General features: G+C 43.0%; 57 protein-coding genes and 1 tRNA gene (1 of these 58 running past the window's edge). 35 read left to right on the forward strand and 23 right to left on the reverse strand.

What is annotated here, in order from left to right; translation table 11 throughout:
* Nucleotides 1-193: 193 nt before the first annotated feature.
* From Xets_RS26790 to mutY, 4 genes are all read right to left on the reverse strand, one after another.
* Nucleotides 194-269, reverse strand: a tRNA-Phe gene (locus Xets_RS26790).
* Between the two features lie 169 nt (nt 270-438).
* The gene (gene mltC, locus Xets_RS26795) at nt 439-1512 is read right to left on the reverse strand and encodes a membrane-bound lytic murein transglycosylase MltC (protein ID WP_187651093.1); all 1074 of its coding nucleotides are present in this window, start codon (nt 1510-1512) and stop codon (nt 439-441) included.
* A gap of 111 nt (nt 1513-1623) precedes the next feature.
* Complete coding sequence (locus Xets_RS26800) at nt 1624-1896, reverse strand: oxidative damage protection protein (protein WP_099131003.1); 273 nt, start codon at nt 1894-1896, stop codon at nt 1624-1626.
* Nucleotides 1897-1930: 34 nt separating this feature from the next.
* Nucleotides 1931-2971 (reverse strand): A/G-specific adenine glycosylase, encoded by a 1041-nt coding sequence (gene mutY / locus Xets_RS26805; RefSeq protein ID WP_187651092.1) that lies wholly within the window; start codon nt 2969-2971, stop codon nt 1931-1933.
* Nucleotides 2972-3216: 245 nt separating this feature from the next.
* On the opposite strand from mutY, the gene trmB reads away from it, so the two are divergent.
* The 7 genes from trmB to Xets_RS26840 all read left to right on the forward strand — a co-directional run bounded on the left by trmB (nt 3217) and on the right by Xets_RS26840 (nt 8651).
* On the forward strand, nt 3217-3936 hold the full coding sequence (gene trmB / locus Xets_RS26810; protein ID WP_187651091.1) for a tRNA (guanosine(46)-N7)-methyltransferase TrmB: 720 nt from the start codon (nt 3217-3219) through the stop codon (nt 3934-3936).
* Nucleotides 3936-4262 (forward strand): YggL family protein, encoded by a 327-nt coding sequence (locus Xets_RS26815; protein WP_099131006.1) that lies wholly within the window; start codon nt 3936-3938, stop codon nt 4260-4262. The genes trmB and Xets_RS26815 overlap by 1 nt, the downstream gene beginning before the upstream one ends.
* A 46-nt stretch (nt 4263-4308) precedes the next feature.
* Nucleotides 4309-5280 (forward strand): glutaminase B, encoded by a 972-nt coding sequence (gene glsB, locus Xets_RS26820; protein WP_099131007.1) that lies wholly within the window; start codon nt 4309-4311, stop codon nt 5278-5280.
* 36 nt (nt 5281-5316) lie between these two features.
* Entirely contained in the window at nt 5317-6054 is a 738-nt protein-coding gene (locus Xets_RS26825; RefSeq protein WP_099131008.1) for a DUF2884 family protein, read from the forward strand.
* 128 nt (nt 6055-6182) lie between these two features.
* Nucleotides 6183-7127 (forward strand): siderophore ABC transporter substrate-binding protein, encoded by a 945-nt coding sequence (locus tag Xets_RS26830; protein ID WP_187651090.1) that lies wholly within the window; start codon nt 6183-6185, stop codon nt 7125-7127.
* 217 nt (nt 7128-7344) lie between these two features.
* Nucleotides 7345-7830 carry a YbhB/YbcL family Raf kinase inhibitor-like protein gene (locus Xets_RS26835; protein ID WP_099131010.1) on the forward strand — a complete coding sequence of 162 codons (486 nt, stop codon included), beginning with the start codon at nt 7345-7347 and terminating at the stop codon, nt 7828-7830.
* A gap of 41 nt (nt 7831-7871) precedes the next feature.
* Nucleotides 7872-8651: an L-threonylcarbamoyladenylate synthase gene (locus Xets_RS26840; RefSeq protein WP_099131011.1), complete on the forward strand. Its 780-nt coding sequence runs from the start codon at nt 7872-7874 to the stop codon at nt 8649-8651.
* An 87-nt stretch (nt 8652-8738) separates the two neighbouring features.
* Here Xets_RS26840 and Xets_RS26845 read toward each other — a convergent pair whose 3' ends face one another.
* On the reverse strand, nt 8739-9656 hold the full coding sequence (locus tag Xets_RS26845) for a LysR family transcriptional regulator (protein WP_099131012.1): 918 nt from the start codon (nt 9654-9656) through the stop codon (nt 8739-8741).
* Nucleotides 9657-9879: 223 nt separating this feature from the next.
* Between Xets_RS26845 and Xets_RS26850 the strand changes: the two genes are divergently transcribed.
* The 3 genes from Xets_RS26850 (at nt 9880) to Xets_RS26860 (ending at nt 12923) form a co-directional block, all read left to right on the forward strand.
* On the forward strand, nt 9880-11178 hold the full coding sequence (locus tag Xets_RS26850) for an aconitase/3-isopropylmalate dehydratase large subunit family protein (RefSeq protein ID WP_187651089.1): 1299 nt from the start codon (nt 9880-9882) through the stop codon (nt 11176-11178).
* Nucleotides 11175-11726 carry a 3-isopropylmalate dehydratase gene (locus tag Xets_RS26855; protein ID WP_099131014.1) on the forward strand — a complete coding sequence of 184 codons (552 nt, stop codon included), beginning with the start codon at nt 11175-11177 and terminating at the stop codon, nt 11724-11726. The genes Xets_RS26850 and Xets_RS26855 overlap by 4 nt, the downstream gene beginning before the upstream one ends.
* Nucleotides 11727-11915: 189 nt before the next feature.
* Nucleotides 11916-12923 (forward strand): taurine catabolism dioxygenase TauD, encoded by a 1008-nt coding sequence (locus tag Xets_RS26860; RefSeq protein WP_099131015.1) that lies wholly within the window; start codon nt 11916-11918, stop codon nt 12921-12923.
* 190 nt (nt 12924-13113) lie between these two features.
* On the opposite strand, the gene hemW is transcribed toward Xets_RS26860, so the two are convergent.
* The 5 genes from hemW to Xets_RS26885 form a co-directional block, all read right to left on the reverse strand.
* Nucleotides 13114-14244 carry a radical SAM family heme chaperone HemW gene (gene hemW, locus Xets_RS26865; protein ID WP_187651088.1) on the reverse strand — a complete coding sequence of 377 codons (1131 nt, stop codon included), beginning with the start codon at nt 14242-14244 and terminating at the stop codon, nt 13114-13116.
* Nucleotides 14237-14830 carry an XTP/dITP diphosphatase gene (locus Xets_RS26870; RefSeq protein WP_099131207.1) on the reverse strand — a complete coding sequence of 198 codons (594 nt, stop codon included), beginning with the start codon at nt 14828-14830 and terminating at the stop codon, nt 14237-14239. The genes hemW and Xets_RS26870 overlap by 8 nt, the downstream gene beginning before the upstream one ends.
* A 65-nt stretch (nt 14831-14895) precedes the next feature.
* Nucleotides 14896-15459 carry a YggT family protein gene (locus Xets_RS26875; RefSeq protein WP_187651087.1) on the reverse strand — a complete coding sequence of 188 codons (564 nt, stop codon included), beginning with the start codon at nt 15457-15459 and terminating at the stop codon, nt 14896-14898.
* Nucleotides 15460-15491: 32 nt separating this feature from the next.
* On the reverse strand, nt 15492-16313 hold the full coding sequence (gene proC, locus Xets_RS26880) for a pyrroline-5-carboxylate reductase (protein ID WP_187651086.1): 822 nt from the start codon (nt 16311-16313) through the stop codon (nt 15492-15494).
* 65 nt (nt 16314-16378) lie between these two features.
* On the reverse strand, nt 16379-17074 hold the full coding sequence (locus Xets_RS26885; protein ID WP_099131019.1) for a YggS family pyridoxal phosphate-dependent enzyme: 696 nt from the start codon (nt 17072-17074) through the stop codon (nt 16379-16381).
* 22 nt (nt 17075-17096) lie between these two features.
* Between Xets_RS26885 and Xets_RS26890 the strand changes: the two genes are divergently transcribed.
* Nucleotides 17097-18095 (forward strand): type IV pilus twitching motility protein PilT, encoded by a 999-nt coding sequence (locus tag Xets_RS26890; RefSeq protein ID WP_187651085.1) that lies wholly within the window; start codon nt 17097-17099, stop codon nt 18093-18095.
* An 87-nt stretch (nt 18096-18182) separates the two neighbouring features.
* Here the strand turns inward: Xets_RS26890 and ruvX are convergent, their stop codons facing one another.
* The 4 genes from ruvX to rsmE all read right to left on the reverse strand — a co-directional run bounded on the left by ruvX (nt 18183) and on the right by rsmE (nt 20976).
* Nucleotides 18183-18605 (reverse strand): Holliday junction resolvase RuvX, encoded by a 423-nt coding sequence (ruvX, locus tag Xets_RS26895; RefSeq protein WP_099131021.1) that lies wholly within the window; start codon nt 18603-18605, stop codon nt 18183-18185.
* Nucleotides 18605-19168: a YqgE/AlgH family protein gene (locus Xets_RS26900; RefSeq protein WP_099131022.1), complete on the reverse strand. Its 564-nt coding sequence runs from the start codon at nt 19166-19168 to the stop codon at nt 18605-18607. The genes ruvX and Xets_RS26900 overlap by 1 nt, the downstream gene beginning before the upstream one ends.
* Before the next feature lie 107 nt (nt 19169-19275).
* Nucleotides 19276-20235 carry a glutathione synthase gene (gene gshB / locus Xets_RS26905; RefSeq protein ID WP_099131023.1) on the reverse strand — a complete coding sequence of 320 codons (960 nt, stop codon included), beginning with the start codon at nt 20233-20235 and terminating at the stop codon, nt 19276-19278.
* Nucleotides 20236-20244: 9 nt separating this feature from the next.
* Entirely contained in the window at nt 20245-20976 is a 732-nt protein-coding gene (rsmE, locus tag Xets_RS26910; RefSeq protein ID WP_187651084.1) for a 16S rRNA (uracil(1498)-N(3))-methyltransferase, read from the reverse strand.
* 362 nt (nt 20977-21338) lie between these two features.
* On the opposite strand from rsmE, the gene Xets_RS26915 reads away from it, so the two are divergent.
* Nucleotides 21339-21773, forward strand: a complete 435-nt coding sequence (locus tag Xets_RS26915; protein ID WP_099131025.1) for an A24 family peptidase — start codon at nt 21339-21341, stop codon at nt 21771-21773.
* A 703-nt stretch (nt 21774-22476) separates the two neighbouring features.
* Here the strand turns inward: Xets_RS26915 and Xets_RS26920 are convergent.
* The gene (locus Xets_RS26920) at nt 22477-23361 is read right to left on the reverse strand and encodes an MBL fold metallo-hydrolase (protein ID WP_187651083.1); all 885 of its coding nucleotides are present in this window, start codon (nt 23359-23361) and stop codon (nt 22477-22479) included.
* Between the two features lie 140 nt (nt 23362-23501).
* Here Xets_RS26920 and Xets_RS26925 point away from each other — a divergent pair, with 140 nt between their 5' ends.
* A complete protein-coding gene (locus Xets_RS26925; RefSeq protein WP_099131027.1) occupies nt 23502-24416 on the forward strand; it encodes a LysR family transcriptional regulator in 915 nt (304 codons plus the stop codon).
* Here the strand turns inward: Xets_RS26925 and Xets_RS26930 are convergent.
* Nucleotides 24399-25328 (reverse strand): LysR family transcriptional regulator, encoded by a 930-nt coding sequence (locus tag Xets_RS26930; protein ID WP_099131208.1) that lies wholly within the window; start codon nt 25326-25328, stop codon nt 24399-24401. The genes Xets_RS26925 and Xets_RS26930 overlap by 18 nt on opposite strands.
* Nucleotides 25329-25460: 132 nt before the next feature.
* On the opposite strand from Xets_RS26930, the gene lysA reads away from it, so the two are divergent.
* Nucleotides 25461-26738 (forward strand): diaminopimelate decarboxylase, encoded by a 1278-nt coding sequence (gene lysA, locus Xets_RS26935; RefSeq protein WP_099131028.1) that lies wholly within the window; start codon nt 25461-25463, stop codon nt 26736-26738.
* Nucleotides 26739-26808: 70 nt separating this feature from the next.
* Here lysA and fadE read toward each other — a convergent pair whose 3' ends face one another.
* On the reverse strand, nt 26809-29256 hold the full coding sequence (gene fadE, locus Xets_RS26940; protein WP_187651082.1) for an acyl-CoA dehydrogenase FadE: 2448 nt from the start codon (nt 29254-29256) through the stop codon (nt 26809-26811).
* Between the two features lie 253 nt (nt 29257-29509).
* Between fadE and lpcA the strand changes: the two genes are divergently transcribed.
* From lpcA to nqrM, 10 genes are all read left to right on the forward strand, one after another.
* Nucleotides 29510-30091 carry a D-sedoheptulose 7-phosphate isomerase gene (gene lpcA / locus Xets_RS26945; RefSeq protein WP_099131030.1) on the forward strand — a complete coding sequence of 194 codons (582 nt, stop codon included), beginning with the start codon at nt 29510-29512 and terminating at the stop codon, nt 30089-30091.
* Nucleotides 30092-30127: 36 nt separating this feature from the next.
* Nucleotides 30128-30895 carry a class II glutamine amidotransferase gene (locus Xets_RS26950; RefSeq protein ID WP_099131031.1) on the forward strand — a complete coding sequence of 256 codons (768 nt, stop codon included), beginning with the start codon at nt 30128-30130 and terminating at the stop codon, nt 30893-30895.
* Nucleotides 30896-31454: 559 nt separating this feature from the next.
* Complete coding sequence (locus tag Xets_RS26955) at nt 31455-32798, forward strand: Na(+)-translocating NADH-quinone reductase subunit A (RefSeq protein ID WP_187651081.1); 1344 nt, start codon at nt 31455-31457, stop codon at nt 32796-32798.
* A gap of 3 nt (nt 32799-32801) precedes the next feature.
* Nucleotides 32802-34040 (forward strand): NADH:ubiquinone reductase (Na(+)-transporting) subunit B, encoded by a 1239-nt coding sequence (locus Xets_RS26960; protein WP_187651080.1) that lies wholly within the window; start codon nt 32802-32804, stop codon nt 34038-34040.
* Nucleotides 34033-34827 (forward strand): Na(+)-translocating NADH-quinone reductase subunit C, encoded by a 795-nt coding sequence (locus Xets_RS26965; RefSeq protein ID WP_099131034.1) that lies wholly within the window; start codon nt 34033-34035, stop codon nt 34825-34827. Before Xets_RS26960 ends, Xets_RS26965 begins: the two co-directional genes overlap by 8 nt.
* Nucleotides 34820-35449: an NADH:ubiquinone reductase (Na(+)-transporting) subunit D gene (locus Xets_RS26970; protein WP_047769693.1), complete on the forward strand. Its 630-nt coding sequence runs from the start codon at nt 34820-34822 to the stop codon at nt 35447-35449. Before Xets_RS26965 ends, Xets_RS26970 begins: the two co-directional genes overlap by 8 nt.
* An 8-nt stretch (nt 35450-35457) precedes the next feature.
* Complete coding sequence (nqrE, locus tag Xets_RS26975; RefSeq protein ID WP_038235359.1) at nt 35458-36054, forward strand: NADH:ubiquinone reductase (Na(+)-transporting) subunit E; 597 nt, start codon at nt 35458-35460, stop codon at nt 36052-36054.
* Nucleotides 36055-36069: 15 nt separating this feature from the next.
* On the forward strand, nt 36070-37296 hold the full coding sequence (nqrF, locus tag Xets_RS26980; protein ID WP_099131036.1) for an NADH:ubiquinone reductase (Na(+)-transporting) subunit F: 1227 nt from the start codon (nt 36070-36072) through the stop codon (nt 37294-37296).
* Nucleotides 37297-37455: 159 nt separating this feature from the next.
* Nucleotides 37456-38436, forward strand: a complete 981-nt coding sequence (locus Xets_RS26985) for an FAD:protein FMN transferase (RefSeq protein WP_370588194.1) — start codon at nt 37456-37458, stop codon at nt 38434-38436.
* A gap of 16 nt (nt 38437-38452) precedes the next feature.
* Nucleotides 38453-38677: a (Na+)-NQR maturation NqrM gene (gene nqrM, locus Xets_RS26990; protein ID WP_074020165.1), complete on the forward strand. Its 225-nt coding sequence runs from the start codon at nt 38453-38455 to the stop codon at nt 38675-38677.
* Between the two features lie 88 nt (nt 38678-38765).
* Here the strand turns inward: nqrM and Xets_RS26995 are convergent, their stop codons facing one another.
* On the reverse strand, nt 38766-39281 hold the full coding sequence (locus tag Xets_RS26995) for a sigma-70 family RNA polymerase sigma factor (protein WP_187651078.1): 516 nt from the start codon (nt 39279-39281) through the stop codon (nt 38766-38768).
* 131 nt (nt 39282-39412) lie between these two features.
* On the reverse strand, nt 39413-41710 hold the full coding sequence (locus Xets_RS27000; protein WP_099131039.1) for a TonB-dependent hemoglobin/transferrin/lactoferrin family receptor: 2298 nt from the start codon (nt 41708-41710) through the stop codon (nt 39413-39415).
* Nucleotides 41711-41732: 22 nt separating this feature from the next.
* Between Xets_RS27000 and Xets_RS27005 the strand changes: the two genes are divergently transcribed.
* The 3 genes from Xets_RS27005 to Xets_RS27015 all read left to right on the forward strand — a co-directional run bounded on the left by Xets_RS27005 (nt 41733) and on the right by Xets_RS27015 (nt 42981).
* Nucleotides 41733-41885, forward strand: coding sequence for a hypothetical protein (locus Xets_RS27005; RefSeq protein WP_167450544.1), 153 nt, complete (start codon nt 41733-41735; stop codon nt 41883-41885).
* Nucleotides 41886-41917: 32 nt separating this feature from the next.
* Complete coding sequence (locus Xets_RS27010; protein WP_187651077.1) at nt 41918-42355, forward strand: YtxH domain-containing protein; 438 nt, start codon at nt 41918-41920, stop codon at nt 42353-42355.
* Nucleotides 42356-42540: 185 nt separating this feature from the next.
* Nucleotides 42541-42981, forward strand: a complete 441-nt coding sequence (locus Xets_RS27015; RefSeq protein ID WP_099131041.1) for a GNAT family N-acetyltransferase — start codon at nt 42541-42543, stop codon at nt 42979-42981.
* 138 nt (nt 42982-43119) lie between these two features.
* Here Xets_RS27015 and betA read toward each other — a convergent pair whose 3' ends face one another.
* The 3 genes from betA to betI are packed head-to-tail and all read right to left on the reverse strand — an operon-like array spanning nt 43120 to nt 46923.
* Nucleotides 43120-44784, reverse strand: a complete 1665-nt coding sequence (gene betA / locus Xets_RS27020; protein ID WP_099131042.1) for a choline dehydrogenase — start codon at nt 44782-44784, stop codon at nt 43120-43122.
* 27 nt (nt 44785-44811) lie between these two features.
* The gene (betB, locus tag Xets_RS27025; RefSeq protein WP_099131043.1) at nt 44812-46290 is read right to left on the reverse strand and encodes a betaine-aldehyde dehydrogenase; all 1479 of its coding nucleotides are present in this window, start codon (nt 46288-46290) and stop codon (nt 44812-44814) included.
* Between the two features lie 36 nt (nt 46291-46326).
* Nucleotides 46327-46923, reverse strand: coding sequence for a transcriptional regulator BetI (gene betI, locus Xets_RS27030; RefSeq protein WP_099131044.1), 597 nt, complete (start codon nt 46921-46923; stop codon nt 46327-46329).
* 209 nt (nt 46924-47132) lie between these two features.
* On the opposite strand from betI, the gene Xets_RS27035 reads away from it, so the two are divergent.
* Nucleotides 47133-49169 carry a choline transporter gene (locus Xets_RS27035; RefSeq protein WP_187651076.1) on the forward strand — a complete coding sequence of 679 codons (2037 nt, stop codon included), beginning with the start codon at nt 47133-47135 and terminating at the stop codon, nt 49167-49169.
* Between the two features lie 259 nt (nt 49170-49428).
* A complete protein-coding gene (gene dinB, locus Xets_RS27040; protein WP_187651075.1) occupies nt 49429-50484 on the forward strand; it encodes a DNA polymerase IV in 1056 nt (351 codons plus the stop codon).
* A gap of 62 nt (nt 50485-50546) precedes the next feature.
* On the opposite strand, the gene pepD is transcribed toward dinB, so the two are convergent.
* Nucleotides 50547-52007 (reverse strand): beta-Ala-His dipeptidase, encoded by a 1461-nt coding sequence (pepD, locus tag Xets_RS27045; RefSeq protein WP_187651074.1) that lies wholly within the window; start codon nt 52005-52007, stop codon nt 50547-50549.
* 263 nt (nt 52008-52270) lie between these two features.
* Between pepD and gpt the strand changes: the two genes are divergently transcribed.
* The 6 genes from gpt to aroL all read left to right on the forward strand — a co-directional run.
* Nucleotides 52271-52732, forward strand: coding sequence for a xanthine phosphoribosyltransferase (gene gpt / locus Xets_RS27050; protein WP_099131051.1), 462 nt, complete (start codon nt 52271-52273; stop codon nt 52730-52732).
* A gap of 15 nt (nt 52733-52747) precedes the next feature.
* Nucleotides 52748-53995 carry an esterase FrsA gene (frsA, locus tag Xets_RS27055; protein WP_187651073.1) on the forward strand — a complete coding sequence of 416 codons (1248 nt, stop codon included), beginning with the start codon at nt 52748-52750 and terminating at the stop codon, nt 53993-53995.
* A gap of 71 nt (nt 53996-54066) precedes the next feature.
* Nucleotides 54067-54468, forward strand: coding sequence for a sigma factor-binding protein Crl (crl, locus tag Xets_RS27060; RefSeq protein WP_099131053.1), 402 nt, complete (start codon nt 54067-54069; stop codon nt 54466-54468).
* A gap of 129 nt (nt 54469-54597) precedes the next feature.
* Nucleotides 54598-55701 (forward strand): glutamate 5-kinase, encoded by a 1104-nt coding sequence (gene proB, locus Xets_RS27065; protein ID WP_099131210.1) that lies wholly within the window; start codon nt 54598-54600, stop codon nt 55699-55701.
* Nucleotides 55702-55730: 29 nt separating this feature from the next.
* Nucleotides 55731-56984 (forward strand): glutamate-5-semialdehyde dehydrogenase, encoded by a 1254-nt coding sequence (gene proA / locus Xets_RS27070; protein ID WP_187651072.1) that lies wholly within the window; start codon nt 55731-55733, stop codon nt 56982-56984.
* 167 nt (nt 56985-57151) lie between these two features.
* Nucleotides 57152-57671, forward strand: partial view of a shikimate kinase AroL gene (aroL, locus tag Xets_RS27075; RefSeq protein ID WP_099131055.1) — the 5' portion only. Its footprint extends 11 nt past the window's final position; 520 of the gene's 531 nt are visible here — the first part of the coding sequence; its start codon is at nt 57152-57154; its stop codon lies beyond the right edge, outside the window.

Here is a 57671-nt window from a genome sequence, read left to right on the forward strand (position 1 = left end):
CGAATTGCTAGAAAACTTCTTTCTCACACGTTGGGTATTTTTGCCAATTTTAAACAAGGTAAAAGTCAACGCGACTGGCTTCAACAAGCCAACGTTATAAGATGTTAAAGTCGAGCATCGCGTGAAATAGTATTAATTTTGCAGGATTTACTAAGAATTGTTTGACTGGGCTGGACTTCACTGGAAGTTGAAGTGGTGCCCGGAGGCGGAATCGAACCACCGACACGGGGATTTTCAATCCCCTGCTCTACCGACTGAGCTATCCGGGCTAACGGGGCGCATTAAACCGTATTCAGCCCAATCCGTCAAACACTTTCTGCATAAATTTATTTATGTGCTTTTAATTCACACAATAAGCTATAAATATAAACAAAACGGAGAAGCAATTGCTTCTCCGTTTTGTTATTTCTCTACTATCCGTTGCTAATTTGTTATCAACTATCTTCGATAGCTTTTCTGTGCATTGTTCACTTTTATCAAATAGCGACGTGATTCAGCAGCAGGGTGTTTATTGGTTAGAGTTGCATAAATATCACCAGGTTCCATTGAATTGATGATTTGAACCGCTTTCTTTTTATCATTGGAGAATACGCGTAATACACTGCCTGCACCGCCATTGTAAGCAGTGATAACGGCATATCGACGTGAAGTTGCGTTTTTGATTTCCCCTAAGTATGTATTTTGCAATATTGATAGATAGGCAGTACCGGCATCAATATTGTTTTCAGGATCGAAGAGATAATTGCGGCTAGGCTGGCCTGACTTTCCTTGCATCTTGAAAACATCTCGTCCGGCGGTGTGTTGCATTACCTGCATAAGGCCCAAGGCATCAGAACGGCTGACGGCATAAGGGTTAAAACTGGATTCAGTCTGCATGATGGCAAGGATCAGGGATTCATCAACGCCATATTTTATGGATGCTTTGCGAACGATAGGAAGATATTTATGAGCGCGTTTATCCAAATGGTTAGGAACCAACTGTATGGTGACTGACCAAATGATGTGTAATCCCGATTGACGTTTTTGCAATTTATTTTGGATCAGATAATTGGCAAAATGACGTGCGCGCCACTCCCAGCGAATGGGTTCACCAGTGTTATCCAGAACCTGTCCATATAGAAAGGGTTCTTTGCTGATCTGAATATCGTTGGCGTCGGAATAAAGATCGATAGTTCCAGGATCATCTCCCATCAGCAAAGTCGTAACGATCGCTTTGCGTAAATGTTCAGTGGGTTCAATTGGGGAAATGGTTTCAATCGTAATATTTCCCGTCTCAAAATTGATATGGCTACGGGTCTTATATTGATCTGTATATTTAACGTAATCTTTTGGGCCTGCGATTAAAACTTCCTGTAATCCCCAAATATTTTCAATATTATGGGCAAATTGTCCCATCAAAATATCGAATCCATTGGTGTCTTTTATATATTCTTCTCTGTATTCAACGTCTTTTTTGCCAGAACAGGAAATTAGAAGTGGAGCAAGGAGGATCAGAGCCAGCAGTCTTTTCATTTTACAATGCCGTTGGATATTAATGCTGTTGGATATTCAGGTTTTAATCAATGTTTAGAGCCATACAAAATGGCTCTTATTATGTCAATCTATACGAATAGCGTAGTAATATTATTTTTCTGGAGGTGTATAACCGTCGATTTTAATGTCATGTCCTTCAAACAGGAATTTAACCATCTCTTGTTCAAGCAGTTTGCGATCTTCTGGATTCATGGTATTGAGTTTTTTTTCATTAATCAGCATGGTTTGTTTACTCATCCATTGTTGCCATGCTTCTTTCGAAATCTCATTGAAAATACGCTTGCCCAATTCCCCTGGATAGAGCTGAAAATCTTGACCTTCCGCTTCTCGTTGTAAAAAAGTGCAAAAAATAGTTCTGCTCATAATTAATCCTCAAATCCTCAAAATAGTGGGCAACTTAACCCAATTGTTGCAAAAGGTACTCAATGGGAGCTGCCAATCCAATAGTTGCTGGCTGACGTAAGTTATACCAAAGTCCCTTACTTTCATCCATGCAGGAATCAAAAGCTAAGATATCGATCTTAATAGGAACGATATCTAAATGAAAATGGCTGAATGTGTGGCGAAATGCTGTCAGTTGTTCAAGTTTGCTGTGTGAGATACCTGAATTTTTTAGCCATTGTTCCAGTGATATTTGATCAGTAAATTGCGGGAAAGCAAACAATCCCCCCCAAATACCAGAAAGTGGGCGCTGCTCTAGCCAGACCATATCGCCATGTTGCATTAATAAAAAGTAGGCTGTTTTTTCAGGAATGCTTTGTTTTGGTTTTTTCCCCGGATAGTTTGCCCAACTGTGATTGGCGTAAGCGATACAACCCGTATTAAGTGGACAAATCTCACATTTTGGTTTGCTGCGGGTGCAGACTATAGCGCCCAAGTCCATCATCGCCTGATTAAAATATTCGACACCTTGTTTGGGCGTTACGCGTGTGCTGATATCCCATAACTGGTTTTCAACCTCTTTTTTCCCCGGCCAGCCGTCAACAGTGTAGCAACGAGCCAAAACACGTTTCACGTTACCATCAAGGATCGGGTAATGCTTACCTTGGGACAATGAAAGAATGGCTCCGGCAGTTGAACGTCCTACACCGGGCAGGGCAACAACATCATCAAAGGTTGTTGGAAATTTACCCTTGTGCAATGTCACGATCTGTTGTGCGGCTTTATGTAAGTTACGGGCACGGGCGTAATATCCTAAGCCAGTCCATAAGTGGAGAACCTCATCCAGTGGGGCAGCAGCCAAAGAGGTAACATCAGGAAAACGTGAAATAAATTTTTGGAAATAAGGAATGACCGTCGCAACTTGAGTTTGTTGCAGCATCACCTCTGAAAGCCAGACGTGATAGGATGTTTTTTCCAACTGCCACGGCAGGGTTTTGCGGCCGTAGCGGTGATACCACTCAAGTACCACTTGTGAAAATTGCTCAGCTTCCATCATTAGAATAATTGTCTTTATATCTGGTAATTGTTTCGTGAGCGGGATTGCAACATAGTGTAACCTCAGTGTAAACCCGAACTTTGTTTCGAAGCATTACGCAAACATAGCATTAAAGTTGTGCTTATGGACACTGAACTTGATAAACTCAGCCATCTTTGCATAATTGCGCTCTCTTTGGGCAATCCTGCGGTACATAAAGTCCCAGACGCCTGAAAAAATGTCTTTAGAAACTGACAAAAAGTACCATGATAAATAATGTAATTTCACCGGAATATGATGAAAATGGCAGGGCATTGCGCCGTGTCCGCAGTTTTGTGCGTCGGCAGGGGCGGTTAACGAGTCGCCAGCAACAAGCACTTGATAATGTGTGGCCAAGGATGGGAGTGGACTATCAGACAGAATTGTCCAATATGGAAGAGATCTTTGGTCGTGAAGCACCTGTTGTGTTGGAAATCGGTTTTGGTATGGGCGCATCATTGGTCACAATGGCAAGCGAAAATCCAGAGAGAAACTTTTTGGGAATCGAAGTTCATGCGCCGGGAGTTGGGGCTTGTTTGGCATTCGCAGAAGATGAAAATCTCAGTAATCTGCGAGTGATGTGCCATGATGCTATCGAAGTATTGAATAACATGATCCCAGATCAGAGCCTGGCAATGGTTCAGCTTTTCTTCCCTGATCCGTGGCATAAAGCGCGCCATAACAAACGTAGAATTGTGCAGCCTGAATTCGCTCAATTAATTAAAAGTAAACTGAAAATTGGTGGTGTCTTCCATATGGCGACCGACTGGCAGCCATATGCAGAGCATATGCTGGAGGTGATGAGCACAGCAGAAGGGTATCACAACTTATCGGGAAACGGTGATTATGTGCCACGTCCTGAGTCGCGCCCGGTCACAAAATTTGAGACGCGTGGTCAGCGGTTAGGTCATGGTGTATGGGATCTAATGTTTGAGAGGGTAAAATAATGGCTAAAAACCGTAGTCGTCGTCTGCGTAAAAAATTGCGTATTGATGAGTTTCAGGAATTGGGTTTTTCAGTAAAGTGGAACTTTCCGGCTGATACATCCGTTGAGGTTGTCGATAGCACAGTTGATGCCTTGATTGAAGAACTGATCGAGCCAAATGGCCTTGCTCTGGATGCCAGCGGTTATTTGCAATGGGAAGGTATTGTCTGCCTGCAAAAAATCGGCAAATGTACGGAAGAACATCGCCAATTGGTTGAGAGTTGGCTGAAAGATCGCGGTATGGAAGACGTTATCACATCAGAATTGTTTGATGTGTGGTGGGATTGATTCGCTGTTGCATAAGAAAAAGCGTATTACGTAAAAATAGCGCTGTATGCAGGGGCTCGTTAGGGGCCCCTGTTTGTCTGGAGAAAAAGTGGTGAAGGTAAGGTTCTCTAATTCGTTGTTGGCAGATATCTTAGAAGAAGTACGCCCTTTGATTGGTCAAGGAAGAGTAGCAGATTACATTCCTGCTCTGGCGGAAATTCCGGCAAATAATTTGGCGATGGCCATTTGTACGGTAGATGGGCAAGTTTTTAAAGCGGGAGATGCGGAAAAGCGCTTCTCCATCCAATCCATTTCTAAAGTGTTGAGCTTAACATTAGCGATGACACGTTATAAGGAAGAGGATATCTGGCAACGGGTGGGTACGGAACCTTCGGGACAGCCGTTTAACTCATTGGTACAGTTGGAGTTGGAAAAGGGAATTCCCCGCAATCCTTTTATTAATGCGGGAGCATTGATTATTTGCGATATGCTGCAATCTCGCTTGAGCGCACCTAAACATCGAATGCTGGAGTTTGTTCGTAGCCTCACAGGACAAAAAAATATTTCTTATGATGATATCGTTGCCCGTTCAGAAATGGAGCATTCCAGCCGCAATGCCGCGATAGCTTACCTGATGAAATCATTCGGTAATTTTGGGAATGATGTTATCACCGTTCTGCAAACATACTTCCAATACTGCGCCTTGAAAATGAATTGTGTTGAATTAGCTCAATGTTTTATTTATTTAGCCAACCAAGGACGAATGATGGATTCCGGTCAACAAATTTTGAGCCTTCGACAAACTCGTCAGATTAATGCACTTATGTTGACATGTGGTATGTACGATGGTTCTGGCGAGTTTGCTTTCAGGATCGGTATGCCAGGGAAATCGGGTGTTGGTGGTGGCATTATCTGTGTGGTTCCGGGAGAATTCACTGTTGCGGTATGGTCGCCTGAACTGGATAAATCCGGCAACTCATTGGCAGGTTGCGCAGCACTGGAAAAATTAGCAGGGCGTATTGGACGTTCTATCTTTTAATCTGTCTGTGTTTAACCTTAGAAATCAGGAGAATGTATGCTACGCAGGATCACGATTGCTGCATCATTATTATTTGCGTCTCAAGCCATTGTCACTCAGGCACAGGCGAGTTCTGAATGTCATGCGACACTTAATGATGACATTATTGTCACACCAAATTCTGTCCAAATTACAGGAGCGAGTGGAAACCTGAAAATATTGTCTGATGGTTCCATAACCAGAGAGGGTAAGGTGTTATCGCTGAATACAGAACAACGTAGTAAAGCTCAGCAATATCAACAGACGATCCGTCAGGATTTACCTTGGGTTAAGAAAGAAGCGCTAAGTCATTTGACGAATGCGCGCCAGTCACTGGATAAAGTGGTGGTCGAAACAATGGGTAAGGAAAGTAATATCCGTAACCGTTTATCTCAATTGGAATCTGGCCTCATTAAACAAATCGATAAAGTGATTGAAACCCGTGCTAATGGTTTTGCCTTTAATGCTCAGGCTGTCAAACAGGTAGAACCTGAAGGCCGGAAACTCATTGAACAGAGCCTTGGTGGTATTTTGCAGGATAGTATTAACGAAATGAGCCGTAAAAATAGTGACCAAAATGGTGACGGCAAACAAATGATAATGTCTCTTCTCGGTGGGTTAGGCGGCATGCAAAATGGTTTTGATGCAGAATGGAAAAAGCAGGAACAAGAATTAAAGCGTTTAAAAGCGGAAGTATGTAGCAAAGCCAGTCAATTAGAACAACAGCGCATTAGTCTTATGAATGAGATTAAGTAAAATAGGTTGTTTACCCTACAAGTAAATAAGAATCAATATGAAATTGATTCTTATTTTGTTGACATATTAATGTTGCCACCTAGAATGCAAGCCACCTCTTATTAATAGACTTAATTTAGGTGTAACGAATGAAAAAAATCTTGTCAATTGTTATTGCATCACTGCTTTCTGCTATCAGTTACTCTGCATTCAGCCAATCACCAGAATTAGTTACGCCAAATTCAGTGACAGCTCAGTCTGGTGATTATGCCACGGTGAAACATATTTCCGGCGAAACCCAGGTTAAAAAGAATCCAAAACGGGTGGTTTTATTCGATTTCGGAACTTACGATTCAATGGCGAAACTGGGATTGTCTGATCGAGTGATTGCATTACCCATTAATAATTTACCTGAATATGTGCGTAATAGTGTGTCTACAACTATGCACAATGCCGGGGGAATGAAAGAGCCGAATTTGGAAAAATTAGCGGAAATTAAACCAGATTTAATTGTCATTACCGGACGTCAAGGTGCTTTTTATGATCGTCTGTCACAAATAGCACCAACCATTAATTTAAGCACGGACAATAAAAACTATCTGTCATCCGTTGATAGTAATCTTAAATTGTTGGGTGAGTTATTCAATAAGCAGGATATCGTGAAAGCGCAATTTGCTGATTTGGAAAAAACGATTGCATCCGCTGAGGAAAAAGCAAAAGCAGCAAACAGTAAGGTATTAGTATTACTGCATAATGCGGGTGAGTTATATCCTAATAATCAGGTTATTGTTTACAATGTGATTAAAGCGCCTCGTGCTGTATTGCCGGTTACATCGGATAAAGACAAAAGTCGAATTGTGACGGCGGATATGATTGCACAAGCTAACCCTGATGTGATCTTGATTATCGACCGTAGTGAAGCAATTGGTGCAGGTAAATTAGAAAAAGATCAGTTTGAAAATGATCAAGTCAAATCAACTAATGCCTATCAAAATGGGAAGATAGTGTATTTACAGTCTGATCTCTGGTACTTGTCTGGCGGTGGTTTAGATAGCATGACGCGACAAATCAAAGCGGTTGCTGATGCATTATAATTTCATCACGTTGTAATTTCACAAATTAAAATTCTTTTTCTCTGAAGTTACCCTGAAGTCTGAATAGTGAGATTTCGGGGTATTTTTGACTCACTTATTACCCCTAACCCGTTATTGTTCCTAAATTGAAACAATCAAGCAAAATCATAACCTGGCCTTGCGGTACAGAAAATCTACGTTAGGATATTTCAAAAGGCATCCAATGGGGGACATAAGCATGATTATTAGTTCAACTGAATTTAAGAATAGTGATTTCTTGAAAAAAGAGCATGAATTTAATCAATTTGATGGCAATGGTGATAACCGTTCCCCCGAACTTGCTTGGGCGGACGTACCAGCCGGAACCAAAAGTTTTGCGATTACTGTCTATGATCCTGATGCACCAACGGGTAGTGGCTTCTGGCACTGGGTCGCTTTTGATATTCCCGTTGTAACACAATCCTTACCTGCAAATGCAGGGCAAAGTGATGGTAGCAAATTACCAACCGGTACAATTCAGAGCAGAAATGATTATGGCCTGTTTGGTTTCGGTGGTTGTTGTCCACCTGTGGGAGATAAAGCCCATCGCTATGTTTTCACTGTACATGCCTTATCGGTAGAGAAACTGGGAATTGATGCTGAAACAACAAATGCCGTTGCGCGTTTTATGATCCAGGCCAATACCTTGGCAACAGCTTCTATTACCGGCTACTACCAGCGTTAACCGAATCAATAATTCTTCCGTTTCCAGTAAGGGGTATCAATATGAGCAGCAAAAAAATTCAATGGAACTATGGGTTACAGCCGGAAGCGGTAGAGATCCTCGCTAATGATGGAGGCATGATCGTCTGCCCAACCAAAGTTGGCTACATTATCATGACATCTGATGCGCAAGGTCTGGAGCGTAAATTTGAGGCTAAGCTGCGTAATCGCAACAAGCCTGGTGTTGTTTTATGTGGTTCTTTGGAACAATTGAAAGAGTTGGCTCAGCTTAACGCGGAAATTGAAGAACTTTATCAAAGACATTGGGATGAAGACGTATTATTAGGTTGTATCTTGCCGTGGAAAGAAGAAGCGATAGCCCGTATTCCAGATGATGGTTCTAAAGAACTGATGATGGATCAACGTGGTACGAGCTGTTTCGTCATTAAATTTGGCAAACCCGGCGAAATCCTGGCAAAAGAACTGTGGGAAAAATATGGTAAGTTCTCTTTTGCCAGCTCGGCTAACCCATCAGGTAAGGGAAATCGCGGGCTGGTTGAATGTATCGGTGAGAGGATAGAAGAGCGGGCCGATCTGATTATCTGCGCTAATGACTATGTCAAATCTATCCAGCCAAATGAAACTGAGCAAACTCGTTATGAACAAGGTGTGATGGTTTCAATGGTAGATGAAAATGGTAAATTAGTTCCGCTGCAACAGGGGCAACGCGATATTACTCCATGTCCGGTATTAATCCGAAAAGGGTTGGATGTACATAAAATCATGGCAATGATGTCCGACACTTTCACTACCTGGGATTACCGTCACGGCAATTACTATTAATTATTGTTGATTAATAGTAATGGCTATTGATACCTCTGACAGATAATATCTTTGGCGGGTGCTGTTGTACCCGCTTGATATCTGTAGTTATGCTTTTTTTCCTTTCTCCAAATCTTGCCTTAGCTTGCGTTGCAAAGAGCTTGCAAATTTTTGTACACGCGAAGATAGCGTATTTTCTGATTTAAATAGTATCCATGCCTGATAAATATCCATGCTCCATTCTGGGAGAAGTCGTACTAATTTCCCTTCTGCCACGGCTTCATGAGTAACATAATCGGGGAGATAGGCAATACCCGCTCCTGACAGAGCGGAACTCATTAACGCCACACTGTTATTGATGCGAAATCGGCTGCGTACTTCAATATCCAGCTTATTTCTTTCCTTACGGAATGGCAGGGAAATCGTATGTGCAGGGCCACGAAATAGCAGATAATCGTAACGAGGAAGATCTTCAGGTTTCTCTATTGGAGAAAATGGGTTTATATAGTCTGGGGTTGCGTAAAGTCCCCAGGTGATATCAATTAAAGGCATAACAAGTGGATATTGTGGCGTTTCACGCCCTATGATGATGGCAATATCGCATTGGTCTTCTTCCATATTAATTGTTCTGTCGGTCAGTTCCAAATCGACACTGATATGAATATTACTGGCGATAAAGTGATTCAGGGCGGGAACAATACATTGGCTGCCAAAGGATACCGGCGCAATCAAGCGTAAGCTTCCCATCGGTTCTTCATGGAAATTACGTATAAAATGTTCAGCATTTTGGGCTTCGGTAAGGATCCGATGGCAGTATTGGTAATAACTCATCCCAACTTCTGTTACTTGAATTTTACGTGTAGTGCGGTTGAGTAATTGGGTGCCTAATCTTACTTCTAATTGTGCAATCTCGCGGCTGACAGAAGACTTGGATAGCCTTAACGATCTTGCTGCTTCAGTAAAACTCAGCGTCTCTACAACACGGGCAAAGACCACCATTGAGGTAAGATTCTCAATATTATTCATGCAATAACCTGATGATTTACTCGTAGGAACCAGCCTATAACATATCACATATCCTATAGTGATATGTCAGATTCAATGGGTAAGAATTTCCCATTTTGTGGACAACTGTTCCATAATGGAAACAGTGAATCATACGATGGTATTTCCCTACGTTAAGGAGTCGTAATCTTGTTAGGATGACAGTCTATTGAGTCTGTTTTTATCTTTCGGAGGGCAATGTGAGATGAGCCAAACTATTACACAAAAAATTCTTGCACGGGCAAGTGGGCGTGCGCAAGTCACTCCGGGTGAAGTGGTTTGGGCGAAAGTGGATATTCTGATGTCTCACGATCCCTGCACGCCAGGTGTAGCCAGCGTATTTAAAAAGGAGTTTGGGCAAGATGCAAAGATATGGGATCCTGAACGCTTTATTTTAATTCCAGACCATTTTGTCTATTCGGCTGACTCACAAGCTAACCAGAATATTCGGGTGATGCGTGAATTTGCCGCTGAACAGAACATAAAATATTTTTATGATGTTGGGACACCCAATTATAAAGGTGTGTGCCATATAGGGCTTGCAGAGGGAGGACATATTCGCCCGGGTGAAGTGTTACTGGGCACAGATTCTCATACTGTAACTGCGGGGGCTTTTGGTGCATTTGCCATTGGGTTAGGGATTACTGACGCAGCTTATGCATTAGGTACGGGAGAAATTCCTCTTAAGGTGCCAACAACCATTAGGGTCAATTTTACCGGAACCAAGCCAGCCCATGTTTTGGCTAAGGACATGATTTTATCTGTATTGTCAGAGTTAACTGTCGATGGTGCAACCTATCAGGCTATAGAGTTTGGTGGTAACGTTATTGATGAGTTATCAGTAGAAGAGCGCATGACGATTTGCAATATGGTCGTTGAGTGTGGAGCTAAAAATGGCATTATGGTTCCCAATCAGGCGACTCTGGATTATTTAGCAGAAAGAAATAATCTCCCGTTTGAAATTGTCTACCCTGACGAGGATGCACAATATAGCCGTGTGTTAAATATTGATGTTTCCACGATGCAGCCAAAGATTGCCAAACCCCATTCTCCGGATAATGTCGTTTCCATTGAGCAGGTAGCCAATGTTGCCATTTCTCAGGCATATATTGGTTCTTGTACCGGGGGCAAGCTGGAGGATTTTGTTGCGGCAGCCCGCGTTATCAAAGGGCATAAAGTGATAATTCCAACTTATGCAGTACCTGCAACAAAAGAAGTTTTCCATAGAACGATTACGACCCAAATCGATGGCGTTTCTGTCTACCAGATTTTAAGCGATGCGGGAGTGAAACTTTCTTCTGAATCAGGGTGTGCCGCTTGTTGTGGTGGCCCGCCAGATACTTTTGGCCGCGTCAATGATCCAATATCAGTCATATCCACCACCAATCGCAATTTTGTCGGCAGAATGGGGCATAAACGCGCCAATATTTATCTCGCTTCTCCTTATTCTGTTGCCGCGGCTGCTATTACTGGTCAAATAACAAATCCTAAGGAGTTTTTATGAGTGAGTTAAAGGAAAGTATCATTCGGGGTGAGGTTTATGTATTGACCGATAATATTGATACTGACCAGATTCTTTCAGCGGAATATCTCAAGGTCAATCCTTCTACTCCTGAAGGATACGCTCAACTGGCTTCGCTGGCGATGTGTGGATTACCGGAAGGTTCACTGCCTTTTATTGATGAATGCAAGGGAAAAGCGAAATACCCGATCATTGTGGCAGGGCAGAATTTTGGTTGTGGATCTTCACGTGAACATGCTGTGGCAGCCTTAGGTGCTTCAGGGGTGAAAGCGGTGCTTGCTCAATCTTATGCCCGTATATTCTTTCGAAATTGTGTATCAACTGGCCAGTTATTGCCCGTTGCAGCCCAAGAGCGCTTGTGTGACCAATTAGTCACGGGAGACAGTATTGAGATTGATATTGAAAACCAGACCGTCATTCTGTTGAAAAATGGTGAAAAATATCAAACCGATCCTATTGGTGAACTTGCCAATATTGTCTCTGCCGGAGGGCTATTTTCTTACGCCCGTGCTTCAGGCAGAATAAGATGATATTGAAAACAGCCATCTTTTCTTAATAGATGGCTGTTTAATTTAGAAAAATTCTGGTGATAATTTTATTCTCTCTTGATTTATTTTTCCTTTTATAAATTTTAATGTGATTAATTCACTTAAGATTTTTATAAGATATTGTTGGTAGTATAATGACATGTTTGGAATAATATTATTTGGAGGTTTAAAATGATTAGTGTTTACAAATTTGACAGGTTGGAAAACAAAGATATTTTTAATGCTCTTGATATAATTAATGTTAATCCTTATGAAAATTATATTAATTTTAAGCATGAAGTTAGCAATCTTATTTTGTTGGGAAAAGTACCAAAGAAATTTGTAGAAGTATGTCATAAAATAAAAGATGAAAGACGACTATATGGTATTAATGCACAGCTATTGAAAAATCTTCCTATTGATAGAGTTATTCCTGAATTCGATCAGGAAGACCCTGTGAATGATAAATACAGGAAGAAAACAACATTTATTGGAGAAAGCCTGTTAGAACTTTTCTCACAGTTAACTGATTCTCCTCTACTGGCTTACCAGACACGCAATAACGGTGATTTCTTTCATGATGTCTACGCCCATAAGAAATATTCTAATACACAAACGCAAAAAACTGATGGTGAACTCTATTTCCACAATGATCGTACCGCGCATCCTGTGAGAGCGGATTTTCTTAGTTTACTTGGTATGCGTTGTAGTGAACGAAATTTGATTTATACAGGTTATCTTGATGGCAAGGATATACTTTCTTACCTAAAGCCAGAATCGCAGCACTGGTTACGTCAACCTTGGTATATGACTCCTTATGACGAATATTCAAGAGACTCTAACAAAAAACAAATTTACTCTGAAAAGCATATCATTCTTGAGAACATACATACTTTTCGTTACTACGATACCCGTACTACCTATTTATTAGATGCCCCTAAAGAAGCTATTGAGGCTCTTCTTGAATTGAAAATTGCTATCACTAAAGCAAAAAAGGAACATATTTCTATTAATAGCGGAGATTTATTTTCTTTTGCAAATCAGGATTCACTGCATAATCGTGAAATTATCAAGGTTGTTGATAAAAATGCTGCGGAAAAGCGTTGGTTACTTAAAACATATAGTTTCAGAAATGAAGAGTGTTTAAATAAATATAGAGAATATTTTCATCCAGAAATATCTGGTCTTGTTCAGGAATAATTATAATGTTTTCTAATATGAAATATTACCTTTATCTGGTAATGCTGTTTGATTAAGAGAGAACTAAGTAATGTGGGTAACTATGTGCACTGGTTAAAATATAGCTCTAAAAACAATATTCCCTCAGATTCTAACCAATAAAACTGCACCTTTTAATTTTTAGGTGCAGTTTATTTATAAGTTTATTTCTTCAAAGAAACAGCTCTAGTAAGGAATTCAGGAATAGTTTTCCGTGCTTGGTGATTTGCCAGTGTGTATCGCTTTCAGTGATATAGTCTTTCGTCAGTGCTTCGTCAATTTGTGGACGAATGACACTTTCCGATAATCCGGTGAAATCACTGAAATCCTGGCGTGGCATCGATTCCAGCAAGCGAAAACGGTTCATGAAAAATTCAAATGGACGATCTCCATTATCCACCTGATTTTGCTGATCCAGATAATTCCCTTGCATATAACCGCGTGGATGTTTGGTTTTTACCGTACGGAGAATACGGCCATCTGCAAACGAAATTTTGCCATGTGCTCCGCAACCAATCCCCAAATAATCACCGAAACGCCAGTAATTGAGATTATGCTGGCATTGATAACCGGGTTTGGCATAGGCCGAAGTTTCATATTGTTGATAACCCGCCTCTGTCAGTAATTGATGGCCTTGGGAAAAAATATCCCATAACGCATCATCATCCGGTAAGACCGGAGGGCGAGAACCGAAACTGGTATTGGGTTCAATCGTTAGTTGATACCAGGACAGGTGGGGGGGCGATAACTCAATAGCCTGACGTAAATCATTCAATGCTTCATTGAGTGTTTGGTTAGGCAGGCCATGCATCAAATCCAGATTGAAACTGCGTAATCCAAGCCCGTTAGCCAATTTAGCTGCCCGTTTGGCCTCTTCCGGGCCGTGGATACGCCCTAAACGGATAAGTTTATCTGAACCAAAACTTTGTACACCGATAGAAATGCGATTGATTCCCGCTTGCTGATAAGCACTGAAACGAGCAGCTTCAACGGTTCCCGGATTGGCTTCCATTGTAATCTCTGCTTGCGGAGAGAGTGGCAGTGAAGCCCTGACCCCATCAAGCAATCGTTGCATACCTTCGGCGCTTAACAGACTAGGGGTTCCTCCACCGATAAAAATCGTTGATACCTCACGATCACCAATCATTGGTAGATCCACATGCAAATCTGCCAATAGATGATCAACATATTCCTGATGCGGTACATCCCCTTTTAAGGCATGTGAATTAAAGTCACAATAAGGGCATTTCTGCACGCACCACGGAATATGAATATAAAGACTCAGAGGTGGCAACTTAAGCATTACGCATGGCTTCCAATAACATTGCTAATGCTTTCCCACGGTGTGAAATGGCATTTTTTTGCTCACGAGTTAGCTCGGCGGCTGTACAGTTAAATTCAGGAGCATAAAAAACGGGATCATAACCAAAACCGCCTTTTCCAGCCGGTTCACGGGTAATCATGCCTGACCAGCGACCGTGATATACCAGAGGGGTAGGATCTTCTGCATGGCGTAGGAAGACCAGTACACAATTGAATTGAGCCTGACGCTGTTCATCAGGAACATCGCGCATGACTTGCAATAATTTTTCCAGGTTCTCCTGATCGGAGGCATTACTGCCTGCATAGCGAGCGGAATAAATACCTGGTGCACCACCTAATGCGTCAACCGATAACCCAGAATCGTCGGCAATCGCAGGTAAACCGGTCACTGCTGCGGCATGGCGAGCTTTGATGATTGCGTTTTCAATAAAAGTGAGACCTGTTTCATCGGCTGAATCCACACCTAATGCGGTTTGAGCCACGATATCTAAGCCAAAATCAGCTAATAAATCAGCCAATTCACGTACTTTACCTGCATTTCCCGTGGCGAGAACAACTTTTTGCATTGCCATTTATTTTATTAACCTGTATATCCAATTAATCTATGTATCTAATTGATCTGTTTATCTAATTAACTTGCGAACATTGAAGCCAGCCACCCCATTACATCGTAGCGCAGGGCATTCAGTGCGTAGAGAATAAGAATGACAATCATGGCAGAGAAATCAAGGCCGCCCATAGAAGGGATAATGCGGCGGATAGGTGCCATTAGTGGTTCAGTTAATTGAATCAGGACATAATCCACAGGGTTGCGTCCTTGGCTGATCCAGCTTAATAACGCGCGGGCGATCACTAACCAGAATACGAGCTTTCCGGCAGCAGTCAGTAACTCAATCACGCTAAACAAGAATATGGCACCAGAAGGGACTAAAAATTGCCCTGTGGCTAACCATATCGGCAACAAGATCTTGATAATAATCAGCAGGTAGGAGAGAAGTACGGACGCGGTATCAATGGGACCAATGGCAGGAATGACTCTGCGTAATGGGCGTACCACAGGTTGGGTAATTTTAACGATAAATTGTGAGAATGGATTATAAAAATCACAACGTGCCCACTGCATCCAGACACGCAGTAGTAAAACGGCAATATATAAATCCAGAACGGTGAAAAAGACGAAGTTTAAGAATTGCATGTAGCAGCCCTGATTGAATTAAACCAATTGAATTAAAATAATTTTTCCATTTCCTGTGCTCGGCGAATGGCTCCTTGCATGGCATTGGACACAATTTCAGGCAGCTTGCCTTCATAAAAAATGCGCAATGCTTCAGCCGTTGTACCGCCTTTAGATGTTACCTGCTCACGCAGGATAGCAAAAGGAAGATCTTTTTGCGTTTCAGCAAGTTTAGCTGAACCTATGGCTGCTTGCAGGACAAGTTCTCTGGCCGTTTCACTGTCAAATCCCAGACGTTCCGCTTCTTGTTGCATCGATTCCATGAACAGGAAGAAATAAGCAGGGGCACTGCCTGCGATGGCGATAATATCGTTGATACCGTTTTCATCATTTACCCAGCTGACTTTCCCGACACTACTCATTAGCGATGCTGCAAAGTCGCGATCAGTTTGCCCGATATGCTCAGGCGCAAACAATCCACTCATCCCTTGCCCTACAAGCGAAGGGGTATTTGGCATAATGCGGATAATATTGAGATTATCCTGCAAGAGCGTATAAAAACGGGACACTGGAATACCAGCAGCAATAGAAATAACCAGTTTTCCACTGAAATCGACGTATGAGTGCAGTGATCCACAAACTTCTGCCATCATTTGCGGTTTAACCGCCAGAACGATGACATCGGCTTCTTGTGCGTAACGAATATTATCGCCTTGACTATTAATGCCATATTCTTTTGCCAGCACATCACGGCGGGCGGTAGTTGGAGAACAGACAGTGATAAGTTCGGCAGGATAACCTTTGCTGACTAAGCCGGCAATAATGGCATGAGCCATATTTCCTGCGCCAATAAAGGTGATTTTACGATTTTCCATTAGATAATCTCGTCTATTAATCAGTTAATTTAAGGTATTGAATCAGGTGATTTTCATTTTCTATATTAAGACTTGTACTGACGGGCACCGAATATTGCCATTCCAATCCGAACTAGTGTAGAACCACAAGTAATAGCGGCTTCCATATCATCCGTCATGCCCATTGATAGTGTATCAGCTTGGGGATATTGCGCTTTTAGCTTAATCAATGCTTGTTCCATTTGGCGAAAAATGGCAATTTGGCGTTCAAAGTTGTTTTCCGGTGCAGGTATTGCCATCAATCCGCGCAATACCAGATTAGGCAATCCATTAATAGTTGCAGCCAATTCGGTTAACTCTTCCAACAAAATGCCTGATTTGCTCTCTTCTCCACTGATATTAATCTGGATCAGAATATTAAGAGGCGGCATGTTTTCAGGACGTTGCTCGCTTAAACGTTGGGCGATTTTTACTCTGTCAACGGTATGACACCAATCAAAATTTTCTGCAACCAAACGACTCTTGTTCGATTGTAATGGGCCAATAAAGTGCCACACTAAATCGTCACGGTTAGTAAAGTATTGGATCTTTTCAACCCCTTCCTGCACGTAATTCTCACCAAATTCCCGCTGGCCATTGGCTATGGCTTCTGCGATGGCATCCACAGGTTTGGTTTTACTGACTGCAAGCAAAGTAATTTCTTCTGAAGAACGTCCGCATTTTTGCGCTGCAAGTGTCATGCGGTTCCTGACATCGTGAAGATTTTGTTCGATATTGTTCATAATTGACTCAGGAGATAAAAAAATGAATATGGAAAAATGGGTGTCCCTTAGTGTAAAGCATAATGCTTCCGATCTGCATCTTTGTGTCGGGCAAGTTCCGGTTTTGCGTATCAATGGTATGTTATACCCACAGAGACAATATGAGGAAATTCAACCTAATACCCTTATAACATGGAGTGAAGAAATATTATCGGATGCGCAGAAACAGCAGTTACATAAGCACGGTCATGTCGATTTTGTGGTAACAATGCCAGATAAACAGCGACTCAGGGGAAATCTATTCTATCAACAATCTCATTTATCATTGGTATTGCGATTGATTGAGAATAAATGCCCGACATTGGAACAACTCTATGCGCCTGACATCATCCAGCACCTTACCTTGCAGGAGATGAGTGGATTGATATTAGTGACAGGTGCGACGGGAAGCGGTAAGTCTACTACGCTGTCAGCTATGATTAATGCTTTGAATAGCCATGTTTGTAAGCACATCATTATGTTGGAAGATCCAATAGAATTTGTTCACCGAAGCCGAAATTGTTTGATACAGCAAAGGCAGATTGGTAAAGATGTCGAGGATTATCAAACGGCATTGAAAGGAGCATTACGCCAAGATCCAGATGTGATCCTGCTGGGAGAATTACGGGATAAGGAGACGATCAGGTTGGCTTTGACAGCGGCTGAAACGGGGCACTTGGTTTTGTCAACGCTGCATACCCGTGGTGCAATTCAGGCGATAGATCGTCTGGTTGATGTTTTTTCCGCAGAAGAAAAAGGTTGGATTTGTAGCCAGCTGGCCGGAAGTTTAAAGGCAGTTATTTCTCAGCAATTGCTTCCTGCTAAAGATGGTGGAAGAGTAGCTATTTATGAAGTTTTGGTCATCAATCAGGCTGTTAGTCATTTGGTAAGAGAAGGCAAGAATCATCAAATAGCATCATTAATGCAGACTGGTGCTGCTTGCGGTATGCAAACTTACGAGCAAAGCCGAAAACAACGCAATTCGTTGGGGTTGCTGGGATAAACTGCTTACGGTAATAGCCATGCCTAATGGTGAGTATGGCTATTACGGATATTGCTATTATAAATATTGCTATTATAAATATTGTTATTATTGATATTGCTGTTCAAACCAGCTTTCCAGGATAATAACAGCGGAAGTGGCATCAACCTTACTTTTATTCAGTGCTTTATAGCCACCGTGATCAAAAAGGTGAGAGCGTGCTTCCACGGTAGTTAATCGTTCATCATGCAGTTCAATTTGTACCCCGAAACGGCCATGTATGCGATTGGCGAACTTACGGGCTTGTGCGGTGACAAGTTGTTCTGTGCCATCCATATTGAGTGGCAGACCAACAATAACCAGATCGGGTTGCCACTCTTTAAGTAATTTTCCAATAAGCTCCCAATTAGGGGAACCTTCGTTGGCTTTGAAGGAGGTTAATGCTCTGGCCGTGCCTGTGATTTCTTGCCCGATGGCAGCTCCAATACTGCGAGTTCCAAAATCAAAAGCGATGATTGTACGGTTTTTCATCAGGCGTGTCCTGCTTGTGATGAGAGATTGTAAATATTAACCCCCAGTAAAGAAGCCGCTTCATGCCAGCGGGTAGCAATAGGAGTATCAAAAATGATGGAAGGTTCAGCGCTGACAGTAAGCCAACTGTTTTCCATAACTTCCCTTTCCAACTGACCAGCTTCCCAGCTTGAGTATCCAAGGGTCATTAAAACATTTTTCGGTTGGCGCGATGTGCCCAGAGCTTCCAGCATATCTTTGGATGTCGTGATCATGGTGTGTTCAGAGATCTGAATACTGGAACTGAAACCTGATTGCGGCGTATGCAAAATAAAACCGTGCTCTTCAGACAGAGGACCACCCGCCATCACTGGCCGGTTGAGATTGATCGTACTGTCTCTATCTTTAGGAGTGATATCTAATTTTTGTAAGATACTTTGGATAGAAACTCGGTCTATTGGCTTATTGATAATTAATCCCATTGCCCCGTTTTGATCATGTTCGCAGATATAAACCACGGAACGATTGAAATAAGGATCAGAGAGAGAAGGCATGGCAATAAGAAAATGATGCTGTAGATTCATGTGTTTTCTGATAATTATTTTGGCAATATAAGAATGACTGGCCCACAGTATGTGGGCTCTTATTATAAATGGCAAATATTGTCAGGAAACGAACGTTGTTTGGCCTGTTATGCTATCTGTTTTTCCAATCGTTTTTCGATAGCATCCATCAGTATGCCGGTAATGGAGATGTCTGGGAATGCCGCTTCTATTTCACGTACACAGGTTGGGCTGGTCACGTTGATTTCAGTTAAACGGTCGCCAATGATATCCAACCCAACAAAAATTAATCCTTTTTCTTTTAATACCGGAGCAACTGCACGGGCAATTGCCCAATCGCTTTCTGACAATGGGCGTGCTTCTCCACGACCACCTGCCGCCAGATTACCACGGGTTTCTCCTTGAGCAGGGATACGGGCAAGGCAATAAGGTACAGGTTCACCATCAACAACCAGTACGCGTTTATCTCCATCTTTAATGGCAGGCAGAAAATTTTGTGCCATGCAATAACGAGTGCCATGTTCAGTCAGCGTTTCAATAATAACGCCGACATTGGCGTCATCTTTTTTCAGACGGAAGATGGAAGCGCCCCCCATACCATCCAAAGGTTTAAAAATAACATCGCTATGTTTTTGGTGGAACTCGCGTAATTTTTTGGCACTGCGGGTGACTAGCGTATCGGGTGTCCATTCCGGGAACCAGGCAGTAAACAGCTTTTCGTTACAGTCGCGCAGGCTTTGGGGCTTATTAACGATCAGGCTGCCTTTGACTTCTGCTCTTTCCAGAATATAGGTTGCATAGATGTATTCAGTATCAAAAGGTGGATCTTTGCGCATCAAAATAACTTGCAAAGTATCGAGAGCGATTTCCTGCTCACTGCCAAGCTGATACCACTGTTGGGGATTTTCTTCTACCGTGAGCAAACGTGTATGAGCGCGAGCCTCTCCTTGATGCAGATAGAGATCATGCATTTCCATATAATGGATTTCCCATCCGCGTTTTTGTGCTTCCAGCAGCATGGCAAAACTAGTGTCTTTCTTGATGTTGATGGATGAAATAGGGTCCATCACAATACCGAGCTTGATCATTTTTTCTCCTTAACCTAGGTCACCAAAACGTACTTGCAATGCGGTAATTGCAGTGAGTGCCGTCGTTTCTGTCCTCAGAATACGAGGCCCTAACAGGATATCAGTAAACTGATATTTTGCTGTCATTTCTATTTCTTCGGCAGATAATCCCCCTTCAGGCCCAATCAGCAGGCGCACTTTTTCCACAGGGAGTGAGAGGGTATTGATGCTATGGCTGGCACGGGGATGCAGATTCAATTTTAAGCTACCATCGTTTTCTGCGCACCAGCTTTCAAGTGGCATAACGGGGCGGATTTCAGGGATCCGGTTACGTCCGCATTGCTCACAGGCAGAAATGACAATTTTTTTCCATTGTTGTAATTTCTTCTCCAATCTTTCTGTATCCAGTTTTACACCACAACGTTCAGACAGAAGTGGGGTAATCGTGTTGACACCCAATTCAACAGATTTTTGGATTGTAAATTCCATTTTTTCACCACGGGACATGACCTGCCCCAGATGCAGGTTCAGCGGTGATTCATGATTAGACAATTTGCCATCAATGATAGACACTTTAATCGTTTTTTTACTGGCTTCCGTGATTATTGCATCAAAAGCCTGATTACTGCCATCAAAGAGTTGTAATGCTTGCCCGTTACTCATTCTAAGCACGCGGCCAACGTGATTGGCAGCATCGTCACTCAAATAAATTTCCGCTCCTGTTGAGAGCAGTTCAGGGTGATAGATGCGGGGTATTCGCATATTCTTCTTTCCTTCTTTTTTCCGGATTCTTCCGGTATGGCGCAAACAACCATATGACAAAATTGATTCACCGTCATGATAAATGAGCGCTGTTTGCGTGATCAAGTTATCTCTTGGCTTAAGGAATACAAGAGATCTCCTTGCGAGCTGGTTCGCATATTTATTTTATAATTGCTTTTTTCGCTAAAATTTCATTGCCAATAACCGGAGTGGAAAATTAATATTCATCTTGTCCTGATTTATGTCAGGAAATAAGGAAAGAAGACGGTGACAAGGATGTTTTTTATAAATGGATTTTCATTTTTTACAGGTGAGAAAAAGGAAGGAACTCTATTTTAATTAACGTAGATTATATAATAGTTATGTTTTTCTGTAGTACCTTATTGTTATTGGCCGTTATCGATATTAAAACATATTGCTTGCCTGATATTATCACTCTTCCTTTATTATGGTTTGGGCTTTTGGTTAATATTGATGGTAATTTGATTCCGATAAAGAGTGCAATATACGGCGCCATATCAGGGTATCTTTTTTTGTGGTTTTTGTATTGGTTATGTCGATATACCTTAAATAAGGAAGGAATAGGTTATGGTGATCTCAAATTAACCGCGGCAATCGGTGCCTGGTTGGGTGTGGAAATGATACCAATATTGATACTGATGGCTTCATTGTCTGGACTGTTTGGGTTTGTAATAATTGGAGTGAAAAGAAAATCTTTTCCTGAGTTTATCGCATTTGGGCCTTATTTATGTTTATCCGCGATAGTATTGCTGGGGTATGGTATTGGTAAAGTATAATATTCATCTGCAAAGTGGGACAATAGATAAAAAGTGGCGGAGAGAACAGGAACCTAACCTACGGTACGCATTCTGTATATACTAGATGTTAAAAGCATCTAGTTGGTTTAAGCTGCTTTTCTGCATATGCCAGACGTTGGAAGCATCTGTTAGCTTGAGCAGCGCATCCTGCGTACATTAGACGTTAGAAGCATCTAGTTGGTTTAGGCTGTTTATCCTGTATGCGCTAGATGTTAGAAGCATCTAGTTGGTTTTAAGCTGCTTGCCCTGCATATTCTAGACGTTGGAAGCATCTGGTTAGCTTTGGGCTGCTGGCTTATCTCTCCGCTGACTGCAAATTTAAAAAAAGTGAGATTTTTATTCAAGTTGATTTATTGGATTATGGACTATTGATCACAACTTGAGTTTATTAGTTATTTCGAATTATCAAAAGGCGATAAATATCACATCAATTAAAAAGGAACTGTGTTTATTTAATAAGTTTTTTATTTTCAAAGTTAATGTGTTATCGGTTTTTATATGGGGGTAAATATAAAATATTAAAATGGATTTTGATACTAATTTTATTAAAAATTGGCGCTGGACTTTTGTTTTTTATTTGGCATTTGGGATTCTTTAAAATTAAAGAGGGGGAGTGTTAAGGTAATATTTCAAATATTGTTATACGGGCGCTACTATCCGCAACGCCCGCAATATTTTCAACTTACTGAGGCCACTTCATTTCGCCTTTTAATACTCTGGCACTGAGTTCAAGGCTAGATTCATCAGCCAAATCCGGATAATGTTTTTTCATGGCTGCAATCAACGCATTGGAATCTTTTGCTTTCGGTAACTCTTTTTCCAATGTGGTCAGATAATTCTGGGTGAAAGTTACTGAATCCAACGTCATTGATGAATTCCCCAGATAGTGACCAGGTACAACAGTTTTAGGTTGCAGGCTCTTGATACGATCCAATGTTTGTTGCCAATGCTGGCGTGATGCTTTGGTTTGGGTATCTGCAATCCATACATGGATATGGTCAGAAACAGTCACACCACCAACAACTGCTTTTAATTTAGGAATCCAGACAAAAGTACGATCTGCGGCTGGGCCATCTAAGCCTTCAACAATCAGTTTTTCACCATCAACAGTAAAGGAATTTCCTGTTAGTGGCGCTGGTACGACGATCTTCTTGGGGGCCTGATCTGCAAGAATTCCACCCCAATAAGCTAGTTTGCCATCTTTGGTTTCATTGATTGCTTTGATGGTTTCTGGTGATGCGATAACTTTGGCGTCAGGGAAAGCTTCGGTGATCACGTCAAGACCAAAGTAAAAATCAGGATCGGATTGGCTAATATAGATCGTTGTCAGTTTTTTGCCTGTTTGCTGGATCATTTTTACCAGCTCTTGTGCATCATTTTTCTTAAATTGGGCATCAATCAGGACAACTTCATGATCGCCACTGATAATTTCAGAAGAAACAGGGAAGACACCTTTTTCACCTGGATTGTAGATATCCAATTTTAGATCGGTTGCTTGAGCCAGTGAGGCCATTCCCAAGGAGAGTGTCGCTGCCAGAGCGATGTTTAATGTTGTTTTGTGAGCCATCGTCGAATTCCTATAGCAAAAAGCTTGTGTGCTTGAATGGCATGTATGATAAGTTGCATATTCCGATTTAAAAACCCCATAACCAGCAACTATTTGTTGCATAAATCGAGCTAATTAGGGCGAAAAATAGGTTGGCCGAAATGGATAGGATCACCGCAGCACAAGTGTTTATTACGATTGTTGAACAGGGCAGCCTCATTGCAGCAGCAGAGCGATTGGATATGTCGAGGGCAATGGTATCGCGATATTTGGCTGAAATGGAAAAGTGGGCAGGAGTTCGCTTATTGCATCGTACGACACGTAAAATTAGCCTGACTTCGGCGGGTGAGAATGCTTATCAACGCAGCCTTAAGTTAATGGAATTAGCAGAAGGAATGCCTGTACAGCAATCTTTGGCAGCACAAACCCTAAGAGGATTGTTGCGAGTGAGTTGTTCCCAGTCGTTGGGCATTAGTGCGTTGGCAGTTGCCATTCCCGAATTTATGCGGATATATCCTCACATTGCCGTCAATTTGCAAATGGATAATAAGGTTGTCAATTTGATAGAAGAACGCATTGATTTGGCGATCCGTATTACCAATAATCTGGAGCCAAATCTGATCGCTCGCCCATTATCGACTTGCCATTCCATCGTTTGTGCTGCGCCGTCTTATTTAGTGGGGAAATCTATTCCCAACAATCCTATGGATTTAACATCACATAATTGCCTGACCTATAACTTTTTCGGCAAAAGTTTGTGGGTATTTGAAAAACAGCATGAGCACTATTCAGTCCCTGTCAGTGGTACGTTAAGTGCCAATGAATCGACTGTATTAATGGAAGCTGCTTTGCAGGGAGCTGGAATCGCAATGCAGCCTTACTATTCAGTTTCTTCTTATTTGATGTCAGGGCAGTTAGTTGAGCTGCTGCCTGATTACCAACCTCAGGCAATGGGGATCTATGGTATTTATACCAGCCGCCAGAATATGCCAGCGACTTTGCGGGCACTGTTGGATTTTCTGGTAGATTGGTTTGCTACATCACCTCATTGGCAGCAATTAATGTTGAAACGCTAATGTCAATTTTTCGGCAAGTAGAGCAGCCTGTTGTTTTAAATGGGTAATGAAAGCCTCTACGGGCTCTGAGGAGGGGCGATGTATGGGTTTGATTAAACTTACTGTGAATGGAATGTCGATACTGAATGGCCGAATGCAAATTTTTGCGCTGTTATCTAAATAATCCAATGCAGTTAGCGGATTTACGATGGATATGCCAATGCCTTCGTTAATCATGGCACAAATTGAGGCTGCGCTATGGGTTTCCATTACCATCTTGCGATTGATTTGATGCTCAGTAAAGATTGTATCAATCAGTTGCCTGTAACTGTCTGTGATCGAGAGGCTGATAAATTTTTGATTGTGAAAATCTGCTGGCGTCAGCTGTGATTTTTGACCGAGCGGATGATGAATGGGTAAGACACAAATTTCATTTAAGGTTATCAACGTTTCTCGTTCAGTACCTGCCGGAGTCTGTAAATGTTCGGTTAAGCCAATATCATGGCGCTGTGCTGAAAGCCATTCTTCCAATAGGGGAGACTCTTGTGGAATGATGGTCAGCCTGGCTTCAGGATAGCGTTCGATAAAACTGCAACAGGCTTTTGGCAGCAGAGATTGGGAGAACATTGGCAGGCAAGCGATGGATAACTGCGCCTGTTCAAATTGTCGGATACTGCCAGCCGCATTGATTATTCTTTCCAGCCCATAATAAGAGCGCTGCACCTCCTCAAATAACCGTAATCCTTGTGTGGTTGGAAACAGACGCCCTTTGATTCGATCAAACAATTTAAGTTTTAGTAATTGTTCAAGGCGTGCAAGTTCACGGCTGACCGTGGGCTGGGATGTTTTCAGTAGTAACGCTGCATCAGTCAGGTTCTTAGTGGTCATTACAGCATGGAAAATTTCAATGTGTCGCCATGAACAGGAGTGCATAGATTTATCTCGTTGAATAAAAAATACACATAACAATATCACAAATGAATAGACTATGGCTAAATGGATATTTTTCTTCCTGCCTCATTATTGTCAATAATGAAAAAATTGCTGATTTTGTGAGACGCTTCAATGACCATATCGACCTTTACTCATGACCCAGGGAAACATTTTATCCCTGATAATCTACTCCGTTTGCCAACTCAGTACGGAACACCATTGTGGCTTTATGATGGCGATAGCATCATCAAACAAATCAAAAAATTAAAACGGTTTGACATCATTCGGTTCGCACAGAAAGCGTGTTCCAATACCCATATTTTACGCTTGATAAGAGAACAGGGCGTGAAAGTTGATGCGGTGTCATTGGGTGAAATAGAGCGGGCGCTTTATGCAGGTTTTAAACCTGGTCGCGATAAGTCAGAGATTGTGTTCACGGCGGATGTGATTGATGAGGCAACATTGTCGCGTGTCATTGAGCTGGATATTCCAGTCAATGTTGGTTCTATTGATATGTTGGCACAAATTGGTGAACGTCAGTCTGGTCATCCGGTGTGGTTACGTATTAACCCCGGATTCGGGCATGGGCATAGCCAAAAGACGAATACTGGTGGCGAAAATAGCAAACATGGGATCTGGTTTCAGGATCTCCCTCTGGCAATTGCAAAAATTCATCAATATGATTTGCAGTTAGTGGGGCTGCATATGCACATTGGTTCAGGGGTGGATTATCAACATCTCTCCAATGTTTGCAATGCTATGGTGGAGCAGGTCATGCTGTGTGGGGAGGATATTCAAGCCATTTCCGCAGGTGGTGGTTTATCCATTCCCTATAAGGACGGTGAAGAGTCAGTCGATACCGAACATTATTACAGCTTGTGGCATGAGGCTCGTCAACGTATTGAGCAGCATCTGGGGCATCATGTTGAGCTGGAAATTGAACCTGGGCGTTTTCTGGTTGCTGAGTCAGGGATCTTAATGGCGGAAGTACGGGCCGTTAAGTCTATGGGTAATCGACATTATGTGCTGGTAGATGCAGGTTTCAATGACTTAATGCGTCCGGCAATGTATGGCAGTTATCACCGTATTTCTGTATTGCCGGTAAACGCGCCGCCGGAAACCACGTCGTTAGAAACTACATTGCTAGAAACCATCGTTGCGGGGCCGTTATGTGAATCTGGTGATGTGTTTACACAGTTAGAAGGTGGGGAAGTTGTGTCACATATGTTGCCTCGTGTTAGCGTCGGGGATTATCTGATTTTTCACGATATTGGCGCTTACGGTGCTTCTATGTCTTCAAATTATAATAGCCGTCCTTTGATCCCTGAAATTTTGTTTATTGAGGGAGAGGCGCGCTTGATCCGTCGCCGCCAGACAATCGAAGAGTTGTTATCACTAGAATCCATTTAAATAAAAACGGGGCACCGGTGCCCCGCTTCTTAGTCCTATATTTTGCATGAATCAAGCTTTCTGGTCAGCATCAGGCGGCTTTATTTTGACGCTGACTTTCAGGCTTTTTTGCTGGATTGGGTACAGCGAATGCATTTGGCTCAAATTCATCGACATTGATTGAACGCAATCGACTGTTTTCAGCTCGTTTCAGGATATCTGCTTCTTCTTGGCTGATTTTGTTCTCTGTCAGCGCCTGCTTAGCTAATTCATCCAAACGTGTGAAGCTTAGGTTTTTGCCTGCCTCGTGGCTTAAGCGAACATGGATTGGCTCTGCGGCGATGATATCAAGCAATGCTTCTTCCAGTAACCCGTGAGGGTTATGCTCACTTGGTGTCAAATATTGCCCACGTCCAATCCGGCTACGGGTTGCGGAAGGAGTCTGTAATATCTGAGCCAGTTTGTGATCCAATTTATCAGATGGTGCGGTATGTACTCGCCCCAATGGGAAGATAATCACTCGCATTAAACCTGCAACCAAACGGTTGGGGAAATTGCGCAGCAAATCGTTCATGGCCTGTTCAGCTTGTTTCAGGCTATCTTCTACTGCCCACTGGATCAATGGCAAATCTTCTTTCTGGCGTCCTTCATCTTCATAGCGTTTCAAGGCCGCAGAAGCCAGGAAGATTTGGCTCAGAATGTCCCCCAAACGAGCTGAAATGCGTTCACGGCGTTTCAGGCTGCCCCCCAATACGCCCATTGACACATCAGAGAGCAGGGCAAGGTTAGCGCTTAAACGGTTAATCTGTTGATAGTAACGGCGAGTAGCATCATTGACTGGCGAACGACTGGTTCTGCCTTTGGTAATACCAAGCCACAGGCTGCGCAGAGTGTTACTGGCAACATGGCCCAAGTGACCAAACAGAGCCTTGTCAAAGTGTTTCACATTGTTGCTTTCTGCTGCGGCGATTTCAGCCAATACATAAGGATGGCAGCGGATTGCACCCTGACCAAAGATGATCATGCTACGGGTCAGGATATTCGCACCTTCAACGGTAATAGCAATGGGAGCACCCTGATAACCGCGAGCAAGGAAGTTCGATGGCCCAAGACAGATGCCTTTGCCGCCAGCGATATCCATGGCGTCAATAAAAGAACGTTGACCTCTATGCGTACAATGGTATTTCACGATAGCAGACAGAACCGAAGGTTTTTCGCCCAACATGATACCGCTGGTGATCATGGTTGCGGCCGCATCCATCAAGTAAGCGTTACCTGCGATACGTGCCAGTGGCTCTTCGATACCTTCCATTTTACCGATAGGCAGCTTGAATTGACGGCGAATATAGGAATAAGCACCAATTGCCATAGCTGCACTTTTCAATCCCCCTGTTGCGTTGGATGGCAAAGTAATACCACGACCAACAGACAGACATTCAACCAGCATACGCCAGCCCTGACCTGCCATTTTCGGTCCACCAATGATGTAATCGATAGGAACGAAAATATCTTTACCACGGGTTGGACCATTCTGGAATGGGATATTCAGAGGGAAATGGCGGTGACCAATTTCTACGCCTGGTGTATTGGTTGGGATCAACGCACAGGTAATTCCCAGTGATTCAGTATCGCCCAGTAGATGATCCGGATCATACAGTTTAAATGCCAATCCCAGCACGGTAGCAATAGGGGCAAGGGTAATGTAACGTTTATTCCAATTCAGGCGCATACCAAGAACTTGTTTGCCTTGCCATTCCCCCATACAGACAACACCAGTATCAGGAATAGCTCCGGCATCTGAACCGGCTTCAGGGCTAGTCAACGCAAAGCAGGGAATTTCTTCACCACGGGCAAGTCCAGGCAAGTAATGTTTTTTCTGTTCATCTGTGCCGTAGTGTTGCAGCAATTCACCTGGCCCCAAGGAGTTAGGTACGCCAACAGTAATTGCCAGAATACCTGATACGCCGGCCAGTTTTTGCAATACCTGAGATTGAGCATAAGCGGAAAATTCCAGGCCACCATATTCTTTCTTGATGATCATGGCAAAGAAACGATGTTCTTTCAGGTAGGCCCAAAGCTCAGGTGGTAAGTCAGCCAATTCATGAGTGATTTGGAAATCATTTGCCATGCGGCAGGCTTCTTCTACCGCACCATCAATAAAAGCTTGTTCTTCAGCAGTTAACTGCGGCTTTGGATAGTTATGCAGTTTTTGCCAGTCAGGGTTACCACGGAATAGATCGCCTTCCCACCATGTAGTTCCTGCATCAATGGCTTCTTTCTCTGTGTTGGACATGCTTGGCATAACCTTGCGGAAGGCTTTTAGGCCCGGCGCAGAGAATAAGGAGATACGTACAGGTGTAAAGACAAGAGGGAATAGGACGATGACCAGTGGTAACAGCAACCAATAACTCCAAAGGCCAGTTATACTCATAACGAACGTATAGGCAACAAGCAGCAAGCTGCTGAGCGTTAAGCTGACTTTGTGGTAACAAAGCCCGCCAATCAAGACTAAAAATAAGATAATGCTGAAAGTGGTCATAGTAAAACTCCTGTAAATCTCAGGTTGAGTTGTCAGAGGTCTGACCTGTTGTGATGTCCTTCTTTTTTAGATGAGGAAAGTGTATTTATCAATATATTTACATCTTAATTACAATCTAGCTCACAAAGTCGAGTTAGTTTTGCAAACGATAATTCTTGCAAGATGTGATGATATCTTCTTTCAGATAGGGGAATCCGTTACACTTGCTGACTGACATTATTAATCCCGAAGACTTTTCAGGAGTATGAGTTCCATGTATCAAGAACTGATCCGCAGTGAATTATCCGAAGCCGCAGAGACGTTGGCTAACTTCCTCAATGATGATGCAAATATCGACGCTATTCAAAAAGCTGCGGTTTTGCTGGCTGATTCATTCAAGGCAGGAGGAAAAGTGCTTTCCTGTGGTAATGGTGGCTCGCATTGTGATGCCATGCATTTTGCGGAAGAATTGACAGGTCGCTACCGTGAAAATCGCCCAGGATATCCGGCTATTGCGATTTCTGATCCCAGCCACTTATCTTGTGTGAGCAATGACTTTGGTTATGACTATGTATTTTCCCGTTATGTTGAAGCCGTCGGTCAGAAAGGTGATGTACTGCTGGGCATTTCAACGTCAGGAAACTCTGGCAACATCATTAAAGCGGTTGAAGCAGCCCGTGCCAAAGGGATGAAAGTCATTACACTGACTGGCAAGGATGGCGGAAAAATGGCAGGAACGGCAGATGTTGAAATTCGAGTACCACATTTTGGTTATGCAGATCGTATCCAGGAGATCCACATCAAAGTCATTCATATCTTGATTCAATTGATTGAAAAAGAAATGGTAAAAGCCTGATTGCTTTTCGTCAGGAATCGGCGTTAGGGGTAGTCAATGTGTGAATTACTTGGCATGAGCGCCAACGTGCCAACAGATATCGTTTTCAGTTTGAGTGGACTCATTCAGCGTGGTGGGCATACCGGCCCACATAAAGACGGTTGGGGAGTTACCTTCTATGAGGGATTGGGATACCGGACATTTAAAGATCACCAATCCAGTTGTCATTCGCCTGTGGCGCGATTTGTACAAGGCTATCCAATCAAATCAGAAGTGATTGTCGCCCATATTCGTCAGGCAAACAGTGGTAATGTTTCCCTGGCAAATACCCATCCATTTACCCGTGAACTATGGGGAAGGTATTGGACTTATGCCCATAATGGTCAATTTAAGGGATATAGTAAGCTGAAAACGGGTAATTACCGGCCGGTTGGTGAGACAGACAGTGAATGGGCATTTTGCTGGATATTACATCAATTATCGTTGAAATATCCCAAGCGACCTTCTAATTGGCCTGCGGTATTTAAATTTATTGCTTCCCTGGCGGATCAACTGAGAAATAAAGGTGTTTTCAATATGCTGTTGTCAGACGGGCAGTTTGTCATGGCTTACTGTTCTACTCAATTGCATTGGATTACTCGTCGTGCCCCTTTCGGCAGGGCTAAATTACTTGATCAGGATGTTGAAATCGATTTCCAGCAGCACACCCAGCCAGGGGATGTCGTATCCGTGATTGCCACCCAACCTTTAACCGGAAATGAAGTCTGGCACCGTATTGAATCAGGTGACTATGTGCTATTTCATTTTGGAGAGAGAATAATTTGATTCGCTGTTCCAAAAGGGTAACGGGTTTTCTGGTTTTACATTAATAACATATTGCCCGTCTATGACGTTAACTGTGGCAGGAATGCTATTTTGGACAAAATACTCATAGGCGGGCTGTGATTGTTTCCAAAACAAGTCATTGTCGTTATTTTGGTGCCGCTTCCATTAAATTCCTGCCGGAATATCCTTTTGATTTATCGAACTCATTGGGAAGACTCAAATTAACGGCGCGATAATTAATTTTTGATTAAAAATCGCCCTGGCGTAGAGAAAAGTGATAGAAACATTCGTCTTTATCGAATGGTTGACGGTTTAGCAGAGAAATTATTTTTATTTGCTTGAACTGTGTCACTTGATTAATCAGACAGTCAGTGGGGGAGGTGTTAGAATTACTCCGGCGAAAATTAAGAGAAACTTTGTAACGATTATCGGAGTGAATAACTTGAGACATACTATTGCTCAAGGTTTTTTGTATTACTAGAGTCGCTGCATTACCTCACGGGAATACCGCAAGGTAGTCTGTAGTATATGATTTAACTGATAAACTTGTGCAAATCTTATGATTAAAATTAAAAAAGGACTCGACCTCCCGATAGCAGGAGCGCCTGCCCAAGTTATAGAAGATGGTCCGACAATTCGCCATGTTGCTTTACTGGGTGAAGAATATGTTGGAATGCGTCCTTCTATGCTGGTTAAGGAAGGTGAGCATGTCAAAAAAGGGCAAATTCTTTTTGAAGATAAGAAGAATCCAGGGGTTGTTTTCACTAGTCCTGCAAGCGGGAAAGTTGTCACCATTGGACGTGGAGAACGTCGTGTTTTGCAATCCGTTGTTATTGAAGTGAGTGGTGATGAGAAAGTCACATTCGATCGCTATGAGCGTGCTGAACTTGCTGGCCTGAGCCGTGAAAAAGTAGAGAAAAATCTGCTTGCGTCAGGATTGTGGACAGCGTTGCGTACACGTCCTTTCAGTCGTACCCCTGTCTCCGGTTCCACACCAAAGGCAATCTTCGTTACGGCAATGGACACCCAGCCACTGGCTGCTGATCCACTCGTCGTTATCGCAACTCAGGAAGAGGCTTTTGTTGATGGCCTGAATGTTCTGTCAATATTGACAGAGGGGAAAATCCACGTTTGTTACGGCGCTGGAAATATTCCAACAGTGGGAAATAACGCTCAAATCACCTACAACCAGTTTATTGGTCCACACCCAGCCGGTTTGGTGGGCACTCATATTCATTTCATTGAACCTGTTAGTGCCCAAAAAATGGTTTGGCATCTGGGTTATCAGGATGTTATTGCTATCGGTAAACTGTTTACTACGGGTGAGCTTTACACTGATCGTGTGGTGTCTCTGGCGGGACCACAGGTTAAATCGCCACGCTTGGTACGTACTCGGTTGGGGGCTGATTTGCTGGAATTGACGCAAAATCAGTTGCAAGAGGGTGAAAACCGTATTGTTTCTGGTTCCGTACTGTGTGGTGCAAAATCAGATGACGTTCGTCATTATCTTGGCCGCTTCCATACGTCAGTTTCTGTACTTGCTGAAGGCCGGGAAAAAGAGCTGTTTGGTTGGATTGCGCCAGGCGCTAATAAGTTCTCGATTACCCGCACCACAATCGGCCACTTCCTGAAAAAGAAACGTTTTGCTTTCTCAACCACGACAAACGGTGGGGAACGTTCTATGGTGCCAATTGGCAACTATGAGCGTGTCATGCCACTGGATATTATGGCAACTCACTTACTGCGTGACTTGCTTGCAGGTGATTCTGATAGCGCTCAGGCGCTGGGTTGTCTGGAGCTGGATGAAGAAGATTTGGCATTGTGTACCTATGTTTGCCCAGGCAAATATGAGTACGGTCCAGTACTGCGTGAAGTGCTGACGAAGATTGAGCTGGAAGGGTAATTCATGGGCCTGAAAAATTTATTTGAAAAAGTAGAGCACCACTTTGAGGCCGGTGGCAAACTGGAAAAGTATTATCCTCTCTATGAGGCAGTAAGCACCGTTTTCTATACGCCGGGCACAGTGACAAAAGGAAATGCCCATGTCCGTGATGCCATCGATCTCAAGCGCATGATGATCCTGGTGTGGCTGTCTGTTTTCCCTGCGATGTTTTGGGGCATGTATAACGTCGGGAATCAGGCAATACCAGCCCTGACTCATTTATATAATGGAGATGCCTTACAGCAGGTTTTGGCTTCTGATTGGCATTACATGCTTGCTCAGTATCTTGGTGCATCATTAACACCAGATGCAGGGTGGGGCAGTAAAATGCTGTTAGGAGCAAGCTACTTCCTGCCAATTTATGCGGTTGTATTTGTCGTGGGTGGCTTCTGGGAAGTTTTGTTTGCCATTATCCGCAAACATGAAATCAACGAAGGTTTCTTTGTTAGCTCCATTCTGTTCGCGTTGATTGTTCCACCAACACTGCCATTGTGGCAGGCGGCTTTGGGGATTACTTTCGGCGTGGTGATTGCGAAAGAGATCTTTGGTGGTACTGGTCGTAACTTCCTTAACCCGGCTTTGGCGGGTCGTGCTTTCCTGTTCTTTGCTTACCCCGCCCAGATTTCTGGTGATTTGGTTTGGACTGCGGCTGACGGTTTTTCTGGTGCAACGCCTTTGTCCCAATGGGCAACTGCGGGTAGCCACGGCTTGATAAATACCGTTACCGGTCAGCCAATCACTTGGATGGACGCTTTTATTGGTAACATTCCAGGTTCAATTGGTGAAGTATCCACTTTGATGATTTTTATCGGTGGGGCCATCATTCTGTTTTCCCGTATTGCTTCATGGCGCATCGTTGCTGGTGTGATGATCGGTATGATTGCAACGTCTTATCTGTTTAATGCGATTGGTTCTGGCACTAACCCAATGTTCGCTATGCCGTGGTACTGGCATATGGTTCTGGGAGGCTTCGCTTTTGGTATGATCTTTATGGCGACTGATCCTGTATCCGCAGCGTTTACGGATAAAGGGAAATGGGCATACGGTATCCTGATCGGTGCTACGTGCATTTTGATCAGGGTTGTAAACCCAGCGTATCCAGAAGGAATGATGTTGGCGATCTTATTCGCTAACCTGTTCGCGCCACTGTTCGATTATCTGGTCGTACAGGCCAATATTAAGCGGAGAAAAGCCCGTGGCTGATAATAAACCAAAAAATAATGATAGCATCGGCAGAACATTCCTCGTTGTTTTTGTGCTGTGTCTTGTATGTTCGATTGTGGTTGCTGGTTCAGCCGTGGGTTTGAAAGCGCAGCAGCAGGAACAGAAGCTGCTGGATAAGCAGCGTAATATTCTGGATGTGTCTGGTTTGCTAAAACCTGGTATGACAACTGAGGAAATTAAAGAAGTCTATAACAGCCGTATCCAGCCTGAATTGCTTGACTTGAAAACAGCGATGTTGAAAGAGAGTAATGGCAATTTTGACCTGAATAATGCCCTGCGCAGTGACGAAACCAGTATTGCTTTGTTACCTGAGCAAGATCTGGCGAAGATCCGCCGCCGTGCCAATATGGCGGAAATCTATCTGGTCAAAGATGAAAGCGGCAAAACGACTGAACTGGTTCTGCCAATATATGGCTCTGGCCTATGGTCAATGATGTATGCCTTTATTTCCATTGATATAGATGGTGTCACTTCTCACGGCATTACTTACTACTCTCATGGTGAAACCCCAGGTTTGGGGGGGGAAGTTGATAACCCACAATGGCGTAAGCAGTGGGTAGGTAAAAAACTCTATAACCCGCAAGGTGTTCCGGCACTTAAGATCGTCCGTGGCGGTGCAGGTGATAACCCTTACGGTGTAGATGGGCTGTCCGGAGCAACCCTGACTTCTAACGGTGTTCAGCATATGTTTGATTTCTGGCTGGGTGATAACGGTTTTGGCCCGTTCCTGAAAAAAGTACGTGAGGGAGCCTTGAAAGATGGCTGATAGTAAAGAGATAAAACGCGTCCTGCTAGGGCCGCTGTTTGATAATAACCCAATTGCATTGCAGGTTCTGGGGGTGTGTTCAGCGCTGGCTGTGACTACCAAATTGGAAACTGCGTTAGTCATGACCATTGCAGTTACCCTGGTCACAGCGTTTTCTAGCTTTTTCATTTCATTAATTCGTAACTACATCCCCGGCAGTGTGCGAATCATCGTACAGATGGCGATCATTGCGTCTCTGGTTATCGTCGTAGACCAGATCTTGCGGGCTTATGCCTACGAAATTTCCAAACAGCTATCGGTATTTGTGGGCCTTATCATTACAAACTGTATTGTCATGGGACGTGCTGAAGCTTATGCCATGAAAGCACCACCCGTTGAAAGTTTTATGGATGGTATCGGCAATGGTTTGGGCTATGGCGTCATCCTGTTGCTGGTTGGTTTCTTGCGTGAACTGTTTGGTTCAGGAAAATTGTTCGGTGTTACGGTGCTGGAATCTGTCAAGAATGGCGGTTGGTATCAACCCAATGGTTTGTTCCTGCTGGCACCGAGTGCATTCTTCATTATTGGTATGCTGATTTGGGGTTTACGGACTCTGAAACCTGCGCAGGTTGAGAAGGAGTAACAAACAAAATGGAGCATTATATTAGTTTGTTTGTCCGCGCAGTCTTTATCGAGAATATGGCGTTATCTTTCTTTCTCGGTATGTGTACGTTTTTGGCGGTATCAAAGAACGTTAAGACGGCTTTTGGCCTTGGTGTAGCTGTAACCGTTGTATTGGGCATTTCCGTTCCTGCCAATAACCTCGTCTACAATCTGGTACTCCGTGATGGAGCGCTGATGGATGGGGTGGATTTGAGCTTCCTGAATTTCATTACCTTTATCGGGGTCATTGCTGCACTGGTACAGATTCTGGAAATGATCTTAGACCGTTATGTTCCGGCACTTTACAACGCATTGGGAATTTTCCTGCCGTTGATTACGGTGAACTGTGCAATTTTCGGTGGTGTTTCATTTATGGCACAGCGTGACTATAACTTCAGTGAATCCATCGTATACGGTTTCGGTTCAGGTATGGGCTGGATGCTGGCAATTGTTCTGATGGCTGCTATCCGTGAAAAAATGAAATATGCGGATGTTCCGGCAGGTCTGAAAGGATTGGGGATCACCTTTGTCACCACCGGTTTGATGGCATTGGGCTTCATGTCCTTTTCCGGTGTGCAGCTCTAAAGGCGAGAAGAATTCATGGATATAATTATTCTAGGCGTAGTCATGTTTACCCTGATTGTGTTAGTACTAACGGCAATGATTTTGTTCGCAAAATCTAAGTTAGTGAACACCGGGGATATTAAAGTTGAAATCAATGGCGATGAGGATAAAAGTTTCTCTGCTCCCGCCGGTGATAAGTTGTTGGGTATGCTTTCCAATCAGGGGATTTTCGTCTCCTCTGCGTGCGGTGGCGGTGGTTCTTGTGGCCAGTGCCGGGTGAAAATTAAGGAAGGCGGTGGTGATATTCTGCCAACGGAACTTTCCCACATCAACAAGCGTGAAGCAAAAGAAGGCTGCCGATTGGCATGTCAGGTCAATGTTAAACAAGACCTGAAAATCGAACTGCCAGAGGAAATTTTTGGTGTTAAGAAATGGGAATGTGAAGTTATCTCCAACGATAACAAAGCCACTTTCATTAAAGAATTGAAGCTGAAAATTCCTGATGGGGAAGTGGTGCCATTCCGTGCCGGTGGTTACATTCAGATTGAATGTCCTCCCCATGTTGCCCGTTATGCTGATTATGATGTTCCACAAGAATATCGTGAAGATTGGGATAAATTTAATCTGTTCCGTTATGTCTCTGAAGTCAAAGAGCCGACGGTTCGTGCATATTCAATGGCGAACTATCCAGAAGAGCATGGCATTATCATGCTGAACGTGCGTATTGCAACGCCACCACCAAGAAACCCAGATGTTGCTCCGGGTATCATGTCTTCTTATATTTGGTCGCTGAAATCAGGTGATAAGGTAACGATTTCTGGTCCGTTTGGTGAATTCTTCGCGAAAGACACGGATGCAGAAATGATCTTCATCGGTGGGGGTGCAGGTATGGCACCAATGCGTTCTCACATCTTCGACCAGCTTAAACGTTTAAACTCCAAACGTAAGATTTCCTTCTGGTATGGTGCGCGTTCTAAGCGTGAAATGTTCTATACCGAAGATTTTGATCAGTTGGCAGCAGAAAATGAGAACTTCACATGGCATGTGGCACTGTCAGATGCTCTGCCGGAAGATAATTGGGATGGCTATACAGGCTTTATCCACAATGTCCTGTATGAAAACTACCTGAAAGATCATCCAGCACCTGAAGACTGTGAATTCTATATGTGTGGGCCTCCAGTCATGAACGCTGCGGTCATTAAGATGTTGAAAGATCTTGGCGTAGAAGATGAAAACATCATGTTGGATGATTTTGGCGGTTGATGGTATACCCAATAAATTTTGGGTTGCAGCTAACATGATTTAACGATAAGCGCCCACATTTTGTGGGCGCTGCGATTTAGAAAAGCCACAATAAGTCAGAAAGAGTAAGTTATGCTGAGTAAAAAAATTATCAATTGGGGTGCATTGCTGTTTGCAACTATGATGCTGGCGGCATGTGATGGCCCTAAACAGCAAAACCTGAATGGACAGACAATGGGGACTTATTACTCCGTTAAATATGTTGCTGATTCGTCTGTACCTGCCCCAGAAGTTCTGCAAAAAGAGATTGATCGTCTGTTAGAAGAAGTGAACGATCAGATGTCCACTTATCGGCCAAATTCTGAATTGAGTCGTTTTAATCAAAGCCGTGAAGTGAATAAACCATTTCCGGTATCTGCTGCTACGGCAAAAGTTGTCAAAGAAGCTATTCGAATTAATAAACTGACAGACGGTGCACTGGATGTGACTGTTGGCCCGTTGGTAAATCTATGGGGATTTGGGCCGGAAGGACGCATTACCAAGGCACCGACGGATGAAGAATTAGATATACGCCGTGCCTGGACGGGGATCGATAACTTGTCTGTTGAAGGCAATAATCTGATTAAATCCATCCCTGAACTGTATGTTGATCTCTCTTCCATCGCCAAAGGTTATGGTGTTGATGTTGTTGCTGAATATCTGGAATCTCGTAACATCAAAAATTACATGGTTGATATTGGCGGTGAAGTTCGCACATCGGGCAACAATGGCAAGAAAAATCCATGGCGGATAGCGATTGAAAAACCATCAGACAACGGCATGGCACAGAGCGCTCAGGAGATTATTGAACCGGGCAATATGTCTGTGGCAACATCGGGTGATTACCGCAACTATTTTGAACAGAATGGCGTGCGTTATTCTCACACTATTAATCCGAAAACCGGTAGGCCGATAACGCATAATTTGGTTTCAATTACCGTGATAGCACCGACGTGTATGAGTGCTGATGGTTTTTCTACAGGTTTAGATGTATTAGGGCCAGAGAAAGGTATGGAAGTGGCTGAGAAGCTGAATATTCCGGTCTTTATGATTGTTAAAACCAAAGAAGGCTTTGAAGAGCGCTATAATACCGCTTTTAAGGCATATTTACAGAAGAAATAAGAAAGGGGGAAAGGCGATGGAAGTCTTTATTGCCACTTTTATCTTTTTCTTGCTGGCTTTTGCAGGCATGGCACTGGGCTATATTTTTAAGCGCAAAAGCATTCAAGGAAGCTGTGGTGGCTTGGGAAGTATTGGCGTAGAAAAAGTGTGTGATTGTCCTGAACCTTGTGATGCCCGCAAAAAACGTATGGCGAGGGAAACTGCCCGTCAAGCCCAGTTGGAGAAGAATCGCATTCTTTGACACTGTTTTTCCGTCAAGTAAATTTGCAGTTAAAACAAATGCCCTGCTGCCAGATAAACAGCGGGGTTGTTTGTTCAGGGATGGCTGTTCAATGCGTATTAAAAAGGTGACATTCCCTGTGGGCTTGATGCAAATAATTTTTCACTGAGCTTATTGAGATACCCAAACTTTCCGCAACTTCTTTATAACGCCAGCCCTGGAGTTGAATGAGTAGAAATGTCTGCCGGACTTTTGCCGGAAGCTCATCCAGGGTTTTATCTATCTTTTCTAACTGTTCTAACAGCATAAGTTGATTCTCAGAAGAATTTGCTGAGATTTTAGGCTGTTCACTGACATATTTCAGATAATTATCTTCCAGTTTTTTTCTGCGCCAGTAATTGGAGAGAGTTCTGCGCGCTATCGTCATTAAAAAGGCTCTTGGCTGGCGGATATTTTCAAGATCCGAAGATTGCATCAATTTGATGAAAACCTCATGAACGAGATCTTCAGCCTGATTGGGATAAACACTGTTTTGTCTGAGCCAGTTGCATAACCAATGATGGTAATCGGCATAGAGTTTCTGGGTGATTTGATTGTGCTTAAATGTGCTTTTTTGCACCGCCATAATGATATTGCCTGATAGGATATAACTGATAATAGTTATTATTTGTATTTGATAAGCGGAAGTCAATGCAGCGTTTGGAAACCTAACCCTCTTAAGGTAAGAGGGTTAGGGATTGGATGGTTAAGTGTCAGTTAGAATTGTTGTGAAATACTGAATTTGTAATTCCGGCCAATACCTGAAATCTTATCTCCTAAGTAAGGATAGTAATCACGGTTGAACAGGTTATCGATAGTGACTCGTGCTTCAAATCCTTTTATAAAAGAAGGACGCCAGCTTGCAAACAGACCGTGCAGGGCGTAGCCCTTACTTTTATGGAATGACCAAGAACCTGCGTCTGGATCTCCATCTACGGGGGATCGATCTTGTTTGCGGATAAAATCACCTTTCCATCCCATTGCCATCTGCCATTGCGGAATTTTAAACCCTAACATGGCATGTGCAGAAGTTGGCGGTATTTCTGCAATCCAAGTTTTATGCCCTAACCATGGATCACGTGGAGAAGCGTCACGCTGTCCACGAATAGTAGAGAACGAGAATTTTCCAAACAGCGTGCGGCTGTCGTAGAAGGTTTCTATTTCTAAGCCTTCAATAGTATATCCCGGTAAGTTGCGGTAATTTCCCAATGATGTTCTACATGAATTGGTTGAGCCACTATCAAGTTGGGCTTTACAGTAAATACCACGCCTTCTAAAGATCTCATCTTTACCACGGTTACGGAATAATGTGGTACGAATTTGCAGGCTATCATCTTCAAGTATTAAGTTATCGAAATCGAGAATTGCACCGAGGCGTATTCCTGCCATTCTTTCAACGGCAAGATCGCGGCTGGAGCCTCTAAGGTTACTATTGCTCCCTTGTACCTCATATTGTTCATCGACTATTGGAGCACGCCATGTACGGCTGATATCTGCAAACAATGAAAGGTTTTTATTGGTTTGCCACAGAATGCCTAAATGAGGTGACCAACCAGTATAGGTTACATTGCTATAGTCATGATTAACTTCTGGTGATGCATCGTTATATACGGATGCGTTATTTTCTTTCCCCCTATTTTTGACATGATCATAGCGAACACCCGGCGTGACGGTGACGCTGCCTATTTTCAGGGAATCTTGAATATAGAAGCTGTAAGCTAATTGAGTTCCAGCAGGCATATAGCCTGGTTGATAATAACCATAGTTATAGTTTTTATTCTTTATTTTGCCTTTATCGAACATCAGTACATTACGTTCGTTTTTATGCCAACGGGTTCCCACCAATAATTCATGTTCAATGATACCTGTTGAGAATATGCTTTTATTGTTGATATCAACCAGATTATCGGTGTAATCAACCCAGCTTTTATTACCCATTAATACACTGAAATAGGAGGAAGCATTTTCTGGGCGACTATCGTCTTGTTTGGTTTTGGAATACGCATAGAGCATCGTCAGGTTTAGCCATGGATTATTTTCTGGTGCGATATTCCATTTGGCAGTGTAGTTTTGATCAATTTGATCACGAAAGACCAATTTTCTTTTCCAGGCGCCATCCCAACCGTATTGCTTTACATCAAGGGCTGATGGAACGGCAATCTTACCTCGTTTAGCCGCCCAAGGCTGCCAGCCATCCGATTCAGATCGCATAGCGGACAGACTAATCGTATGAGCGTCACTGGGATAAAAGTTGGTTTTCAATAAATAAGATGTTTGGTTGTTTTGTGAAAACTCAAAACGTGTGCCATCAGGGAGTTTAATATTGTGTCCATCCCGCTTGCTTACATAAAGCAACCCATCAGCAAAGCCGTTAGGATCTCTGCCGTATATTGCGCCACTATTGATCCACTGCCTGTCATTCGTATGGTAGCTTTGTTTAACAAAGCCACCCCAATTCTCATCAGGACGCAGTAAGTCATTCGCATCTTTTGTCACGAGTTTGACAGAACCACCAAATCCACCATTACCGTTGAGTAAATTGTGTGGCCCTTTATCAACTTCGACCCGTTTGATTAATTCAGGCTCAATAAAGATGGAACCCTGCATATATTTCTCGAATCCTTTTGGTGCATCGTCCAGCGTGATTTTGATATCTTCCTGGTCTCCCATTCCCCAGATATTCAGCGTTTGTCCACCAGGGCGCGGGGAGCCTGACATTGAAACACCAGGGAGTTGGTCGAGTAACTGAGCAACATTGTCGGCTTGAGTGCGGTCAATATCCTCCTTTTTGAGCACTGAACTTCCTGCATTGGTGCTGTTGTGTAAACTTTTAACAACGGAAAGTGTGGGTAATTTTATCACCTCATTTTTCTTTTCAGATTTTTGTTCTTTGAGATCTTCAGTTGCGTAAACAGCGCTGGAGAATGCCGCTCCCAATACTAATGTACCGGTTAAAATTTTCTGAACCATGGTAGCGATTGGGCGTTTTTCTAATTTTTGACTATTATTTGCCATAAATTTCCTGAAATGTGATCAAATGAAATACTTTCAAAGTAATAAGTCACCTGAGAAATTAAAAAAGGTAAATAAAAATGAGAATTATTTTTGTTTGCTTGGGGTTTTGGGAAGCATACCATACGATGATGAGGTTTATCCCATGGATAGTGAGATTTTTGGCATTGAAATTTAAGTTCAATTTCCTTACGTACAAGGGGGTCGTCAATGAAGAAAAAGATTCTTGGTTCTCTGATCTTGGCTGCTATCGTAGCCTTGCTCGCTGGCTGTGATGACGCATCTAAAAAAGCGGAAGATCCGGGCCAGCAAACTGAAAAAAGCGCACAGGAGATAAAGGAAAACGCTTCGCGCGAAGGCCATAGTTTGGTTGATAAATCGAATGAAGTTGCTGAACAAATGAAATCCAAGGTAACGGATATACAGAGTCAAGCGACTAAAACAGCGAATGATGTGATGGAGGCGATGAAAGCGAAAACAGATGATATCCAGCATCAGGCTAATGATAAACTCGATCAGCTTTCAGATACTATGAAGTCGAAGACGGAAGAAATAAAGTCTGAGGCTGATAAAAAGGCAGATGACTTAATTAATCGTCTTAAAAGTAATGATCTTAAAGGTGACAGTGATAAAAAAGAGGAAAATTAATTTATCTTCTTACTTCAATATATTATTGGTATAAAGTGGATTGCATCATAAGGGTGATCTAACAAGGGTCGCCCTTATTATTTGTAACTTAAATCGAGTCTTGATTTATTATTTTGGCTTGACTTACTTATCTATTTAAAAGTAGGTTGTGGATAGATTTTGTAAATTATAATCAGGATATAATAATGAAAATAAAGTACAGCATAGGAAGACAAAATCCCGAATTAATTCAGCAAGCATTTGCCATTCGCAAACAAGTATTTACGGATGAACAGGGATTTGATGCAGAGATTGATATTGATGAATATGATGATATTGCTTTGCATGTGGTGGTATTTGATGGTGAAAAATCAATAGGGGTATTACGGGCGATCCCGAAAGATAATAACATGCTCAAAGTTGGACGTGTTGCGGTATTGAGGTACTATCGCGGGCAGGGAATAGGTCGTAAAGTTATGGAATTTATTGAAGATTATGGCAGGAAAAATAACATTGAGACTATCGTTCTATCTGCACAATGCCATGCCCAGCCATTTTATGAAAGCCTTGGTTATCAGGCCCAAGGTGGAATTTATTTGGAAGAAGGTGCAGAACATATCTTTATGACTTTGAATTTAATATCGTAACAAGATAATTATTACTATTCGTAATATAAATACGGGAAAGATGAGTGTTCAAATAATATTGCTTGAATATCTCAATTTCCCGTATTAGTGATTTATTCAGTTTTTGTGAGAATAAATTGATTGATCAACTGTTTTTACTCATTGCCGGACAGGAACATCACTGGCAACATAATATTTTGCCTGACTGCGGGGCAGAGGAGAAATTCCCCTGATTTTATCAGCAATTTTTTCAGCCATCATAATTGTTGTAGCATTTAAATTACCGGTAATAATTATTGGCATAATAGAGGCATCAATAACACGTAGATTTTCAATGCCATGCACTCGTCCTTGACCATCCACGACCGCCATTTCATCTGTTCCCATTTTGCAACTGCATGATGGGTGAAATGCGGTTTCGGCATGTTGACGAATAAAGGTATCTAACTGCTCATCTGATTGATTTTCAACACCTGGGCTGATTTCACGTCCACAATATGGCGCCAGTGCAGGTTGCGCCATTATTTCCCGTGTAATGCGAATAGCAGCACGGAACTCCTGCCAATCTTGTTCTGCTGACATGTAGTTGAATAAAATACTGGGATGCTGACGAGGGTCTCGCGATTTAATTTTTACCCGACCACGGCTTGGGGAACGCATAGAGCCTACATGGGCCTGAAAACCATGTTGATTGATGGCATTACTGCCATTGTAATTAATGGCAACAGGCAGGAAATGAAATTGAATATTTGGCCAGGCAAATTTTTCATCGGTACGAATAAAGCCACCTGCTTCAAATTGATTGCTGGCACCAATACCTGTTCCTTTGAATAGCCATTCAGCACCAATTTGAGGTTGGTTATACCATTTCAATGCGGGATAGAGGGAAATGGGTTTGAGGCATTCATACTGCAAGTACATTTCAAGGTGATCTTGCAAGTTTTGCCCAACACCTGGTAAGACATGCACCGCAGGAATACCAAGCTCGTTTAATACTTCTTCGGGGCCAATACCTGAACGTTGCAAAATCTGTGGAGATGCGATCGCACCGGCGCAGAGTAAAACTTCTTTACGCGCTTTTGCCTGGGTTAAATCTGAGCTATTGCCTTGATAAAAATTGACGCCAACGGCTGCTTTTCCTTCAAATACGAGGGTATCCGTTAACGCATGAGTCATGATAGTGAGATTGGAGCGTGAACGTGCTTGATCCAGGTAACCGCGGGCTGTACTGGAGCGGCGTCCTTGAGGGGTAACGGTGCGATCCATCGGCCCAAAGCCTTCTTGCTGATAGCCATTCAGATCGTCAGTACGTGGATAACCAGCCTGGACACCGGCTTCTACCATCGCGTGAAAGAGTTCATTGTTTCCTGCCTTGGGTGTTGTGACACTGACAGGCCCGTCTGCACCATGATACTCATTTTCGCCAATATCCCTTGACTCAGCTTTGCGAAAATAGGGTAAGCAATCAAGATAAGTCCAGTCTTCCAGACCAGATAGTGTTGCCCAATGATCAAAATCCAGCGCATTGCCACGGATGTAGCACATGCCATTGATGAGTGAAGATCCACCCAGCCCCTTACCGCGCCCGCATTCCATGCGCCGGTTATTCATATAGGGTTCGGGATCGGTTTCATAAGCCCAGTTATAACGGGTTCCCTGCAAGGGATATGCCAGCGCTGCTGGCATTTGAGTACGGAAGTCGAATCGGTAATCTGGCCCACCTGCTTCCAGCAGCAGGACAGTCACATTGGCATCTTCCGTTAAACGAGTTGCAAGCACGTTACCCGCTGAACCAGCACCGATAATAATGTAATCAAAAACCATTGTTATCTCCTCTGTTTCAGGCGTGGATTAAAATAGGGATTCAAAATTGCCTAATTCCACCTGTATTGATTTGGTTTGTGTGTAATTTTGTAGTGTGACCAGCCCATTTTCCCGGCCAACACCAGAATGTTTATAGCCACCGACAGGCATGGCTGCCGGAGATTCTCCCCAGGTGTTGATCCAACAGATCCCGGCTTCTAGCTGGTGGATCACGCGATGTGCGCGGGAAAGATCTTTGGTGACTAATCCTGCACCCAGGCCATAATGTGTATTATTGGCACGGACAATGACTTCATCTTCCGTTTCATAAGTCAGGATAGACATCACGGGCCCAAAGATTTCCTCCTGTGTGATCAACATATCATCGGTACAGTCACTGAATACTGTCGGTGCAACAAATGCACCTTTTGCTAATTCGCCCTCCATCAGACGCTTGCCACCACAAAGCAGGCGGGCATTGCTGTTTTTACCGCTTTCGATATAGCGTAAAACAGACTCCATGTGTGGAAAGCTCACCAGCGGACCAAAGTTAGTGTTGGGATTGAGAGGTGAACCAATTCGGATGCGTTTAACACGCTCAAGAATTTTTGTTTCAAATTGTGGGAGCAGTGCCCTGGGGACAAAGACTCGTGTTCCGTTCGTACACACCTGACCTGAACTGAAAAAGTTTGCCATCATGGCAATATCAGCAGCACGATCCAGATCGGCATCATCAAAAATGATCAGCGGGGATTTGCCACCTAATTCCATCGTGACTTCTTTTAGGGTGGAAGCGGAAGCATTTGCCATCACCTTTTTGCCGGTCACAATCCCGCCGGTAAAAGACATTTTGGCGATTTTAGGGTGAACAGTCAGATAATGTCCGACTTCATGACCGGCTCCGGTTAACACATTGAAAACACCATCAGGCAAACCGGCTTCAGTATAGATTTCAGCCAACTTCAAAGCGGTAAGGGAGGTGACTTCACTGGGTTTAAAAATCATGGCATTGCCGGCAGCCAGAGCGGGTGCTGATTTCCAGAGGGCAATTTGGATAGGGTAGTTCCATGCGCCGATGCCTGCTACGATCCCCAATGGTTCACGGCGTGTATACACAAAAGAAGATTCACGTAATGGGATCTGCTGACCTTCAAGGGCTGGAATTAAGCCAGCATAGTATTCCAGTACATCGGCACCCGTGACGATATCAACCTGCCGGGTTTCAGAAAGGGGTTTGCCGGTATCCAGTGTTTCCAATTCAGCCAGTTCATCATTGTGTTCACGCAAGATGTTCACCGCCTTGTGTAAGATCCGTGAACGTTCCACCGTGGTCATGGCTGCCCAGATTTTCTGTCCTTTATGGGCACTTTCAACTGCTAGATCAACATCTTGTTTTGTCGCAGACTGAAATTGAGCAATAACTTCACCATTAGCTGGGTTAATTGCGTCAAAAATTGTATTATCAGGATTGGTGCTATCAACATAAGCACCGTGGATATAAAGTTTTTGTAATCCAAAATGAGCCATAGATTCTCCTTAAGAGTCTATCCATTAGGTGATAAGTCAGAACTTATCAGATGCTCCGAGTTTCTGTTCGATATAATCGATAGTAATTTTGAATGTCCCTGCTATATCAAAAGGCTTCCTGCTTAATGCACTTCGCAGCCAAATGCCGTCAATCAATGCAGCAAGACCTTGTGCAGCTAGCCGTGCTTCTGCTTTTGGCATGGCACGTTTAAATTCAACACACAGATTGGAATGCAAACGGCGTTCATTGACTTGTTGTAACCGATACAGGTTTGGTTGATGCATACTACTCGCCCAGAATGCTAACCAGGTTTTCATTGCTGCGCTGTTGATCTGGCTGGGATCAAAATTGCCTTCGACAATGGCTTTCAACCTTTGCGTGGGAGTTGCGTTATCTAGCAAGCGTAATCGGCGTGCTACAGCCATTCTCAGCTGATGTAATAGATAACGCATGGTAGCTTCCAATAAGCCGTCTTTGTCCTTGAAATAGTGGCTGATAATTCCGTTGGAAACCCCCGCTTTTCGGGCTATTTGCGCAATAGTTGCTTCCTGCATTCCAACTTCATTCACAACGATTAATGTTGCATCAATGAGTTGCTGTTTTCTTATCGACTGCATTCCAATTTTGGGCATGATTTTATGCTCAGAAAATCAATTATTCGGACAGTATTAAACTTTTTTTTAATTGAATATTCAATCAAAATTAAATATGTTTTATCACAATAATTTTACAATGAGGGAGTGAATTTGTTTAAGATATCTTAAATTTTATATTTAATTCAATATGTTATATGAATTATGCTTTTCATCTGTTTTAATGCTATTAATTTCAGGAACTGCCTATGAATACACAAGACAGTCCAAAAAACACCCAGAAGGACACCCTGAATTCTGTCGTTTTTTTCACCTCTGCCGGACTGATTATTGCATTTTCTTTGTTCACTATTTTTTTCACAGATGCAACCAGTGTTTGGATAAAAAATACACTGAATTGGGTGTCTAAAACTTTTGGTTGGTACTATTTATTGGCCGCGACACTTTACATTGTGTTTGTTGTTTTTGTTGCGGCTTCCCGTTTCGGTTCAATCAAATTGGGACCGGAGCAATCTAAGCCGGAATTCAGTTTGCTGAGTTGGGCGGCAATGCTGTTTGCTGCTGGGATCGGCATTGATTTGATGTTTTTCTCGGTGGCTGAACCTGTTACGCAATATATGCGACCGCCAACGGGTCAAGGGGAAACCATTGAAGCAGCTCGTCAGGCGATGGTGTGGACACTGTTCCACTATGGCCTGACGGGCTGGTCTATGTACGCTTTGATGGGAATTGCACTGGGATATTTTAGTTATCGTTATAATTTGCCCCTGACTATCCGCTCGGCACTTTATCCTATTTTTGGTGACCGCATTAAAGGATTAATCGGTCATACTGTGGATATTGCAGCCGTAATAGGGACCATTTTTGGTATTGCAACGACGCTGGGAATTGGGGTTGTGCAGTTGAATTATGGTCTGAAAGTACTTTTCGGATTACCGCAAGGATTGGGGGTTCAGGGAGGATTGATATCATTATCTGTGGTGATAGCCATTATCTCTGTCACTTCTGGAGTAAACAAAGGCATTCGATTTTTGTCTGAATTAAATGTCCTGCTGGCTCTTGGCTTGGTTTTGTTCATTTTGTTTATGGGCGATACCGAATTCCTGCTTAACGGATTAGTGCAGAACGTCGGGGATTATATCAGCCGTTTTATGAGCATGACACTGAACAGTTTTGCATTTGAACGCCCAACTGAATGGATGAATAACTGGACGCTGTTTTTCTGGGCATGGTGGGTGGCCTGGTCGCCGTTTGTAGGGTTATTCTTAGCGCGTATTTCCCGTGGCAGAACCATTCGTCAGTTTGTTATGGGAACATTAGTCATTCCATTTGTTTTTACACTGCTGTGGCTATCGATTTTTGGTAACAGTGCGTTGTATGAAATTCTGCATGGTAATCGTCAACTGGCTGAGACCGTGCTACAACACCCAGAACAAGGTTTTTATAATTTGCTGTCACTTTATCCGGCATTCACATTCAGTGCTTCTGTGGCTACCATTACCGGACTACTGTTTTATGTCACATCGGCCGATTCTGGCTCGTTAGTGTTAGGAAATTTCACCTCTAATCTGAGTGATATTAATAATGATGCACCGAATTGGTTGCGTGTTTTTTGGTCTGTGGCAATTGGCGTATTAACGTTAGGTATACTCATGACGGATGGTATTTCTGCTTTGCAAAATACCACGGTCATCATGGGGCTTCCTTTTAGTTTTGTGATCTTCTTTGTGATGGCGGGGCTATACAAGTCTTTGCGGGTGGAAGATTTCCGTAAAGCCAGTTCACTGCAAAATACCTCACCCACTCTTATGCATGACAATGGTTCATTGAACTGGAAGCAGCGTTTGAGCCGTATGATGCACTTTCCTGGTACGAAAAACACTCAGCGAATGCTGGATATGGTGTGCCGCCCCGCGATGTTAGAAGTGGCTAAAGAGTTAGTTGTGCGTGGTGCAAAAGTTCAGTTTAATGCACTGCCAGCCAAAGAGGACAAGCGGCTGAATCCATTAGAATTGATTGTTAATTTAGGTGATGAACAGAATTTTATCTATCAAATCTGGCCGCAACGCTATTCTGTGCCTGGATTTACCTATCGAGCGAGGGCGGGCAAGTCTCACTATTATCGGTTGGAGACTTTTCTGATGGAAGGAACTCAGGGCAATGATTTGATGGACTATACGAAAGAGCAAATCATTAGCGATATTCTTGACCACTATGAAAAACATCTGAATTTTATTCACTTGAACAGAGAAGCACCGGGGCAAACACTGATTTTTCCTAGTTGAGGATAAGTGGAAGAAAGATAAGTGGAATATAGTAGAGAATAAGAGTAGCTGATAAAAAATCGTCTGTGTTATAGGAAGTGACAGGCGATTTTTTTACTAAAATAAATCATGTATTGATTTTATCATTCAATCTTGACGGGAGTTGAGTACATGTTTGCATTCGGAAAAATCAACGCGTTGAATTTTTGCTGAAAAATTAGCTAGAGTTTCATGATCTCTTTCTGTATATTTATACAGTTGTTTGGCATGGGGAGAGCAGATGCGAAAAATTATTCATATTGATATGGATTGCTTTTTTGCTGCCATCGAAATGCGGGATAATCCTTCCCTTCGCGGTATTCCGGTTGCAGTTGGCGGGAGCGCTGATCGAAGGGGGGTAATTAGCACGGCAAATTACCCTGCCCGTCGTTTTGGGGTGCATAGTGCGATGTCCACCGCCATGGCATTAAAGCTTTGCCCCCAATTGAAAGTTATTCCTGGCAGAATGGCGCATTATAAAGAAATATCTCAACATATCCGCCAAATTTTTTCCCGTTACACTGAATTGATTGAACCTCTTTCTTTAGATGAAGCCTATTTGGATGTGACGAATTGCCATTATTGTCATGGTTCTGCCACGTTGATTGCTCAAGAAATTCGTCAGATAATTTTTGATGAATTGCAGTTAACCGCTTCCGCAGGCGTTGCACCCGTCAGGTTTTTAGCCAAAATTGCTTCTGATATCAATAAACCCAATGGGCAATATGTTATTTCTCCTGAACAAGTAGAGGCTTTTGTTAACTCATTGCCATTACGCAAAATTCCTGGTGTCGGAAAAGTCACAGCCAAGCGTTTATCAGACATGGGATTGGAAACCTGTTCTGATGTGCAACGTTATGACAAGCTGACACTAATAAAAAGTTTGGGTAAGTTTGGATTGTCACTTTGGGAACGCTGTCACGGTATTGATGAAAGACCAATTACACAGGAACGCTTGCGTAAATCGGTTGGGGTAGAAAGAACTTTGGCGCAGGATATCCATCAATGGCATGAATGTGTGGAGCTGATTGAAAAACTTTATCCTGAACTGAAAAAACGGCTAGAAAAGGTAAAACCCGATCTCCGCATTGCCCGTCAAGGTATCAAATTAAAGTTTGATAATTTTCAATTGACGACACAGGAACATGTCCATCCTATGTTGGATAAACTCGATCTGATTCAAATAGCAAAACGGGCCTGGGAAACACGCAGGGAAGGGCGAGGAGTCAGGTTGGTTGGGCTGCATGTGACATTACAAAACCCACAACTGGAGCGTCAGCTTTTATTGGAATGGTAAGATGTAAAGAACGAAGTCTCCCCCACAATCAGATGGCAGGGGAGAGGCAATATAACTTTCTATTACTCGTTAGCTGGAATAGCTTTTAGAATTGCAGTGAGTAGCTGCCAATATTGACCGACACTCTTAATATGTACTTTCTCATCAGGGGAATGGGCACCCCGAATGGTTGGGCCGATAGAAACCATGTCCATAGCAGGATACGGTTTTTTGAATAGGCCACACTCTAAACCAGCGTGGATCACCATAATATTCGGCGTTTTATCGAAGAGTTGGTGATAAGTTTCGCGTACTAAATGCATGATTGGAGAATTGGCGTCAGGCTGCCAGCCTGGATAGCTGCCACTTGCCACGGTTTCTGCTCCAGACAGTTTTGCCAGAGAATGCAACATTTCAGCAACGTACACCTTGCCACTTTCAATAAGTGAACGGATCAGGCAGATAATTTCGACTTTCTCTTCGTCCATGGTGACAACGCCTACGTTCAGTGAAGTTTCTACAACACCTTTGGCAACATCACTCATACGAATAACACCATTCGGCATGCTATTGAGCATGGATATAAAGCGAGCCTGGCAATCCATTGTTAGCGTTTGTGATGGTGCTTCGGTTTCATCTAACAAGAGAGTGAGGTTATGTTCAACCACGGAGTATTCGTTTTTCAATGTCTCCAGATAGCTGTCTTTTATTTGACAGAGTTTTTCAACTTTATCAGCAGGAACAGCAATCACGGTAGAACCTTCACGAGGAATGGCATTGCGCAGGGTTCCACCTTGCAGATGAATTAATTTCAGACCCAACTCATCGGAATACGCAGCTAGGAAACGAGCCAGTAATTTGTTGGCATTACCCAATCCAAGATGAATATCGCCACCAGAGTGACCACCTTTTAATCCCTTAATAGTTAATTGCAGCGTTTTATAGTTAGTCGGCAGCGCTTCGCGGGACAGGCGTAAGGTGGTGAAAAAATCAATGCCACCCGCACAACCCATGTAGATTTCGCCTTCTTCTTCCGAATCGGTATTGATCAGAATATCAGCTTGCAGCCAGCCGGATTTCAAGCCGAATGCGCCATCCATACCTGTTTCTTCAGTCATGGTCAGTAAAACTTCCAATGGGCCGTGTTTAACGGATTCGTCCGCCAAGACCGCCAGAGCGGAAGCCATACCAATACCGTTATCCGCGCCTAAAGTTGTACCATCAGCTGTAATCCAATCACCATCGATATAAGGGCGAATAGGATCTTTTGTGAAATCGTGTTGGGTATCGTTATTTTTCTGTGGAACCATATCAAGGTGCGCTTGCAGTACAACAGCCTTGCGATTTTCCATACCTTTTGAAGCTGGTTTTCTGATCAAAATATTACCCACTTCATCCCGCTCTACATGGAATCCTTTATTTTTTGCCCACTCAATAATATGGGATGCGAGCGCTTCTTCATGATAAGAAGGATGAGGAATGGAACAAATTTGGGCAAAAATATCCCATAAGGGTTGTGGGGATAGCGTTGATAATTCGGACACGGCGAATCTCCTGTAACTGGATCTTAGTGAGAAGAAAGTGGTAATGTTTGACATATCAGGGAATTTTTGTCATCTGCATTGACCTAATATCCATGCTATGCTTGAGAATATCATTTTATTACCAGCAATGGGCAGTAAGAATGAGGGCTTACCTTGTTTTTACTGGTTTTTGTTGGTTCAAATCACTATAATCTCGCGCAACCTTTTTTCCGCAAAAACACTTTTCTGAAATATTCTTTATTTAGTTTCCAGGATCTAATTTTATGAGTGAAAAATATGTTGTAACGTGGGATATGTTGCAAATACATGCCCGTCAATTGGCGCAACGTTTACTTCCCGTAGAACAGTGGAAAGGCATTATTGCCGTTAGCCGTGGTGGCCTTGTTCCGGGAGCGTTACTGGCTCGTGAATTGGGCATTCGCCATGTCGATACTGTCTGCATTTCCAGCTATGATCACGATAATCAGCGCGAGTTGAAAGTGTTGAAAAAAGCAGAAGGTGACGGCGAAGGGTTTATTATCGTTGATGATCTGGTTGATACCGGAGGCACTGCCCAGGCAATCCGTGAAATGTATCCGAAAGCTCACTTTGTAACAATTTTTGCTAAACCCGCCGGTCGCCCTCTCGTGGATGATTATGTTATTGACATTCCCCAAAACACATGGATTGAGCAGCCATGGGATATGGGAGTCGTGTTTGTTCCACCAGTTTGTGAAAAGCAGTAAGATTTTTCTTTTGTCATGACGAAACAAAACCTTTCAGAATCGCTGTTTAAGCCTCGGTTTAAACATCGGGAAACTTCTACACTGGTGAAATATACTCGCCCACAATCTGTAACTACCAGTGATAGTATGCTTGGTGGGGAGCGCCGCGAGCGTTGGTATCGTATGATTAATTGGCTCGCTTGGATCTGGAGGGGAGTCAATCCGCTAGAAATTCAAGATGTCCTCAGTCGGATTGCTGTGACAGATGCCGAACGCAGCACTGAACATTTGTTGGATACTGTGGTCGGCTATCGGAAAGGAAACTGGGCATTTGAGTGGTCTCAGCAGGCAATGTACTGGCAACAGGAAGCGTTGCATACTGAAGAGACGGAAAAAGCCGGAGCATGTTGGTTAAAGGCTGCAACGCTATATAGTATTGCAGCTTATCCTCATTTACGCGGTGATGAACTGGCAGATCAGGCCATTGTGCTGGCTAATAAAGCCTATGAAAACGCGGCACGTTTTTCTGACTATGAATTAAAAAAACTGGAATTCCAGCTGGAAGGGGGTAAAAGTGTTACTGGGTTATTGCACTTGCCTTCCCATATACAGGGGCCTTGTCCAACGATATTAGTTTGTGCCAGCCTTGATAATGTCCAGAGTGATTGCTGGCGGTTGTTTCGTGAACATTTCTCGCCTCTTGGTTTTGCCATGTTAACGCTGGATATGCCTTCTGTTGGTTATTCCGCTAAATTTACCTTGACGCAGGATACATGTGTACTTCATCAACAAGTTTTACAACAACTAAATAGCGTGCCGTGGATTGATCATACCCGTGTAGGTGTATTTGGTTTTCGTTTTGGGGCAAATATCGCGGTTCGGCTTGCTTATCTGGAGCCGAAACTTATTAAAGGAGTATCGGTGGTAGGCCCGATTGTGCATGAATTACTGCATGATGAAAAATTACAGCAGAAAATTCCGTCAATGTATATCGATGTCTTGGCCAGTCGCTTAGGGATTTATCACGTTGATGAAAAGAGATTGCGTTCAGAATTAGCGTGTTATTCGTTGAAGAATCAAGGGTTATTGGGCCGTCGTTGTACTGTACCCATGTTTTCGGTGTATTGGGAAGATGATATTTTCAGCCCAAGGAAAGACTCGAAGTTGATTGCTATGTCATCAATAGAGGGTTCAGTACGAGCTATTCCTGCAACATCAGTTTATAGTGGTTTTAATAAGGCATTACACGAAATACGTGTATGGTTGAAAGATAAAGTTTTATAAAACAAAATTTATAACTTGATATTTTTTAATCGTTTGATACAAAGGTGTTCTGTATATAAGGAGACCTTGGTATGACTTTACCTGTAAGTTATTCTAAAAATAGGTTGTTAAAGCGTTTTTCTGCATTAGGGCCGTATGTACGTGAATTAAAGTGCCAAAACGGTTATTTTTTCTTCGACTGTTTGGCCGTTTGTGTCAGTGCCAAAGCGGCCCCGGAAAAACGTGAATTTTGGGGATGGTGGTTAGAGCTGGAAGAGCAGGATCAAGGTTTTGTTTATCACTATCAGATAGGCTTGTTTGATAAGCAGGGTGAATGGAATATCATGAATATCAAAAAAAAGGCCGATCTTGAGCATCTTGAATCAACACTACAGGCATTCCACAAACGTCTGGTTGATTCTTTTGCAACTCTCAAACTGACATTGATCCCATCTGAGAATACCGTCACCCTGCAAACGCAAGTGATAGCGTGATTTTGTTTTTAACCTGCTTTTGCTAAATTTTGCGTTATGTCAGTTGGCATAACGCTTCTCTCCTGTTAAAACTGAACGTTGTTTTTTTAAAAATTGTTTTTTCAAATTAACTGTAATGGCAGAAATATGATGAATGGCAGCCAAACATTGGTTGTAAAACTGGGAACGAGTGTTTTGACCGGTGGCTCTTGTCGTTTGAATCGTGCCCATATTGTGGAACTGGTTCGTCAATGTGCTCAACAGCATGAAAAAGGTCACCGTATTATTATTGTGACTTCTGGTGCGATTGCCGCTGGGCGTGAGCACTTAGGATACCCTGATCTTCCGGCAACTATTGCTTCAAAACAATTGCTGGCAGCCGTTGGGCAAAGTCGCCTGATCCAATTGTGGGAGCAGCTTTTCTCTATTTATGGTATTCATGTTGGGCAAATGCTCCTGACCCGCGCAGATTTAGAAGATCGTGAACGCTTTCTGAATGCAAGAGATACCCTTCAGGCTTTGCTTGATAATCACATCGTTCCCATTATTAATGAAAATGATGCCGTTGCGACAGCAGAGATTAAAGTGGGTGACAATGACAATCTTTCTGCACTGGCTGCTATTTTGGGTAGTGCAGATAAGCTATTGCTTCTGACAGATATAGCAGGGCTTTATACCGCAGATCCTCGTAGTAACCCTGATGCAAAATTGATCTCTGAGGTGCATGACATCAGTGATGAGCTGAAAATGATGGCCGGGGACAGTGTTTCGGGATTAGGGACGGGAGGAATGGCAACAAAACTTCAGGCGGCAGGTGTGGCAGGGCGTGCTGGAATTGATGTCATTATTGCTGCGGGTAATAGGCCGGATGTTATTGCTGATGTTATTACAGGAAAGTCGGTTGGAACACGCTTTCATGGCCTGGCTAGCCCAATGGAAAACCGTAAGCGTTGGATTTTTGGGGCACCTCCGGCAGGGGAAATTATTGTCGATCATGGTGCAGAAGCGGCGATTATTGGGAAAGGCAGTTCGTTGCTGCCAAAAGGGATCAAAAACGTTAAAGGTGATTTTTCCCGCGGTGAAGTTATTTGTATCCGTAGCTTATCGGGCAAAGATTTGGCTCATGGCGTGTGCCGTTACAACAGTGATGCATTACGCCTGATTGCAGGCCATCATTCACAGCAAATTAGCCAGATATTAGGTTATGAATATGGCGCTGTTGCGGTTCACCGTGATGATTTGATCGTAATTTAATGCATTGATCGTGAGTTAAGGATTTCACCATGCTAGAGCAGATGGGAAAAGCAGCCAAAGCAGCATCGTGGCAGTTGGCGCAATTGAGTACCAACCAGAAAAACCAAGCGTTGAATCACATTGCTGATTTGTTGGAGACGGAGATTGAAGTGATTCTTGCTGCCAACCAGCAAGATATGAAGCAAGCCCGCGAACAGGGAATGAGTGCAGCACTACTCGATCGGTTATTACTGACACCGGAACGGCTGAATACCATTGCCAATGACGTGCGCCAAGTCTGCCGTTTGGCTGATCCTGTAGGGCAAGTTATTGATGGGCAATTATTGGATAATGGATTGCAATTGAGCCGTCGCCGAGTTCCATTGGGCGTGATTGGCGTGATATATGAAGCCCGCCCCAATGTTACCATTGATGTGGCGTCGTTATGTCTGAAAACGGGTAATGCAGTGATATTGCGTGGTGGCAAAGAAACTCACCATACAAATCAAGCGATGGTTAAAGTCATCCAGCAGGCATTGGAACAAAGTGGATTGCCGGCAGCTGCGGTTCAGGCTATCAATAAACCTGATCGTGAATTGGTGGCTGCATTGCTGAAAATGGATCGTTATGTCGATATGTTGATCCCTCGAGGCGGGGCTGGGTTACATAAATTGTGCCGGGAACAATCGACTATTCCCGTGATTACTGGCGGTATTGGCGTTTGTCATACATTTGTGGATGAAACCATCAATATTGAAAAAGCACTGGAAATCATTACTAATGCGAAAGTCCAGCGTCCAAGTGCCTGTAATTCACTGGAAACATTATTGGTGCATGAAAAAATAGCAGCCGATTTTCTGCCAGTTTTGAGTACCAAAATGAAAGAGCAGAGCGTGATATTACACGCAAGCAAATCAGCAATGACATTGCTGAAAGATGGCCCTGCAACTGTCGTTGAAGTGGCAGAGGAAGATTACTGTGATGAATGGTTATCTTTAGATATGAATGTGGAAATTGTTAGCGATATCGATCGAGCTATTGAGCACATTCGTACTTATGGCACAGCCCATTCCGATGCGATACTGACGGAATCTTTGCAGCAAGCTGATTACTTTGTACGCCATGTGGATTCAGCCGCAGTATATGTAAATGCCAGCACGCGCTTTACTGATGGCGGACAATTTGGTTTGGGGGCTGAAGTGGCTGTCAGTACTCAGAAATTACACTCCCGAGGCCCAATGGGACTTGATGCACTGACAACGTATAAGTGGATCGGTTATGGTGATTATTTGCCTCGTAGTTGACCATATCCTACTTTAATTAGATTTTATTGAACTATGTTGGGTCACACTTAAATTTTCAGTGTGACTTTTTAATCCATCAAAAATACCTTTTTACACTAGTGTAAATATTTAGTGACTACACTCTGTGTTTAGGCTTAATTTTATAGACTCTTCGGGAAAACAACGAAATGAAACAAACTCTATTCATCGTAGGTGCACGAGGTGCAGGGAAGACGACAATAGGTAAGTTGTTGTCTGAAGCGCTGTCGTATAAATTTATTGACACCGATGAAAGTATTCAGACCATGAGTAAAATGACGATAGCTGATCTTGTTGAACAATATGGCTGGGAACATTTCAGAAAATTAGAAAGCCAAACGTTGAAAGCAGTTAGCCAAAGTGAACGTATCATTTCAACAGGTGGAGGAATGGTGCTGTCGCTTGAGAATCGCCAGTATATGCAACAAAATGGTATTGTGATTTATTTACAGGCATCCGCAGAAGTTTTGAGTCAGCGATTATCTCTTAACCCAGAAAATTCACAGCGTCCCAGTCTGACAGGGAAGTCCATTATAGAAGAAATGGAGGGAATATTGGTTGAAAGAGAGCCGCTATACCAAGAGTGTGCCAATTTCATCGTTGATGCCAATCTCGCAACAGAAGATATCGTATCTCACGTTAAATCTTATATTTTAAACCAGAAAAACA

Origin of the sequence: Xenorhabdus sp. TS4, assembly GCF_014467265.1 — a bacterium.
Classification (GTDB): domain Bacteria; phylum Pseudomonadota; class Gammaproteobacteria; order Enterobacterales; family Enterobacteriaceae; genus Xenorhabdus; species Xenorhabdus ehlersii.

What these genes read in the sequence shown, in the direction of transcription:
- Xets_RS26830 (WP_187651090.1), top strand. Translation starts at nt 6,183, where the DNA reads ATGAAAAAAATCTTGTCAATTGTTATTGCATCACTGCTTTCTGCTATC.
- Xets_RS26855 (WP_099131014.1), top strand. Translation starts at nt 11,175, where the DNA reads ATGAGTGAGTTAAAGGAAAGTATCATTCGGGGTGAGGTTTATGTATTG.
- Xets_RS26915 (WP_099131025.1), top strand. Translation starts at nt 21,339, where the DNA reads ATGTTTTTCTGTAGTACCTTATTGTTATTGGCCGTTATCGATATTAAA.
- crl (WP_099131053.1), top strand. Translation starts at nt 54,067, where the DNA reads ATGACTTTACCTGTAAGTTATTCTAAAAATAGGTTGTTAAAGCGTTTT.
- Xets_RS27015 (WP_099131041.1), top strand. Translation starts at nt 42,541, where the DNA reads ATGAAAATAAAGTACAGCATAGGAAGACAAAATCCCGAATTAATTCAG.
- Xets_RS26850 (WP_187651089.1), top strand. Translation starts at nt 9,880, where the DNA reads ATGAGCCAAACTATTACACAAAAAATTCTTGCACGGGCAAGTGGGCGT.
- Xets_RS26835 (WP_099131010.1), top strand. Translation starts at nt 7,345, where the DNA reads ATGATTATTAGTTCAACTGAATTTAAGAATAGTGATTTCTTGAAAAAA.
- trmB (WP_187651091.1), top strand. Translation starts at nt 3,217, where the DNA reads ATGATAAATAATGTAATTTCACCGGAATATGATGAAAATGGCAGGGCA.
- Xets_RS27035 (WP_187651076.1), top strand. Translation starts at nt 47,133, where the DNA reads ATGAATACACAAGACAGTCCAAAAAACACCCAGAAGGACACCCTGAAT.
- Xets_RS26875 (WP_187651087.1), bottom strand. Translation starts at nt 15,459, where the DNA reads ATGCAATTCTTAAACTTCGTCTTTTTCACCGTTCTGGATTTATATATT.
- proB (WP_099131210.1), top strand. Translation starts at nt 54,598, where the DNA reads ATGAATGGCAGCCAAACATTGGTTGTAAAACTGGGAACGAGTGTTTTG.
- rsmE (WP_187651084.1), bottom strand. Translation starts at nt 20,976, where the DNA reads ATGCGAATACCCCGCATCTATCACCCTGAACTGCTCTCAACAGGAGCG.
- frsA (WP_187651073.1), top strand. Translation starts at nt 52,748, where the DNA reads ATGACGAAACAAAACCTTTCAGAATCGCTGTTTAAGCCTCGGTTTAAA.
- fadE (WP_187651082.1), bottom strand. Translation starts at nt 29,256, where the DNA reads ATGACCACTTTCAGCATTATCTTATTTTTAGTCTTGATTGGCGGGCTT.
- Xets_RS27005 (WP_167450544.1), top strand. Translation starts at nt 41,733, where the DNA reads ATGAAATACTTTCAAAGTAATAAGTCACCTGAGAAATTAAAAAAGGTA.
- Xets_RS26825 (WP_099131008.1), top strand. Translation starts at nt 5,317, where the DNA reads ATGCTACGCAGGATCACGATTGCTGCATCATTATTATTTGCGTCTCAA.
- Xets_RS26960 (WP_187651080.1), top strand. Translation starts at nt 32,802, where the DNA reads ATGGGCCTGAAAAATTTATTTGAAAAAGTAGAGCACCACTTTGAGGCC.
- Xets_RS26920 (WP_187651083.1), bottom strand. Translation starts at nt 23,361, where the DNA reads ATGGCTCACAAAACAACATTAAACATCGCTCTGGCAGCGACACTCTCC.
- dinB (WP_187651075.1), top strand. Translation starts at nt 49,429, where the DNA reads ATGCGAAAAATTATTCATATTGATATGGATTGCTTTTTTGCTGCCATC.
- Xets_RS26970 (WP_047769693.1), top strand. Translation starts at nt 34,820, where the DNA reads ATGGCTGATAGTAAAGAGATAAAACGCGTCCTGCTAGGGCCGCTGTTT.
- Xets_RS26930 (WP_099131208.1), bottom strand. Translation starts at nt 25,328, where the DNA reads ATGCACTCCTGTTCATGGCGACACATTGAAATTTTCCATGCTGTAATG.
- Xets_RS26800 (WP_099131003.1), bottom strand. Translation starts at nt 1,896, where the DNA reads ATGAGCAGAACTATTTTTTGCACTTTTTTACAACGAGAAGCGGAAGGT.
- ruvX (WP_099131021.1), bottom strand. Translation starts at nt 18,605, where the DNA reads ATGAAAAACCGTACAATCATCGCTTTTGATTTTGGAACTCGCAGTATT.
- hemW (WP_187651088.1), bottom strand. Translation starts at nt 14,244, where the DNA reads ATGCTTAAGTTGCCACCTCTGAGTCTTTATATTCATATTCCGTGGTGC.
- betI (WP_099131044.1), bottom strand. Translation starts at nt 46,923, where the DNA reads ATGCCCAAAATTGGAATGCAGTCGATAAGAAAACAGCAACTCATTGAT.
- betB (WP_099131043.1), bottom strand. Translation starts at nt 46,290, where the DNA reads ATGGCTCATTTTGGATTACAAAAACTTTATATCCACGGTGCTTATGTT.
- gpt (WP_099131051.1), top strand. Translation starts at nt 52,271, where the DNA reads ATGAGTGAAAAATATGTTGTAACGTGGGATATGTTGCAAATACATGCC.
- Xets_RS26870 (WP_099131207.1), bottom strand. Translation starts at nt 14,830, where the DNA reads ATGCAAAAAGTTGTTCTCGCCACGGGAAATGCAGGTAAAGTACGTGAA.
- Xets_RS26995 (WP_187651078.1), bottom strand. Translation starts at nt 39,281, where the DNA reads ATGGCGGTGCAAAAAAGCACATTTAAGCACAATCAAATCACCCAGAAA.
- Xets_RS26840 (WP_099131011.1), top strand. Translation starts at nt 7,872, where the DNA reads ATGAGCAGCAAAAAAATTCAATGGAACTATGGGTTACAGCCGGAAGCG.
- mltC (WP_187651093.1), bottom strand. Translation starts at nt 1,512, where the DNA reads ATGAAAAGACTGCTGGCTCTGATCCTCCTTGCTCCACTTCTAATTTCC.
- Xets_RS26950 (WP_099131031.1), top strand. Translation starts at nt 30,128, where the DNA reads ATGTGTGAATTACTTGGCATGAGCGCCAACGTGCCAACAGATATCGTT.
- gshB (WP_099131023.1), bottom strand. Translation starts at nt 20,235, where the DNA reads ATGATCAAGCTCGGTATTGTGATGGACCCTATTTCATCCATCAACATC.
- nqrM (WP_074020165.1), top strand. Translation starts at nt 38,453, where the DNA reads ATGGAAGTCTTTATTGCCACTTTTATCTTTTTCTTGCTGGCTTTTGCA.
- betA (WP_099131042.1), bottom strand. Translation starts at nt 44,784, where the DNA reads ATGGTTTTTGATTACATTATTATCGGTGCTGGTTCAGCGGGTAACGTG.
- Xets_RS27000 (WP_099131039.1), bottom strand. Translation starts at nt 41,710, where the DNA reads ATGGCAAATAATAGTCAAAAATTAGAAAAACGCCCAATCGCTACCATG.
- Xets_RS26815 (WP_099131006.1), top strand. Translation starts at nt 3,936, where the DNA reads ATGGCTAAAAACCGTAGTCGTCGTCTGCGTAAAAAATTGCGTATTGAT.
- Xets_RS26985 (WP_370588194.1), top strand. Translation starts at nt 37,456, where the DNA reads ATGATGCTGGCGGCATGTGATGGCCCTAAACAGCAAAACCTGAATGGA.
- mutY (WP_187651092.1), bottom strand. Translation starts at nt 2,971, where the DNA reads ATGATGGAAGCTGAGCAATTTTCACAAGTGGTACTTGAGTGGTATCAC.
- Xets_RS26955 (WP_187651081.1), top strand. Translation starts at nt 31,455, where the DNA reads ATGATTAAAATTAAAAAAGGACTCGACCTCCCGATAGCAGGAGCGCCT.
- Xets_RS26890 (WP_187651085.1), top strand. Translation starts at nt 17,097, where the DNA reads ATGAATATGGAAAAATGGGTGTCCCTTAGTGTAAAGCATAATGCTTCC.
- Xets_RS26900 (WP_099131022.1), bottom strand. Translation starts at nt 19,168, where the DNA reads ATGAATCTACAGCATCATTTTCTTATTGCCATGCCTTCTCTCTCTGAT.
- Xets_RS26885 (WP_099131019.1), bottom strand. Translation starts at nt 17,074, where the DNA reads ATGAACAATATCGAACAAAATCTTCACGATGTCAGGAACCGCATGACA.
- lpcA (WP_099131030.1), top strand. Translation starts at nt 29,510, where the DNA reads ATGTATCAAGAACTGATCCGCAGTGAATTATCCGAAGCCGCAGAGACG.
- proC (WP_187651086.1), bottom strand. Translation starts at nt 16,313, where the DNA reads ATGGAAAATCGTAAAATCACCTTTATTGGCGCAGGAAATATGGCTCAT.
- lysA (WP_099131028.1), top strand. Translation starts at nt 25,461, where the DNA reads ATGACCATATCGACCTTTACTCATGACCCAGGGAAACATTTTATCCCT.
- Xets_RS26860 (WP_099131015.1), top strand. Translation starts at nt 11,916, where the DNA reads ATGATTAGTGTTTACAAATTTGACAGGTTGGAAAACAAAGATATTTTT.
- glsB (WP_099131007.1), top strand. Translation starts at nt 4,309, where the DNA reads ATGCAGGGGCTCGTTAGGGGCCCCTGTTTGTCTGGAGAAAAAGTGGTG.
- Xets_RS26845 (WP_099131012.1), bottom strand. Translation starts at nt 9,656, where the DNA reads ATGAATAATATTGAGAATCTTACCTCAATGGTGGTCTTTGCCCGTGTT.
- proA (WP_187651072.1), top strand. Translation starts at nt 55,731, where the DNA reads ATGCTAGAGCAGATGGGAAAAGCAGCCAAAGCAGCATCGTGGCAGTTG.
- nqrE (WP_038235359.1), top strand. Translation starts at nt 35,458, where the DNA reads ATGGAGCATTATATTAGTTTGTTTGTCCGCGCAGTCTTTATCGAGAAT.
- nqrF (WP_099131036.1), top strand. Translation starts at nt 36,070, where the DNA reads ATGGATATAATTATTCTAGGCGTAGTCATGTTTACCCTGATTGTGTTA.
- Xets_RS27010 (WP_187651077.1), top strand. Translation starts at nt 41,918, where the DNA reads ATGAAGAAAAAGATTCTTGGTTCTCTGATCTTGGCTGCTATCGTAGCC.
- Xets_RS26925 (WP_099131027.1), top strand. Translation starts at nt 23,502, where the DNA reads ATGGATAGGATCACCGCAGCACAAGTGTTTATTACGATTGTTGAACAG.